General features: G+C 44.5%; 59 protein-coding genes (1 of these 59 running past the window's edge). 37 read left to right on the forward strand and 22 right to left on the reverse strand.

Annotated elements, in window-relative coordinates; genetic code table 11:
• Positions 1–202 precede the first annotated feature (202 nt).
• From gyrA to dnaA, 7 genes are all read right to left on the reverse strand, one after another.
• Positions 203–2,662: a DNA gyrase subunit A gene (gene gyrA / locus NQS30_RS17030; RefSeq protein ID WP_025284070.1), complete on the reverse strand. Its 2,460-nt coding sequence runs from the start codon at positions 2,660–2,662 to the stop codon at positions 203–205.
• 215 nt (positions 2,663–2,877) lie between these two features.
• Positions 2,878–4,794: a DNA topoisomerase (ATP-hydrolyzing) subunit B gene (gene gyrB, locus NQS30_RS17035; protein ID WP_011996153.1), complete on the reverse strand. Its 1,917-nt coding sequence runs from the start codon at positions 4,792–4,794 to the stop codon at positions 2,878–2,880.
• Positions 4,795–4,850: 56 nt separating this feature from the next.
• Positions 4,851–5,096 carry an extracellular matrix regulator RemB gene (gene remB, locus NQS30_RS17040; protein ID WP_004392908.1) on the reverse strand — a complete coding sequence of 82 codons (246 nt, stop codon included), beginning with the start codon at positions 5,094–5,096 and terminating at the stop codon, positions 4,851–4,853.
• Between the two features lie 17 nt (positions 5,097–5,113).
• Complete coding sequence (gene recF, locus NQS30_RS17045; RefSeq protein ID WP_007409910.1) at positions 5,114–6,226, reverse strand: DNA replication/repair protein RecF; 1,113 nt, start codon at positions 6,224–6,226, stop codon at positions 5,114–5,116.
• 15 nt (positions 6,227–6,241) lie between these two features.
• Positions 6,242–6,457, reverse strand: a complete 216-nt coding sequence (gene rlbA, locus NQS30_RS17050) for a ribosome maturation protein RlbA (RefSeq protein ID WP_004392910.1) — start codon at positions 6,455–6,457, stop codon at positions 6,242–6,244.
• A gap of 134 nt (positions 6,458–6,591) precedes the next feature.
• Entirely contained in the window at positions 6,592–7,728 is a 1,137-nt protein-coding gene (gene dnaN / locus NQS30_RS17055; RefSeq protein ID WP_014416704.1) for a DNA polymerase III subunit beta, read from the reverse strand.
• A 184-nt stretch (positions 7,729–7,912) separates the two neighbouring features.
• Positions 7,913–9,253: a chromosomal replication initiator protein DnaA gene (gene dnaA, locus NQS30_RS17060; RefSeq protein ID WP_007409908.1), complete on the reverse strand. Its 1,341-nt coding sequence runs from the start codon at positions 9,251–9,253 to the stop codon at positions 7,913–7,915.
• Between the two features lie 622 nt (positions 9,254–9,875).
• On the opposite strand from dnaA, the gene rpmH reads away from it, so the two are divergent.
• From rpmH to NQS30_RS17110, 10 genes are all read left to right on the forward strand, one after another.
• The gene (gene rpmH / locus NQS30_RS17065; RefSeq protein WP_003178075.1) at positions 9,876–10,010 is read left to right on the forward strand and encodes a 50S ribosomal protein L34; all 135 of its coding nucleotides are present in this window, start codon (positions 9,876–9,878) and stop codon (positions 10,008–10,010) included.
• Positions 10,011–10,163: 153 nt separating this feature from the next.
• Positions 10,164–10,514, forward strand: coding sequence for a ribonuclease P protein component (rnpA, locus tag NQS30_RS17070; RefSeq protein WP_004392944.1), 351 nt, complete (start codon positions 10,164–10,166; stop codon positions 10,512–10,514).
• Positions 10,515–10,674: 160 nt separating this feature from the next.
• On the forward strand, positions 10,675–11,424 hold the full coding sequence (spoIIIJ, locus tag NQS30_RS17075; RefSeq protein WP_007409906.1) for a YidC family membrane integrase SpoIIIJ: 750 nt from the start codon (positions 10,675–10,677) through the stop codon (positions 11,422–11,424).
• A complete protein-coding gene (gene jag, locus NQS30_RS17080; protein ID WP_124692624.1) occupies positions 11,421–12,062 on the forward strand; it encodes an RNA-binding cell elongation regulator Jag/EloR in 642 nt (213 codons plus the stop codon). Before spoIIIJ ends, jag begins: the two co-directional genes overlap by 4 nt.
• Positions 12,063–12,351: 289 nt before the next feature.
• Entirely contained in the window at positions 12,352–13,731 is a 1,380-nt protein-coding gene (gene mnmE / locus NQS30_RS17085; protein ID WP_007409903.1) for a tRNA uridine-5-carboxymethylaminomethyl(34) synthesis GTPase MnmE, read from the forward strand.
• A 16-nt stretch (positions 13,732–13,747) separates the two neighbouring features.
• On the forward strand, positions 13,748–15,634 hold the full coding sequence (gene mnmG / locus NQS30_RS17090) for a tRNA uridine-5-carboxymethylaminomethyl(34) synthesis enzyme MnmG (protein WP_007615086.1): 1,887 nt from the start codon (positions 13,748–13,750) through the stop codon (positions 15,632–15,634).
• 13 nt (positions 15,635–15,647) lie between these two features.
• Positions 15,648–16,367 (forward strand): 16S rRNA (guanine(527)-N(7))-methyltransferase RsmG, encoded by a 720-nt coding sequence (gene rsmG, locus NQS30_RS17095; RefSeq protein ID WP_072589789.1) that lies wholly within the window; start codon positions 15,648–15,650, stop codon positions 16,365–16,367.
• Between the two features lie 121 nt (positions 16,368–16,488).
• The gene (gene noc, locus NQS30_RS17100; RefSeq protein ID WP_007409900.1) at positions 16,489–17,340 is read left to right on the forward strand and encodes a nucleoid occlusion protein; all 852 of its coding nucleotides are present in this window, start codon (positions 16,489–16,491) and stop codon (positions 17,338–17,340) included.
• 298 nt (positions 17,341–17,638) lie between these two features.
• On the forward strand, positions 17,639–18,400 hold the full coding sequence (gene soj, locus NQS30_RS17105; RefSeq protein ID WP_007409899.1) for a sporulation initiation inhibitor protein Soj: 762 nt from the start codon (positions 17,639–17,641) through the stop codon (positions 18,398–18,400).
• On the forward strand, positions 18,393–19,244 hold the full coding sequence (locus NQS30_RS17110; RefSeq protein ID WP_004392966.1) for a ParB/RepB/Spo0J family partition protein: 852 nt from the start codon (positions 18,393–18,395) through the stop codon (positions 19,242–19,244). The genes soj and NQS30_RS17110 overlap by 8 nt, the downstream gene beginning before the upstream one ends.
• A 29-nt stretch (positions 19,245–19,273) precedes the next feature.
• On the opposite strand, the gene yyaC is transcribed toward NQS30_RS17110, so the two are convergent.
• Positions 19,274–19,888: a spore protease YyaC gene (gene yyaC, locus NQS30_RS17115; protein WP_004392969.1), complete on the reverse strand. Its 615-nt coding sequence runs from the start codon at positions 19,886–19,888 to the stop codon at positions 19,274–19,276.
• Between the two features lie 174 nt (positions 19,889–20,062).
• Complete coding sequence (locus NQS30_RS17120) at positions 20,063–20,566, reverse strand: GNAT family N-acetyltransferase (protein ID WP_043020837.1); 504 nt, start codon at positions 20,564–20,566, stop codon at positions 20,063–20,065.
• A 143-nt stretch (positions 20,567–20,709) separates the two neighbouring features.
• Here NQS30_RS17120 and NQS30_RS17125 point away from each other — a divergent pair, with 143 nt between their 5' ends.
• The 12 genes from NQS30_RS17125 to NQS30_RS17180 all read left to right on the forward strand — a co-directional run bounded on the left by NQS30_RS17125 (position 20,710) and on the right by NQS30_RS17180 (position 30,061).
• Positions 20,710–21,735 carry a YkvI family membrane protein gene (locus tag NQS30_RS17125; protein ID WP_088005468.1) on the forward strand — a complete coding sequence of 342 codons (1,026 nt, stop codon included), beginning with the start codon at positions 20,710–20,712 and terminating at the stop codon, positions 21,733–21,735.
• 85 nt (positions 21,736–21,820) lie between these two features.
• Positions 21,821–22,027, forward strand: a complete 207-nt coding sequence (locus NQS30_RS17130) for a DUF951 domain-containing protein (protein ID WP_012118942.1) — start codon at positions 21,821–21,823, stop codon at positions 22,025–22,027.
• Positions 22,028–22,073: 46 nt separating this feature from the next.
• Complete coding sequence (locus NQS30_RS17135; RefSeq protein ID WP_167340974.1) at positions 22,074–24,077, forward strand: molybdopterin-dependent oxidoreductase; 2,004 nt, start codon at positions 22,074–22,076, stop codon at positions 24,075–24,077.
• 125 nt (positions 24,078–24,202) lie between these two features.
• A complete protein-coding gene (gene ychF, locus NQS30_RS17140; RefSeq protein ID WP_004392975.1) occupies positions 24,203–25,303 on the forward strand; it encodes a redox-regulated ATPase YchF in 1,101 nt (366 codons plus the stop codon).
• 111 nt (positions 25,304–25,414) lie between these two features.
• Positions 25,415–25,702: a 30S ribosomal protein S6 gene (gene rpsF, locus NQS30_RS17145; RefSeq protein ID WP_004392977.1), complete on the forward strand. Its 288-nt coding sequence runs from the start codon at positions 25,415–25,417 to the stop codon at positions 25,700–25,702.
• Between the two features lie 39 nt (positions 25,703–25,741).
• Positions 25,742–26,260: a single-stranded DNA-binding protein SsbA gene (ssbA, locus tag NQS30_RS17150; RefSeq protein ID WP_004392979.1), complete on the forward strand. Its 519-nt coding sequence runs from the start codon at positions 25,742–25,744 to the stop codon at positions 26,258–26,260.
• Positions 26,261–26,303: 43 nt separating this feature from the next.
• Positions 26,304–26,543, forward strand: coding sequence for a 30S ribosomal protein S18 (rpsR, locus tag NQS30_RS17155; protein WP_004392983.1), 240 nt, complete (start codon positions 26,304–26,306; stop codon positions 26,541–26,543).
• 188 nt (positions 26,544–26,731) lie between these two features.
• Entirely contained in the window at positions 26,732–27,313 is a 582-nt protein-coding gene (locus tag NQS30_RS17160; RefSeq protein WP_020958118.1) for a bifunctional transcriptional activator/DNA repair enzyme AdaA, read from the forward strand.
• On the forward strand, positions 27,310–27,867 hold the full coding sequence (locus tag NQS30_RS17165) for a methylated-DNA--[protein]-cysteine S-methyltransferase (RefSeq protein ID WP_032870836.1): 558 nt from the start codon (positions 27,310–27,312) through the stop codon (positions 27,865–27,867). The genes NQS30_RS17160 and NQS30_RS17165 overlap by 4 nt, the downstream gene beginning before the upstream one ends.
• On the forward strand, positions 27,864–28,622 hold the full coding sequence (gene xth / locus NQS30_RS17170; protein WP_167340973.1) for an exodeoxyribonuclease III: 759 nt from the start codon (positions 27,864–27,866) through the stop codon (positions 28,620–28,622). Before NQS30_RS17165 ends, xth begins: the two co-directional genes overlap by 4 nt.
• Positions 28,623–28,684: 62 nt before the next feature.
• Positions 28,685–29,629, forward strand: coding sequence for a LacI family DNA-binding transcriptional regulator (locus NQS30_RS17175; RefSeq protein WP_007409892.1), 945 nt, complete (start codon positions 28,685–28,687; stop codon positions 29,627–29,629).
• Positions 29,630–29,680: 51 nt separating this feature from the next.
• Positions 29,681–30,061, forward strand: a complete 381-nt coding sequence (locus tag NQS30_RS17180; RefSeq protein WP_015418645.1) for a VOC family protein — start codon at positions 29,681–29,683, stop codon at positions 30,059–30,061.
• Between the two features lie 32 nt (positions 30,062–30,093).
• Here NQS30_RS17180 and NQS30_RS17185 read toward each other — a convergent pair whose 3' ends face one another.
• A complete protein-coding gene (locus NQS30_RS17185; RefSeq protein WP_085341661.1) occupies positions 30,094–31,425 on the reverse strand; it encodes an MFS transporter in 1,332 nt (443 codons plus the stop codon).
• A gap of 214 nt (positions 31,426–31,639) precedes the next feature.
• On the opposite strand from NQS30_RS17185, the gene NQS30_RS17190 reads away from it, so the two are divergent.
• Positions 31,640–32,536, forward strand: a complete 897-nt coding sequence (locus NQS30_RS17190; protein ID WP_218791439.1) for a CPBP family intramembrane glutamic endopeptidase — start codon at positions 31,640–31,642, stop codon at positions 32,534–32,536.
• Here NQS30_RS17190 and NQS30_RS17195 read toward each other — a convergent pair.
• Positions 32,533–34,602, reverse strand: coding sequence for a thioredoxin domain-containing protein (locus tag NQS30_RS17195; protein WP_218791438.1), 2,070 nt, complete (start codon positions 34,600–34,602; stop codon positions 32,533–32,535). The two genes, NQS30_RS17190 and NQS30_RS17195, sit on opposite strands and share 4 nt — an antisense overlap.
• Before the next feature lie 148 nt (positions 34,603–34,750).
• Entirely contained in the window at positions 34,751–35,662 is a 912-nt protein-coding gene (locus tag NQS30_RS17200) for a DMT family transporter (RefSeq protein ID WP_218791437.1), read from the reverse strand.
• Positions 35,663–35,790: 128 nt separating this feature from the next.
• Here NQS30_RS17200 and NQS30_RS17205 point away from each other — a divergent pair, with 128 nt between their 5' ends.
• The gene (locus NQS30_RS17205; RefSeq protein ID WP_160242477.1) at positions 35,791–37,239 is read left to right on the forward strand and encodes an aminotransferase-like domain-containing protein; all 1,449 of its coding nucleotides are present in this window, start codon (positions 35,791–35,793) and stop codon (positions 37,237–37,239) included.
• A 301-nt stretch (positions 37,240–37,540) separates the two neighbouring features.
• Here NQS30_RS17205 and NQS30_RS17210 read toward each other — a convergent pair whose 3' ends face one another.
• Positions 37,541–38,326 (reverse strand): 3-hydroxybutyrate dehydrogenase, encoded by a 786-nt coding sequence (locus NQS30_RS17210; protein ID WP_015240976.1) that lies wholly within the window; start codon positions 38,324–38,326, stop codon positions 37,541–37,543.
• Positions 38,327–38,444: 118 nt separating this feature from the next.
• Between NQS30_RS17210 and NQS30_RS17215 the strand changes: the two genes are divergently transcribed.
• Entirely contained in the window at positions 38,445–39,353 is a 909-nt protein-coding gene (locus tag NQS30_RS17215) for a LysR family transcriptional regulator (RefSeq protein WP_025285581.1), read from the forward strand.
• Between the two features lie 104 nt (positions 39,354–39,457).
• Positions 39,458–39,859, forward strand: a complete 402-nt coding sequence (locus NQS30_RS17220) for a carboxymuconolactone decarboxylase family protein (RefSeq protein WP_007409882.1) — start codon at positions 39,458–39,460, stop codon at positions 39,857–39,859.
• Positions 39,860–40,030: 171 nt separating this feature from the next.
• On the opposite strand, the gene NQS30_RS17225 is transcribed toward NQS30_RS17220, so the two are convergent.
• Both NQS30_RS17225 and NQS30_RS17230 read right to left on the reverse strand, forming a co-directional pair.
• Positions 40,031–40,897 (reverse strand): DUF1259 domain-containing protein, encoded by an 867-nt coding sequence (locus tag NQS30_RS17225; protein WP_012118923.1) that lies wholly within the window; start codon positions 40,895–40,897, stop codon positions 40,031–40,033.
• A gap of 351 nt (positions 40,898–41,248) precedes the next feature.
• Positions 41,249–41,680, reverse strand: coding sequence for a GNAT family N-acetyltransferase (locus NQS30_RS17230; protein WP_015240973.1), 432 nt, complete (start codon positions 41,678–41,680; stop codon positions 41,249–41,251).
• 119 nt (positions 41,681–41,799) lie between these two features.
• On the opposite strand from NQS30_RS17230, the gene NQS30_RS17235 reads away from it, so the two are divergent.
• The 7 genes from NQS30_RS17235 (at position 41,800) to NQS30_RS17265 (ending at position 47,188) form a co-directional block, all read left to right on the forward strand.
• Positions 41,800–42,252, forward strand: coding sequence for a MarR family winged helix-turn-helix transcriptional regulator (locus NQS30_RS17235; protein WP_007615031.1), 453 nt, complete (start codon positions 41,800–41,802; stop codon positions 42,250–42,252).
• Between the two features lie 182 nt (positions 42,253–42,434).
• A complete protein-coding gene (locus NQS30_RS17240; protein ID WP_012118921.1) occupies positions 42,435–43,313 on the forward strand; it encodes a YitT family protein in 879 nt (292 codons plus the stop codon).
• A gap of 111 nt (positions 43,314–43,424) precedes the next feature.
• Positions 43,425–43,886: a MarR family winged helix-turn-helix transcriptional regulator gene (locus NQS30_RS17245; protein WP_169510223.1), complete on the forward strand. Its 462-nt coding sequence runs from the start codon at positions 43,425–43,427 to the stop codon at positions 43,884–43,886.
• Positions 43,887–43,899: 13 nt separating this feature from the next.
• On the forward strand, positions 43,900–44,538 hold the full coding sequence (locus NQS30_RS17250) for a nitroreductase family protein (protein WP_004393039.1): 639 nt from the start codon (positions 43,900–43,902) through the stop codon (positions 44,536–44,538).
• Positions 44,539–44,568: 30 nt separating this feature from the next.
• Positions 44,569–44,937: a DUF1304 domain-containing protein gene (locus tag NQS30_RS17255; RefSeq protein WP_015240972.1), complete on the forward strand. Its 369-nt coding sequence runs from the start codon at positions 44,569–44,571 to the stop codon at positions 44,935–44,937.
• 157 nt (positions 44,938–45,094) lie between these two features.
• Complete coding sequence (locus tag NQS30_RS17260; RefSeq protein ID WP_015240971.1) at positions 45,095–45,985, forward strand: LysR family transcriptional regulator; 891 nt, start codon at positions 45,095–45,097, stop codon at positions 45,983–45,985.
• Complete coding sequence (locus NQS30_RS17265) at positions 45,986–47,188, forward strand: MFS transporter (RefSeq protein WP_015240970.1); 1,203 nt, start codon at positions 45,986–45,988, stop codon at positions 47,186–47,188.
• An 18-nt stretch (positions 47,189–47,206) separates the two neighbouring features.
• On the opposite strand, the gene NQS30_RS17270 is transcribed toward NQS30_RS17265, so the two are convergent.
• Positions 47,207–47,785, reverse strand: coding sequence for a LysE family translocator (locus NQS30_RS17270; RefSeq protein WP_012118916.1), 579 nt, complete (start codon positions 47,783–47,785; stop codon positions 47,207–47,209).
• Between the two features lie 126 nt (positions 47,786–47,911).
• Here NQS30_RS17270 and NQS30_RS17275 point away from each other — a divergent pair, with 126 nt between their 5' ends.
• The 3 genes from NQS30_RS17275 to NQS30_RS17285 all read left to right on the forward strand — a co-directional run bounded on the left by NQS30_RS17275 (position 47,912) and on the right by NQS30_RS17285 (position 50,739).
• Positions 47,912–48,790, forward strand: a complete 879-nt coding sequence (locus NQS30_RS17275) for a LysR family transcriptional regulator (RefSeq protein ID WP_015240968.1) — start codon at positions 47,912–47,914, stop codon at positions 48,788–48,790.
• A gap of 171 nt (positions 48,791–48,961) precedes the next feature.
• Entirely contained in the window at positions 48,962–50,179 is a 1,218-nt protein-coding gene (locus NQS30_RS17280; RefSeq protein WP_218791436.1) for an MFS transporter, read from the forward strand.
• A gap of 50 nt (positions 50,180–50,229) precedes the next feature.
• Positions 50,230–50,739: a DinB family protein gene (locus tag NQS30_RS17285; RefSeq protein ID WP_012118912.1), complete on the forward strand. Its 510-nt coding sequence runs from the start codon at positions 50,230–50,232 to the stop codon at positions 50,737–50,739.
• 77 nt (positions 50,740–50,816) lie between these two features.
• On the opposite strand, the gene NQS30_RS17290 is transcribed toward NQS30_RS17285, so the two are convergent.
• From NQS30_RS17290 to NQS30_RS17310, 5 genes are all read right to left on the reverse strand, one after another.
• The gene (locus NQS30_RS17290; protein WP_069006969.1) at positions 50,817–51,479 is read right to left on the reverse strand and encodes a GntR family transcriptional regulator; all 663 of its coding nucleotides are present in this window, start codon (positions 51,477–51,479) and stop codon (positions 50,817–50,819) included.
• Between the two features lie 79 nt (positions 51,480–51,558).
• The gene (locus tag NQS30_RS17295; protein ID WP_123912822.1) at positions 51,559–53,115 is read right to left on the reverse strand and encodes a glycoside hydrolase family 32 protein; all 1,557 of its coding nucleotides are present in this window, start codon (positions 53,113–53,115) and stop codon (positions 51,559–51,561) included.
• Positions 53,116–53,176: 61 nt separating this feature from the next.
• Positions 53,177–54,598 carry a glycoside hydrolase family 68 protein gene (locus tag NQS30_RS17300; RefSeq protein WP_012118909.1) on the reverse strand — a complete coding sequence of 474 codons (1,422 nt, stop codon included), beginning with the start codon at positions 54,596–54,598 and terminating at the stop codon, positions 53,177–53,179.
• 346 nt (positions 54,599–54,944) lie between these two features.
• Positions 54,945–55,862 (reverse strand): DMT family transporter, encoded by a 918-nt coding sequence (locus tag NQS30_RS17305; RefSeq protein ID WP_282996349.1) that lies wholly within the window; start codon positions 55,860–55,862, stop codon positions 54,945–54,947.
• 183 nt (positions 55,863–56,045) lie between these two features.
• A complete protein-coding gene (locus NQS30_RS17310) occupies positions 56,046–56,975 on the reverse strand; it encodes a manganese-dependent inorganic pyrophosphatase (RefSeq protein ID WP_004393053.1) in 930 nt (309 codons plus the stop codon).
• Positions 56,976–57,181: 206 nt separating this feature from the next.
• On the opposite strand from NQS30_RS17310, the gene NQS30_RS17315 reads away from it, so the two are divergent.
• Positions 57,182–57,553 (forward strand): winged helix-turn-helix transcriptional regulator, encoded by a 372-nt coding sequence (locus NQS30_RS17315; protein WP_007615010.1) that lies wholly within the window; start codon positions 57,182–57,184, stop codon positions 57,551–57,553.
• A 36-nt stretch (positions 57,554–57,589) separates the two neighbouring features.
• On the opposite strand, the gene NQS30_RS17320 is transcribed toward NQS30_RS17315, so the two are convergent.
• A protein-coding gene (locus NQS30_RS17320) for a spore coat protein (protein ID WP_007407913.1) crosses the window boundary here: on the reverse strand, positions 57,590–57,671 show its final stretch. The gene runs 404 nt beyond the window's last position; 82 of the gene's 486 nt are visible here — the last part of the coding sequence; its start codon lies off the right edge, out of view; the stop codon is at positions 57,590–57,592.

A 57,671-nucleotide genomic window follows, 5' to 3' on the forward strand; every position in this document is an offset into this window, starting at 1 on the left:
TGCTTCTCTCGAAGCGACCTCTTAATCATAACATTTTCAGTTTGCTAGGTCAATACTTTTTTAAAAAATATTTTCGCTAGGCTTGCCTTTCTATTAAAAAGACAACAAAAATGATTATATCAGCATCATCACTATGTGTCAAAGCTTTTTTTCATTTCTTTATATAGTAAAAGCGCAGCCTGTTACAGCTGCGCTTTTGCGTTTATACTTCTTCCGTTTCTTCCGGCTCTTCTTCATTCTTTTCCACAAGCGCCACAGTGGCTACATGCTCTTGATCAGACATGCGGATCAGACGGACGCCTTGTGTTACGCGTCCCGTAGTGGAGATATCATTAATATCCATTCTGATTAACACGCCGCTTGCCGTAATAATCATTAAGTCCTCTTCGCCTTTTGTTGCTTTCACGGTTACTAACGGACCGTTGCTGTCAGTGATTTTACATGTTTTAAGGCCTTTTCCGCCCCGGCTTTGAACTCTGTATTCTGAAGCCGGTGTGCGTTTGCCGTAGCCGTTTTCTGTCACTATGAGGACATGGGAGTCTTCTTCAAGAATCTCCATGCCTACCACGACATCATCGTCTGTCAGCGTGATGCCTTTAACACCCGCAGCTGTGCGTCCCATTTGTCTTACATCTGCTTCAGGGAAACGGATCAGCAAACCGTTCTTCGTTCCGATGATGATTTGTTTCTTGCCGTCAGTCAGGCGGACGGCCATCAGTTCATCGTCTTCCCGGAGACCTAGGGCGATCAGCCCGTTATTCCGTATATTCGCAAACTGGGACAGTGCCGTACGTTTCGACACCCCTTGTTTGGTCGTAAAGAAGAGGTATTGCTCCTCATCAAACGTGCTGACCGGAATAATAGCATTAATCCATTCGCCTTTTTCAACCTCCAGAAGGTTAATAATCGGAATGCCTTTTGCCGTACGGCCGTATTCAGGGATTTCATATCCTTTAGAACGGTATACCTTCCCTTTATTAGAGAAGAACAGGATCGTATCGTGCGTTGATGTGGAAATTAAGTGTTCCACAAAGTCATCTTCATTCGTTCCCATTCCCTGTACGCCTTTTCCGCCCCGTTTTTGGCTGCGGTATGTGGACGCCGGGAGACGTTTAACATAGCCGTTATGGGTCAGTGTGATGACGATATTTTCTCTCTCGATAAGATCTTCATCTTCAATTGTTTCAAGACCGGACGTCACGATTTCAGTGCGTCTCTCATCATTGAAACGCTCTTTGATTTCATTGAGCTCTTCACGAATGATCTCAAGAACTCTTGCTTCATTGGCTAAAATATCTTTCAGCTCGGCGATAAGCGCAACAAGTGATTGATATTCCTCTTCAATCTTTTCGCGCTCCAGACCGGTTAATCGCTGAAGGCGCATATCCAGAATGGCTTGCGCTTGTTTTTCAGTCAGTGAGAATTGTTCGATCAAACCTGTTCTCGCAATTTCAGCCGTCTGGGAACTGCGGATAAGAGAAATAACGGCATCTAAATGATCGAGAGCAATTCTTAAACCTTCCAGAATGTGAGCTCTCGCTTCCGCTTTGCGGAGTTCGTAAGCCGTTCTGCGCCGGATCACAACCTTTTGGTGATCAAGATAATGCTCCAGACATTGTTTCAGGCTTAGTACCTTCGGCTGTCCGTCAACGAGCGCCAGCAGGTTGATTCCGAAAGACGTCTGCAGGGCCGTTTGTTTGTACAGGTTATTCAAAATGACGTGAGCATTGGCGTCACGGCGAATCTCAATGACGATTCTCATTCCGTTACGGTCGGATTCGTCACGCAGATCCGTAATTCCTTCGATTTTTTTGTCCCGGACAAGATCTGCGATTTTTTCAATTAATCTCGCTTTGTTCACCTGATAAGGAAGTTCCGTAACAATAATTCTTTCTTTTCCCGATGATGTCTCTTCGATTTCAGCCTTAGCCCGGATCGTAATGGATCCCCGTCCGGATTCATATGCCTTGCGGATGCCGCTCCGGCCCAAAATCTGACCTGCAGTCGGAAAATCCGGGCCCGGGATGTATTCCATCAGCTCCTGGTTTGTAATCTCAGGATTCTCACTTACGGCAAGCACGCCTTCAATGACTTCCCCAAGCTGATGCGGAGGAATATTTGTCGCCATTCCGACCGCGATACCGGCAGCTCCGTTGACGAGCAGATTCGGAAATCTCGAAGGCATGACGACAGGTTCTCTTTCTGCGCCGTCATAGTTATCTTGATAATCAATCGTATCTTTCGTAATGTCCCGGAGGATTTCCATTGCGATTTTTGACATTCTCGCTTCTGTGTAACGCATCGCGGCCGCTGAGTCGCCGTCAACCGAACCGAAGTTGCCGTGTCCGTCAACAAGCATGTAGCGGTAGTTAAAATCCTGCGCCATTCTGACCATTGATTCGTAAACCGCTGAGTCACCGTGCGGGTGGTACTTACCGATAACTTCACCGACGATACGGGCAGATTTTTTATATGGTTTGTCACTGGTCATGCCTAAATCATTCATCGCGTACAAAATCCGTCTGTGAACCGGCTTCAGACCGTCACGCACATCCGGAAGCGCCCGGGATACGATAACGCTCATTGCATAGTCCAGAAAGGATGTCCGCATTTCCTGACTGATATTGACTTCACGTACTTGTGGTGTGTTTTGTTCACTCATTAAAAAAACCTCCCTGAAGTATCACATGAAATAATGTGGGAGTAGATTGTCCATTATGATCTTCAATACGATTTCACTATTCTCCATTATATCAATAAACTTGTGTTTATACACATTAATTTAGTAGAATATACGGGTTTTGCGGGTTTTCAGAGGCTTTAGAAGCCGCTTTGAGAAAAAAGCCTTATTTCTTAACGAAAATAAGGCTTTCTTGGTTAAATATCAAGATTTTTTACGTATCTGGCGTTTGCTTCTATGAAGTTTCTCCGCGGTTCTACTTTGTCACCCATCAGCATTTCAAAAGTCTCGTCAGCGTCCATTGCATCTTCAAGATTGACTTGCAGAAGCGTTCTGGTCGCAGGGTCCATTGTCGTTTCCCAAAGCTGAGTCGCGTTCATTTCTCCAAGACCTTTATAACGCTGGAGGCCGGGCTTAGGTGATTGCGGAAGCTCTTTTAACAGCTCATCAAGCTGCTTATCGTTATAAGCGTATTCCACCCGTTTTCCCTGCTGCACTTTGTAAAGCGGCGGCTGGGCAATGTAGACATAGCCGTTTTCGATGATTTCCCGCATGTATCTGTAGAAGAACGTTAATAAAAGCGTTCTGATGTGGGCGCCGTCAACATCGGCATCCGTCATGATGACCACTTTATGATAACGCGCTTTTTCAAGATTAAAATCTTCTCCGATTCCTGTTCCGAGGGCCGTGATCATTGATCTGACCTCATTGTTTGAGAGAATCTTATCAAGTCTGGCTTTCTCAACGTTCAGAATCTTACCGCGCAGCGGCAGAATAGCTTGGAAATGACGGTCCCGTCCCTGTTTCGCTGATCCGCCCGCAGAGTCACCCTCTACGATATACAGCTCGGAAATGCTCGGATCTTTAGAAGAACAGTCCGCCAGTTTGCCCGGCAGATTGGAAATCTCAAGCGCACTTTTGCGGCGGGTCAATTCCCGCGCTTTTTTCGCTGCCATCCGCGCTCTTGCGGCCATTAAACCTTTTTCAACGATTTTGCGGGCTGAGTCCGGATTTTCAAGAAGGAATGTTTCCAGCGCAGAAGAAAACAGCGTATCAGTGATCGTTCTCGCTTCGGAGTTGCCGAGCTTGGTTTTCGTCTGCCCTTCGAATTGCGGATCAGGGTGCTTAATTGAAATAATGGCAGTCAGCCCTTCTCTCACATCATCCCCGCTTAAATTCGGATCATTTTCTTTGAAAATCCCTTTTCTTCTTGCATAGTCGTTTATGACACGGGTCAGACCGGTTTTAAATCCGGCTTCGTGCGTCCCGCCTTCGTATGTGTTGATATTATTCGTGAAAGAATAAATATTGCTTGTATAGCTGTCGTTGTATTGCAATGCAACTTCAACCGTTATGCCGTCTTTCTCGCCTTCGATATAAATCGGCTCTTCATGAACGACTTCTTTGGAACGGTTTAAGTACTCAACATAGCTTTTGATTCCGCCTTCGTAGTGGTACTCGTTTTTCCGTTCTTGTCCTTCACGTTTGTCTTCAATCGTGATGTTTACGCCTTTTGTCAGGAAGGCCAATTCCCGGACACGGTTTGAAAGCAGATCATAGTCGTATACGATTGTTTCTTTGAAGATTTCCGGATCCGGAACGAAGTGCGTAATCGTTCCGGTCTTATCAGTATCACCGATCACTTCAAGATCGGCCACAGGTACACCGCGCTCGTACGCCTGATAGTGGATTTTTCCGTCACGATGAACCGTAACGTCAAGAGTGGTCGACAAGGCGTTTACGACAGATGCCCCTACACCGTGAAGACCGCCGGATACTTTATATCCGCTTCCGTCAAATTTACCGCCGGCGTGGAGAACGGTCATGATGACTTCAACCGCAGGGCGGCCCATCTTCTCCTGGATACCGACCGGAATTCCGCGCCCGTTGTCCTTAACGGTAATGCTGTTATCTTTTTCAATCTCGATGTTAATATCTGTACAATAACCGGCCAGGGCTTCGTCAATACTGTTGTCGACGATTTCCCACACCAAGTGGTGAAGGCCTTTGCTGTTAGTTGATCCGATGTACATCCCCGGTCTCTTTCGAACAGCTTCCAAACCTTCTAATACCTGTATCTGATTCTCATCATAACTATTTTGCTGCTGTTCCATAGCCATGCACATTCACCTACACTTTTCTTAAACGATATATTCATTGTAAAGATCCGCTAAGAATCTATTTCTAACATAAATTGCGCACGTTTCTTCAGTGTGCCGGAAGATAAGGGAGAGTAATATATATTCTCAGTCGTGACTACGATAGACTTTGGCGTGCCGTTTACGGACGGCACTACTTTTTCTTTCTGTCTGTCCAGAAATTCTTCAACGATCGGCGATACATTGACCTTGCAGTCAAAAATGCCGACGATATCGCGTGTTGAAACGACAAAGTCGTCACCTAAATGAATATACAATCGCTCACCTCATTTCTTCACTTCACTAACGTACCGTTTTCCACACGGAACATTCCTGCTTGATGTAAGGTATCGTGGTCAATGCCATCCACGCTTGTCGTGGTGACAAATGTCTGCACACGGCCTTGGATCGTATGAAGCAAATGGGACTGTCGGTAATCATCCAGCTCGCTTAGTACATCATCCAAAAGTAAAATGGGGTATTCTCCGATTTCTTCATGAATCAAATCTATTTCGGCCAGCTTCAAAGACAAAGCCGTCGTACGCTGCTGTCCCTGTGAACCGTACGTCTGCACATCGCGTCCGTTCACATAAAAAAGGACATCATCCCGATGCGGTCCGAATAATGTGACGCCTCGTTCTATTTCTTTTTCTTTTAATTTCGAAAAAGACTCCTGGTAGCTGTTACCTATTTTCGACAAATCTTTGGGATCTGATACATCAAGCGCCGTGTGGTACTTAAGCGTCAGTTCTTCAAGTCCCCGGGAAATGCCGGAATGGATCGGCTGCGCCCATTTTTCAAGCTGCGCCGTAAACTGCAGACGTTTGGCGACAACTTTTGCGGCTGCTTCAATCAGCTGATCAGTGAGAACGTCAAGCATAGTCCGGTCAGTCTGTTTCCGGCTTTGCAGCTGTTTCAGAAAATGATTCCGCTGTGAAAGGATTTTTTGATAAAGAGATAAATCATACAGATAAACGGCAGAAACCTGCCCGATCTCCATATCGAGAAATCTCCTCCTCACCTGGGGGCTTCCTTTGACGAGATTTAAATCCTCAGGGGCAAACATAATGGTGTTCAGCGCTCCGACATACTGACTGAGTTTTTGCTGCTCTATATGATTGACCTTGCCCTTTTTACCTTTTTTGGAGATGACAAGCTGCATCGGGATATCCCCGTTTCGCTTCATCACTCTTCCTTCTATTTTAGCATAGTCTTCGTCCCACCGTATAAGTTCTTTGTCATTTGAGGTGCGGTGTGATTTTGCCATCGAAAGGACATAGATGGCTTCCATCAGATTGGTTTTGCCTTGGGCATTTTCCCCGATGATCACATTCACCTTGTTTTCGAATTGAAGCTCAGCGCGCTCATAATTACGGTAGGATGTTAATTCTAAATTTTGGATATACAACCGCTGTCACCCGCTTTAATTGACGACTTGAAATGAACCAAATCCTTCAATCGCGACCACGTCTCCAACGTAAAGCTTTCTGCCGCGGCGATTGTCAGGTTCATTGTTGACAGTCACCTCATGCTCGCTCAGAAACCACTTCGCCATGCCGCCGGACTGAATCACATCGGCTAATTTTAAAAACTGGCCAAGCGTAATCATTTCTGTATCAATCGAAATCGGATTTGCCATATTATCGACCTCTTTCAAATATCACTAATATCTAATTGTACTAAAAAATCCTGAAATAAGGAAAGGGAAAACTTGAGGGAGCGGCTGATGAATAGAAAAGCTGCCGAACTAAGCCGGCAGCACATTCTGTTTGATTAATACGTTCTGACCGGAAGGATGAGCTGAACGATGGTTTCATCATTCGGCGTACGGATAAGAAACGGTCTCATCGCTCCCGTAAAACTGATACGGATGTCCGCTCCTTCAAGTACTTTCAGTGCGTCCATCATATATTTTGGACTGAATGAAATATTTAATTCCTCGCCGTCAATCTGGTCAGCCAGCACAGCTTCGACCACTTTCCCGATTTCCGGAGAATTTGATGAAATCTCCAGCGAATCCGCCGGTTTGGCAGAAAGCTTTACAACGTTGTTGCGGCCTTCTCTCGCTAATAAAGAAGCACGGTCTATCGCCTGTAAAAATTCCTTCGTGTTCACGACGATTTCCGTTTTGCTTTCCTGCGGAATTAAGCTGGTCGTGTCCGGATAGTTTCCGTCAAGCAATCTTGAGAAGAACAATACGTTTTTCGCTTTGAACAGAACTTGAGTTTCTGTAATGACGATATCAACCAGTTCTTGGTTGTCATCAAGAATTTTGCTCAGCTCGGTTAAGCTTTTCCCAGGAATGACCACGTTATAAGAGCTGTCTTCCGGAATATCAAGCTTCGCCTTTCTTAAAGCGAGTCGGTGGCTATCCGTGGCAGTGCATAATAATTCACCGTTTTCGACTTTCCAGTTTACACCTGTCAAGATAGGGCGTGTTTCTGAGGCGGACACAGCGAACACGGTTTGGCGAATCAGGTTTTTCAAAAGATCCGTCGGAATCTGAATGGCGTGATGCTCTTCGATTTGCGGCAGATGCGGATATTCATCTGCATCAAGGCCGTTTAAATTAAATTCGGCTTTTCCGGAACGGATAATCGTTAAATATTGATTTTGAACTTCGATTTCAACAGTCGCCATCGGAAGTTTTTTAACGATTTCGCTGAAGAAACGGGCTTGCAGCACGATACTTCCCGGCTGATCGATCGTCACGATTTCTTTATCATCTTCTTCTTTCGGAATGAATGACTCGATTGAAATATCAGAGTCACTTCCTGTGAAAGATACTCCTTCATCTGAGGCGACGATCTTAATACCGGTGAGAATGGGAATTGTGGTTCTGGATGAAACGGCTTTTAGAACGTCTTGTACACTTTCGACTAAACGATCTTTTTGAATCGTAAATTTCATGTTTATCCTCCTAACGGATAATATAATTAATATATTTTAAAAATAGCAGTAGTAATAGTAGGGCCTGTGGATTTGTGGATAAGTTGTGAAAAAGACAGGAAACACAGCCTATCCACATGTGGACAGACTGTGTATGGCTATGAAAAAGTTATTCACACTTTCCCCGATTCATCCGAGGGCACTATTATTTAAGCAGTTCTTTTATTTCTTTCACCTGCTGCTGAAGCTGCTCGTCATCAATCAGCAGTTTTGAAATCTTTTCATGGGCGTGAATGACGGTTGTATGGTCTCTCCCGCCAAATTCTTCCCCGATTTTAGGCAAAGAAGAATCTGTCATTTCTCTTGAAAGATACATCGCAATTTGTCTTGGGAACGCCACGGATTTCGTGCGCTTTTTCGCTTTGAAATCTTCAAGCTTAATGTTGAACTGCTGTCCGACAATCCGCTGAATCTCTTTTATCGTAATGACCTTCGGCTTAGAAGACGGAATAATATCTTTCAATGCTTCTGCAGCCAGGTCTGCGTTAATGTCTTTATTGATTAAAGATGAATAGGCGACAACCCGGATTAATGCCCCTTCCAGTTCGCGGATGTTGCTGTCAATCTGATTCGCGATATAAAGCATGACCTCGTTCGGAATATCAAGGCCTTCCGCCTTCGCTTTTTTTCTCAGGATGGCAATCCGCGTTTCCAGATCCGGCGGTGTGATATCCGTAATCAATCCCCATTCGAACCGCGAACGCAGGCGGTCTTCAAGGGTCGGGATCTCTTTCGGCGGTCTGTCGCTGGAAATCACGATTTGTTTGCTTTCTTCATGAAGCGTGTTGAATGTATGGAAAAACTCTTCCTGTGTTTGTTCTTTTCCGGCTAAAAATTGAATATCATCTATCAAAAGTACATCAACGTTCCGGTAGCGGTTGCGGAAATCAACGGCTTTATTATCGCGGATTGAGTTGATGAATTCATTTGTGAATTTTTCAGAAGACAGGTACACCACTTTGGCTGAAGGATTATGATCAATGACATAATGGCCGATTGCGTGCATTAAGTGGGTTTTTCCTAAGCCGACTCCCCCGTATATAAATAAAGGGTTGTACGCTTTAGCGGGTGCTTCCGCCACAGCCAGTGATGCTGCATGGGCGAATCGGTTTCCCGATCCGATGACGAATGTGTCGAATGTATATTTCGGGTTGAGCATGCTTTGGGGAAAATCAGACGGTTCCTCTTTTGCCGCTTTTTTCACTTGCGGTTTCGGTAAAAAGTTTTCTTCGTCCTGATTTTGAGGAATGACAAATTTGACGCTCAACTCTTCCCCGGTTAATTCGTATATGGTATCTGCAATGAGATGTAAGTACCTGGACTCCAGCCAGTCTCTGGCAAATTCATTGGGAGCGGTGATGGTTAAGGTATCCCCTTGCAGCGAATGGGCTTTCGTCGACTTCATCCAAGTTTCGAAACTCGGTTTGCTTAGCTTTTTCTCAATTTGAGCTAGAGCTTGATTCCAAAGATCTAATATATTCTCCATTATCCGGCACAGCCCTCCTTTTCTTTAAAAATCAGCGCCCTTTCCCTGTTATAGAACACAAAAAAAGAGCATATGGCTCTGACCATTCGTACACACGAAATGTTGAAAACATATAGTATAGTAGAAAAACAGCTTTTCGACAAATTCCACAAGTTGTGGACAACAATCTACACAAGCTGTGTGAAAACAATCCACAACTTATCCACAGTTTGTGGATAAAGAGAATGGGCTGGATAAGTAATTAAGAGTTAAAACACAAATATAATATCAAATTAAGTGAGGACTTGCAATGGTTCTCGTAATCTTATCCACAAACCTGACAACTTGTTGAAAAATCTTTGTCCACAGGAGTTAGCAATGTGAAAATGTTGTCGATAACGACTGTGGATATTAAAAAAAGGCAAAAAAATTATCCACATGTCGTTTTTTCGGGGGAGCACGGCTTTTTTTTTTGCGTTAAAAAAAGGAATATGAAAAATAAGGTTTCTAAACTGGTTAAGGTATGTTATCCTATTATGGTTGTAAGAAATAAAAGCACTGCTGAAGTTGACAATGAATAGGCAGCACAAATATAATAAGTAAGACTGTCTTTAACAGCTATTCCTCGAGGGAGGTGTCATAAATGAAAAGAACATTCCAACCGAATAACCGTAAACGCAGTAAAGTTCATGGCTTCAGAAGCCGTATGAGTTCAAAAAACGGTCGTCTAGTATTAGCACGCCGTCGCCGCAAAGGCAGAAAAGTATTATCAGCTTAGGCCACTGAATAATGTCAGTGGTCTTTTTTCACATTAAGAGAGTGAGATGTCATGCGTCGCCCGGTACTGGAGAAATTTCTTCAGTATTCCGGCGGCCCGTTTTTTTTAGATAGAAATAAAAGTTTCTGCGAGTGAATATCGGAGTGAATTAAAGTGAAGAAGCGAAATCGGTTAAAGAAAAATGAAGATTTTCAAAAAGTGTTTAAACGCGGAACGTCTATGGCAAACCGCCAGTTCGTGCTGTATACGCTTGATCAGCCGAAACAGGAAGAGCTCCGGGTAGGGCTTTCTGTCAGTAAAAAAATCGGCAATGCCGTCGTGCGCAATCGGGTGAAGCGGTTAATCAGACAGGCTGTTCAGGAGGAAAAAGAGCTGCTCAAGCCGAAAGATTTTATTATTATCGCAAGAAAACCCGCCGGCGACCTCAGTTTTGAAGAAACGAAAAAGAGTCTGCAGCACTTATTCAGAAAAACCTCATTATATAAGAAATCTTCGTCAAAATAGCTCATATTTTGTTTTCTTCACGTTTTTAAAAGCGCTTCCTTTTATTTGGCGAAAAATGAACGCCATTTGAAACTGAAAGATGCTAAAATACATACAAGGTTCATAAAGATTGGTATAGGAGGAAACGTTCTTGAAAAGGAGAATATGGTTACTACTGAGTATGGTCGGTATGCTCGTGCTGCTGGCCGGGTGCTCGAGTGTGAAAGAGCCGATTACGGCGAATAGTCCGCATTTCTGGGACAAATATGTTGTGTATCCATTGTCAGAAGTCATTACGTACGTAGCGAAACTGACGGGCGATAACTATGGTTTATCGATCATCATCGTTACGATTTTAATTCGTCTGCTGATTCTGCCGCTGATGATCAAGCAGCTTCGAAGCTCAAAAGCGATGCAGGCGCTGCAGCCTGAAATGCAGAAGCTCAGAGAAAAATACAGCTCTAAAGATCAAAAAACGCAGCAGAAGCTTCAGCAGGAAACGATGGCCCTGTTTTCAAAGCACGGGGTAAACCCGCTGGCGGGATGTTTCCCGATCCTGATTCAAATGCCGATTTTGATCGGATTCTACCACGCCATTATGCGTACGCAAGCCATTTCACAGCACAGCTTTTTATGGTTTGATTTAGGAGAGAAGGATCCTTACTATATTCTTCCTATCGTTGCCGGTGTGGCCACTTTTGTCCAGCAGAAGCTGATGATGGCCGGAAATCCGACTCAGAATCCTCAAATGGCAATGATGGTATGGATTATGCCGATCATGATTATCGTATTTGCGATCAACTTCCCGAGCGCGCTTTCTCTGTATTGGGTAGTCGGAAACCTGTTTATGATTGCTCAGACATTCCTTATTAAAGGACCTGACATTAAACACGATCCGGAAACGCAGAAAGCGGGAGGAAAGAAAAAGTGAAGAAGGTGACTGCTGCGGGACGGAATGTCGAAGAAGCAGTTCAATCAGGCCTTCAGGAACTTCAACTGACGAAAGATCAAGTAGAAATAACGGTGGTGCAAGAAGAATACAAAGGGTTTTTGGGTATTTTCGGAAAAAAGAATGCGATCGTAGAACTGGAAGAGAAAAAAAATCCTGTTCATGAAGCGAAAGCGTATTTGGAAGAAATCATCCATTCCATTGCCGGACCTTCTGAGATTGTTACGGAAGAAAACAAGAAAACAGTCTGTTTTCACATTAAAGGTGAAAAAGCGGCGCTGCTTATTGGCAAAAGAGGACAAACACTCAATGCCCTGGAAACATTGACGCAGCTTGTTTTGAACCGCGGCTCCGGCCAGTATCGCCAAGCCGTTGTCGACGCTGAGAATTATCGGCGGAAAAGAAGAGAAATTCTGGAGCAGCTGGCAAACAGGCTGGCCAAGCAAGTGTCGAAAACGAAAAAAGATGTGCATTTAGAACCGATGCCGTCAGGTGAAAGAAAAATCATCCATGACGCGCTGTCAAAGCATCCAAATATCAAAACTTTTTCTACCGGTGAAGGCCGGTACCGCCATATCGTTATTTCCCATAAAGATAGCAGAAAACCGAAGTCCGGGTAAAATCGGAACTTCGGTTTTTTTATTGGTAAAAATGGCTCTATTCCTAAGCAGAATCGCATTTTTTGCGTTTAAGTTTTTTCTTTTTCGGTCTATGCTGTTGATAAAAAAGGTTTTAGGAAATAAAATTAATTGTTATTCACATGTGGATAAGTTAAAGTAATAAGGGATGAATTTCTGCCTTTGTGGATAACGTATCTTCCACTTCAAACCAAACTATGTTATCTTTTAATTTTGGCGTAAATAAAATTTTTTATATAGATGGAAACAGAGATAAAGAGAGGTGAACAGCATGGATACAATTGCAGCGATTTCAACTCCGATGGGTGAAGGCGCGATCGCGATCGTTCGGCTGAGCGGCCCGGAAGCCGTAAAGATCGCCGACAAAATGTACAAGGGTCCGAAAGGCAAAACGCTCAGTTCGGCAGAATCGCATACCATTCATTACGGGCATATCGCGGACAGCACGACGGGACGGATTATTGAGGAAGTCATGGTGTCTGTTTTAAGAGCGCCCAGAACATTCACAAGGGAAGATGTCATTGAAATCAACTGTCACGGGGGTATTGTGACGGTTAATCAGGTGCTCCAGCTTGCTTTAAGAGAAGGTGCGAGACTGGCAGAACCCGGTGAGTTTACGAAGCGTGCATTTTTAAACGGACGGATTGACCTATCACAGGCGGAAGCGGTGATGGATCTGATCAGGGCCAAAACGGACCGTGCCATGAATGTCGCCATGAACCAGATGGAAGGACGGCTTTCCGCGCTTGTCCGCCGTCTGCGTGATGAGTTGTTAGAAACACTTGCCCATGTTGAGGTTAATATAGATTATCCGGAATATGATGACGTCGAAGAAATGACGCATCAGCTTTTAGTGGAGAAGGCAAGCGGCGTGAAGAAAGAAATCGAGGCGCTGCTCCGTACGTCTGAGCAGGGGAAAATTTTGCGTGAGGGACTGTCTACCGTGATCATCGGCCGTCCGAACGTCGGAAAATCCTCTCTGCTTAACAGCCTTGTCCATGAAACGAAGGCGATCGTAACCGATATTCCGGGAACGACGCGTGATGTGATTGAGGAATATGTCAATGTCCGAGGCGTGCCGCTTCGGCTTGTCGATACCGCCGGAATCCGTGAGACAGAAGACATCGTCGAAAGAATCGGTGTGGAACGGTCACGGCAGGTTCTGAAGGAAGCGGATCTCATTTTGCTTGTGCTTAACCACAGCGAAGAGCTTTCTGAAGAAGATGTGAAATTGTTTGAAGCGGTTGAGGGAATGGACGTCATTGTCATTATGAATAAGACGGACCTTGAGGCTAAGATTGACGCTGAGCGCGTCAAGGAACTGGCGAAAGGCCGGCCTGTCGTCACGACCTCATTGCTGAAAGAAGAAGGCATTCAAGATTTAGAGGAAGCGATTCAGTCGCTATTTTATACAGGAGCGATCGAAAGCGGAGATCTCACCTATGTCAGCAACACCCGTCATATCTCGATACTGCATCAGGCAAAGCAAGCGATTGATGATGCGCTGAACGGAATTGAACAGGATGTTCCGATTGATATGGTCCAAATTGATTTGACAAGGTGCTGGGAGCTGCTGGGCGAAATCATCGGTGATGCCGTCCACGAAAGCTTAATTGATCAGCTCTTTTCACAATTTTGTTTAGGTAAATAAAAGGGAGGAAAAAACCATGGGGTATGAAGCAGGCCAATACGACGTGATTGTCATCGGCGCCGGGCATGCCGGTGTTGAGGCTGCCCTCGCATCCGCGCGCCAGGGAGCCAAAACGCTTGTTTTGACGATCAATCTTGATATGGTTGCGTTTATGCCATGTAATCCGTCTGTCGGCGGCCCCGCGAAAGGGATTGTCGTCCGCGAAATTGACGCGCTCGGCGGAGAAATGGCTAGAAATATAGATAAAACTCATATTCAAATGAGAATGCTGAATACAGGAAAAGGTCCGGCCGTACGTGCGCTGCGTGCGCAGGCGGATAAATTCCAATATCAGCACGAAATGAAGCATACGCTGGAAAAAACACCGAATTTGACACTTCTTCAAGGGATTGCCGAGCGTTTAATCATTGAAGACGGAGAGTGCCGCGGTGTCATTACGCAAACGGGTGCTGAATATAAGGCAAAAACGGTCGTGCTGACAACCGGAACGTATTTAAGAGGGCGGATCATTCTCGGTGATTTGTCTTACTCAAGCGGTCCGAATAACCAGCAGCCGTCTATTAAACTTTCTGAGCACTTAGAGGAGCTCGGTTTTGATCTCGTCCGTTTTAAAACGGGTACGCCTCCTCGTGTCTCAAGCGATTCCATTGATTACAGCAAAACAGAAATCCAGCCGGGGGACCCGGTTCCGCGCGCTTTCTCATATGAAACGGTTGAATACATTACCGATCAGCTGCCTTGCTGGCTGACTTACACGAGTCCTGAGACTCATGAGATCATCGACAGCAACCTGCATCGTTCGCCAATGTATTCCGGTATGATTAAAGGAACGGGACCGAGATACTGCCCTTCGATTGAAGATAAAGTCGTTCGGTTTAATGATAAACCGCGTCATCAGATTTTCCTTGAGCCGGAAGGCAGAAATACGCAGGAAGTATACGTTCAAGGTTTATCCACGAGTCTTCCTGAGGACGTGCAGCAGCGGATGCTGGCGACCATTCCGGGACTGGAAAAGGTGCAGATGATGAGAGCCGGATACGCGATTGAGTATGACGCGATTGTACCGACGCAGCTCTGGCCTACACTGGAGACGAAAAAAATCCCTAACCTGTACACAGCCGGTCAAATTAACGGTACATCAGGTTATGAGGAAGCAGCCGGGCAAGGAATTATGGCAGGGATCAACGCAGGCCGCAAAGCGCTTGGAAAAGAAGAAGTGATCCTCAGCCGTTCCGATGCTTATATCGGTGTATTGATTGATGATTTGGTAACGAAAGGAACCAATGAACCGTACCGTCTGCTGACTTCACGGGCGGAATACAGACTGCTGCTCCGCCACGACAACGCGGATCTTCGTCTGACGGAAATCGGCCACGATATCGGCTTAATTTCTGATGAGCGCTATGAAGCGTTTGAGAAGAAAAAAGCGGCGATCGAGGCGGAGAAAAAACGTCTCTGGTCTGTTATTATCAAGCCGTCTCCTGAGAATCAGGAATATATCCGTTCACTCGGCGGAAGCGAGCTGAAAGACGGAGTGCGCGGCACAGATTTAATGAAACGTCCGGAAATGAACTATGAAACAGTGACAAAACTTGCGCCTGCAGATTCTCCGGTTCCGCAAGATGTGGCGGAACAAGTGGAAATTCAGGTGAAATATGAAGGATATATCGAAAAATCCTTGCAGCAAGTGGAAAAGCTGAAGAAAATGGAAAACAAAAAAATCCCTGATCGGATTGATTATGACGCCATTAAAGGAATTGCTACTGAAGCCCGTCAAAAGCTGAAAGAAGTGCGTCCTTTATCAGTTGCTCAAGCGTCCCGTATTTCCGGCGTCAATCCGGCAGACATTTCAATCCTGCTGGTATACCTGGAGCAGGGCCGTATTGCCAAGGTAGCTGAATAGAAAGGATGACGGCATGAATATAGAGGAATTTACATCCAGTTTAGCGGAGAAAGGGATTTCCCTTTCTGACCGCCAGCTGGAGCAATTCGAGTTGTATTACCGGATGCTCGTGGAATGGAACGAAAAAATGAATCTGACATCCATCACTGAGAAAAAGGAAGTTTATCTCAAGCATTTTTATGATTCGATAACGGCAGCATTTTATATTGATTTTGAAAAGGTCACCACTCTTTGTGATGTCGGCGCCGGCGCCGGTTTTCCGAGCCTGCCCATCAAAATCTGCTTCCCGCATCTGCATGTCACCATCGTCGATTCACTGAATAAGCGGATTACGTTTTTGGAAACTCTCTCTGATGCTTTACAATTAGAGCATACGGCATTTGTCCATGACAGAGCGGAGACATTCGGACAGCGGAAAGACGTCCGGGAAAGCTTCGATCTCGTGACGGCCCGTGCGGTGGCGCGTCTGTCGGTCCTGAGTGAGCTTTGTCTGCCGCTGGCCAAGAAAAACGGCGTATTTGCGGCACTAAAAGCAGCAGCAGCTGATGAAGAGCTGAAAGCGGGGCAAAAGGCGATTAAAGTATTGGGAGGAGAGCTTGAACAAGTTCATTCCTTTACACTTCCAGTTGAAGAAAGTGAACGGAACATCATGATCATTCGCAAGACGAAAAGCACTCCGAAAAAATATCCGAGAAAACCGGGTACTCCAAATAAATCGCCAATTGAAGGGTAATTTAGACAGCCTGATGTGACAATTCCATCATATTTTCTGCAAAATTGATGAAGATACAGCAGGAAAAACCATGAGAAAATAGAATTATAAAAATGGCAGTTTTTAAAGGTGGTGTAGGTACATGAAGCATTCATTCTCTCGTTTCTTCGGGTTTGGTGAGAAGGAAGAGGAACCGGAGATAGCTGAGCATGATACAAACAAAGAAGAGATACTCGAAATACCGGTACATGCTATCGTTCCCAACCGTTTTCAGCCACGCACCATTTTCTCAGATGAAAAAATCAAAGAGTTAGCAATGACTATCCATACACACGGCATCATTCAGCCGATTGTTGTCAGACATACAGAAGATGAAGGACAATATGAGCTCATTGCGGGTGAAAGGCGCTGGAGAGCGGTACAGACGCTTGAATGGGAGAAGATTCCCGCAATTATTAAAGATTTTTCTGATACGGAAACAGCATCTGTCGCTTTGATTGAAAACCTGCAAAGGGAAGAATTGTCCTCCATTGAGGAAGCTCATGCGTACGCAAGGCTGTTAGAACTTCATGATTTAACACAGGAAGCCTTGGCGCAGCGCTTAGGAAAAGGCCAGTCAACGATTGCGAACAAGCTCCGATTGTTAAAGCTCCCGGAACCCGTCCAGGATGCGATTATGGAGAAAAAAATTACGGAACGTCATGCAAGAGCACTGATTCCGCTCAAACAGCCGGAGTTTCAGGTCACATTGCTTGCGGAAATCATTGAGAAAAGCTTAAACGTCAAGCAGACGGAAGACAGAGTGGTGAAAATGCTTGAACAGAATAAGCAGAAACCAAAGCCGAGACGCAAAGCGTTCAGCAGGGATACAAGAATTGCGATGAATACGATTCGTCAGTCACTGTCTATGGTAGAAGACAGCGGCGTCAGACTGAATACTGAAGAAGAAGAATTCGAAGAGTACATCCAGCTTACCATTCGGATACCTAAATAAAAACTCTCCTGATCAGCAGGGGAGTTTTTATTTTAATCAAAAAACTATTTTGAGATAATGATAGATTTATTGTGCACTATGTATTATATATGTAAAATTTTATCTTTTTGTGTCGTGAATTGTCTTTTTACAGTCAAAAAAGTCACTTTATCGGAGAACTTATATTAGAAAGTGTCTTTTTCGTTTACATTTTTTTCACTTGCTGATAAACAAATTATGAAAAAAATAAAACGCTTTACTCTTTTTTTGATAAGATAGAAACAAGACAGTACATGTTCATGTGAAGGTAGGTGACATCGTGGGAAAAATCATAGCAATTACGAACCAAAAAGGCGGAGTCGGGAAGACGACGACTTCTGTTAATCTGGGGGCTTGCTTGGCTTACATAGGTAAAAGGGTTCTTCTTGTTGATATTGATCCGCAGGGCAATGCAACGAGCGGATTAGGGATTGAAAAAGCCGATGTGGATCATTGTGTGTACGACATTTTAGTAGATGATGCAGATGTTACAGATATTATTAAACCGACTTCAGTAGAGAACTTAGATGTCATTCCGGCCACGATCCAGCTTGCGGGAGCGGAAATCGAATTGGTTCCGACGATCTCACGGGAGGTCAGGCTGAAAAGAGCATTAGAATCTGTGAAACAAAATTACGATTACATGATTATTGATTGTCCTCCGTCTCTCGGGTTATTAACGATTAATGCGCTTACCGCTTCAGATTCAGTCGTTATCCCGGTTCAGTGCGAATACTACGCTCTTGAAGGATTGAGTCAATTATTAAATACAGTTCGGCTTGTGCAAAAACATTTAAATACCGATTTAATGATAGAAGGAGTGCTTCTGACGATGCTTGATGCCAGAACGAATCTCGGCATTCAAGTGATAGAAGAGGTAAAGAAATACTTTAGAGATAAAGTGTATCAAACCATTATTCCTCGAAATGTCCGTTTAAGTGAGGCGCCGAGTCACGGCAAGCCGATCATATTATACGATCCGCGTTCGAGAGGTGCGGAAGTATATTTAGATTTAGCAAAGGAAGTGGCAGCGAATGGCTAAAGGCGGGCTCGGAAAAGGGATTAACGCGTTGTTTAATCAGGTTGATTTGTCTGAAGAGACAGTGGAAGAGATTAAAATCAGTGATTTACGCCCCAATCCTTATCAGCCAAGAAAACAATTTGACGATGAGTCATTAGCTGAACTGAAGGAATCCATCATTCAGCATGGCATTCTTCAGCCCATTATCGTGAGAAAATCATTGAAGGGCTATGATATTGTAGCCGGCGAACGCCGTTACCGCGCCGCAAAACTTGCCGGTAAAGAGACAGTGCCGGCTATCGTGCGGGATTTATCTGAATCGCTGATGCGGGAAATCGCTCTTTTGGAAAACCTTCAGCGTGAAGACTTATCACCGCTTGAAGAAGCTCTGGCATATGACTCACTGCTGAAGCATTTGGATTTAACCCAGGAACAGCTCGCTAAACGGCTCGGAAAAAGCAGGCCTCATATTGCCAACCATTTAAGACTGCTGACACTGCCGGAAAGCATCCAGAACCTCATTGCAGAAGGTACGTTATCCATGGGACACGGCAGAACCTTGCTTGGTTTGAAAAATAAAAACAAGCTTGAACCGCTTGTGAAGAAAGTGGTTGAAGAACAGCTGAACGTCCGTCAGCTTGAGCAGCTTATTCAGCAGTTAAACAACAATGTTCCACGTGAAACAAAGAAAAAAGAACCTGTCCAAGATGTTGTGTTAAAAGAGCGGGAATCGTATTTGCAAAATTACTTCGGAACAACAGTAAATATTAAGAGACAAAAGAAAAAAGGGAAGATTGAGATTGAGTTTTTCTCAAATGAAGATCTTGAACGTATCCTAGAACTATTGTCTGAAAGAGAAGCGTAAAAACCATCTTTTTAAAAAAAGATGGTTTTTTATATACGTCTTGTCAACTTATGAAACGGACTGAGCCGTTCCTGCCGGCCTTCTGATTTATCTGTCAGCTGTAACCCCTCTGCTAAAACATTTGCCATGCTCATAACAAGATGAAGCCTCGTATTCTGCAGGACAAAATACTCCATAAACCCGCTGACATTGACGATTCCATTGATATGGACGTCACCGATTTCAGGAAGATCTTTTTGAACACCTGCTCCGGGCTTCAGCGGCCCATCGCCGATTTGAAATGACCCTACGCTTTTGACGCGGCCTAAACAAGCATCAACCGCTATAATAAACGGATTTTTATGTAGATGTTGAATATCTTTCAGCTTGTCTTTCATATTGACGGCGTGAACAGGATCTGACAGCGTGCCGTAAACGTGCAATCTGCCTAAATTCATTTTTTCTAACTTTGTTCCTACGAGCGGACCTAATGAATCTCCGGTCGACCGATCTGTGCCGATACACACGGTGACTAACGGTCTGCCGGCTGCTTTACGTAAAGATGAAGTAAGGATCGCTTGTATTTGATTCGCAGCAGAAGAATCCGTATGAGATACATATTGTTTTGCCCGTTCTTGAGAAAAAAGCCCGCCTTTTCGATTCATAAGGTTCACTTCCTTGTCATGTCATACGAGTATTACATTGTTGTTTTTGGTGTTGTATGGTTGTTTACAGTATATCCAGCGCTTCCTTTTTTTATGCTTATGTCGTGATCAGCATGCCGGTTGTTTGAAAAGAGCGGGATAGAAAAAAGAACTCAGAGCAGTTATTCTCTAAGTTCATGAAAGAAATAAGACCATTTGATCTACGTCGACATATTGCTGATAATCTAATTTCAGCGCTCTTTTTTCTGTAGAGAAGAGGATAAATCCTAACTGAGCGTAGAGTTTTTTTGCGGGTTCATTTGTTGAAGTAACAGAGAGATGGAGCTGTTCTGTGTCCTTCATCTTTTTTGCTCGGCTGATGGCTTCCGTCATTAAAGCTTTTCCCGCGCCTGACCCTCGGTGTTTGGGGGAAATATACATAGAACCGATAACCGCAATGTGTCTTAGTTTAAACAGCGGATGCTTGGAGATCTTGAGGATTCCTATCAGTCTGTCTTGTTCAAAGGCGCCAAGCACGATGGCATTGTCGGCTTCAAGCCTGGCTTTAAATTTTTCGGACGGCCATTCTTTCTCCTCATCATAGCTGACGGCAAATGCGTCCGGGTGATCTTTTAAAGCTTTGAGCCTGATATCGGAATAAGGCTGGGTATCATTTGCGGTTAAACGCCTGATGTACATGGTTTGAGCTCCTTGCATAAGTGAATTTTTCTGAATAGTCAATCGTCGATATCATACCATATTTGTCCCATTTGTATGAATGATTGCCGCTGTCACTCAATATAGTAGCAATATGCGGAGATTATCTGAAATTTTATGAGGTGATGAGGGTGTGGAGAGCCGGGATGAAGTGGATGCTGCTCATATTAAGCAGCCAGATTGGGGCTGGATATGCAAGCGGGCAGGAAATATGGCAGTTTTTCGGTGTCGAAAGCGGACTGGCTATTGTATTGTTTACAGTCATGTTTACGATTTCGGCTTATATTGTGTTGAAGATCAGCTATCGGGTTCAATCAACGCACTTTTTACCTGTGCTTGAGCATCTGATGGGGCCGGCTCTTGCTAAAGTCTATGATGTGCTTATTATGTTTTATTTGTTTTCAATGACGATGGTTATGATTGCCGGCGGCGGTGTGACGCTGCAAATGTACAAGCTGCCATTTTGGATCGGTATTTTTCTTCTTTGCATTGTGACTGTCGGTTTATTCTTTTGGGATATAAAAGGAATACTATCTCTGAATAGTATTTTGATACCGATTCTTGTAGCGGGGCTGTTATATGCATTGGTCTTTTTTCAGACAACCCATCATTACACGTGGACGATAGATTTGACCCGCCAGTATAATTGGCCGGCAAGCATTACCTTCACGTCCTTAAACATCCTTTCTGTTGTCGCTGTTCTTTCTTCAATCGGAAAAGATATGAAGGGACTGGGAGAAGCGAAAATCGCAAGCGTTGCAAGCGGGCTGATTTTCGGTATGATTTCATTTGTTTACAATGAAACGCTTGTACAGCTTTCAGGCAGTCTTACACAATATGAGATTCCTCTTTTCGCCGTCCTTGAAGGCGCTCCTTATCCGTTATTTCTTTGTATGGCCGCCGTGCTTTTTTTAGCCATCTATACGACAACCGTGACCGGTCTGTTCGGGCTGTCCAGCCGCATGCTTGCATTTGTGAAATTGCCGAGATGGACGCTCGTATCTCTTCTTTTAGCTGTGATGGTGCCTTTTACGACAATCGGTTTTTCAGATTTGATCGCGATTTTATATCCCATTTACGGGCTTTTAAGTCTTTATTTGCTGGTATGTCTTCTTCTTTACCCTATTTTAGGGAGATGGAAAAAAGTATAATGCTCATTTTGAGTGCGGCCGTTGCTCTTATCCTGTCTTTTTTTGTACAATAAATAAAGCAGTCTATGGAGAGAGGTGAAGGGTCTTGGCGGATAAAGACTTTGGCCTGAATGATATTGTTGAAATGAAGAAACCGCATCCTTGCGGTGAAAACAGGTGGAAAATCATTCGGATGGGAATGGATATTCGGATCAAATGCACGGGTTGTTCCCACAGTGTTATGATTCCGAGAAGAGATTTTGAGAGAAAGCTGAAAAAAGTACTCGTCAAGCATGAGGAGCCTGCATCATAAGGGCTGGCGCTCATGCTTTTTCATATAGAGGAGAGGAAGAGGCCCGATGAGCAAAGTGCATCAGTCAGCGTGCCCGCTGAATTGCTGGGACAGCTGCGGCTTTTTGGTAACAGTTGAGGATGGAAAGGTGACGAAAGTAGACGGAGACCCGAATCATCCCATTACGGAAGGGAAAATTTGCGGCCGTGGCAGAATGCTGGAGGCGAAAACGAATGCGCCGGAACGGCTTCGTTTTCCTTTAAAAAAGATAGACGGCGAATTTGTCCGCATTTCCTGGGAGCAGGCGTTAGATGAAATTGCTGAAAAAATGGCGGTGATTAAGGAGACGTTGGGCACTGCCGCAGTGCTGCATAGTCATGATTACGCCAATAACGGTCTTTTGAAGGCGCTCGACCAGCGTTTTTTCAATGGATACGGCGGTGTGACGGAGATTGCGGGCAGCATTTGCTGGGGTTCCGGCATTGAAGCGCAGCGCTGGGATTTCGGGCGTTCTTACGGGCATGGACCGCTTGATATTTATCACAGCAAGCATGTGATCGTATGGGGCAGAAACGTGTCCCGGACGAATATGCACCTCTATCATCATCTGCAGCAGGTGAAGAAAAAAGGAGCGACACTGACGGTCATTGATCCTATTTTTAACCCGACTGCAAAGCTTGCCGATCGGTATATATCCGTTAAACCCGGCATGGATGGCTGGCTTGCGGCGGGTGTTTTAAAAGTATTATGCCAAACCGGCAGAACCGATTCCGATTTCATTCAAAGGCATTCGGTCGGTTTTGAAGAAATAGAAAAGCTTCTGCAGACGATTTCTATTGAGGAGATCATTGAGAAAACAGAAACGTCTTTAGAAGTGATTGAATATCTTGCTGATTTATATGCTGACGGTCCCGCCTCCACTTTTATGGGTCTTGGGATGCAGAGATATAAAAACGGGGGCGGGACGATACGGTGGATTGACGCTTTAGCTGCGGCGAGCGGAAATGTCGGTATCAAAGGCGGCGGCGCAAACTTCGGAAATGTGCAAGTCGGTGAAAGCTTTGCAAAGGCTGAGCTCACCCGTCCTGATCTGAAGAAAAGTTCGAGAACGTTTTCGATGATGACTCAAGCCGAAGAGGCGCTGAATGCAGCCGATCCGCCGATTGAGATGATCATCGTGACGTGCGGCAATCCGCTGACACAGGTGCCGAATATAAAAAAAGTGAAGGAAGCATTTGAAAAAACACCGGTCACAGTGGCCATTGATTCTGTCATGACCGATACGGCGAAGCTCTGTGACTATGTGCTGCCGACGGCCGTTGTTTTCGAAGAGGAAGATATTTATTATTCCAGCATGTATCATCACTATGTTCAATATGGCAAGAAGCTTGCGGAACCGCAGGGAGAGGCAAAATCAGACCGCTGGATCTGGACGGAACTCGCAAAGCGTCTCGGATTCGGGGAGCTCTTTGATTACAGTACGGAAGATTTCTTAAAAATGGGGCTCTCTTCTTTGGAGAAAGAAGGAATCACCCTTGAGCAATTAAAGGAAAAAGGACATATGCCGCTTCCGGTCAAACAGGTTCCGTGGAGTGATTTTCAATTTTTAACCCCGAGCGGAAAATTTGAATTCGTCTCGTCACTGGCAGAAGAGAAAGGATACAGCGGCCTCCCTCAATTGGAAGTGCCGGAGGAGTCTGTTTATCATGACGCCGGACTGGCGGGGAAATATCCGTATACGCTGCTGTCCATTCACCCGCAGCGCTCCAATCATTCACAGCACGTGCCGTTTATTGAAAAGCTTCAGCAGATTCAGGTGGATCTGTCGCCGGATATCGCCGAGGAGCTTTCACTTCAAGACGGAGATACGGCAGAGGTATACAATGACCGCGGCCGTCTGCGCGGCAGGGTGAAAATCATGAAGCAGGCTCACCCGAAGACGGTGAATATAGATGAAGGCATGTGGGCGGCATTCGGAGGCTCCGTCAACATGCTCACAAAGGATTCAAATTCTGATAATGGAATGGGAAGTACGCTTTTTGACTGTCTGGTAGCGGTTAAAAAAGGATAATCTAAGGAGAGAGAGGGCGGGAAATGCTTTTTTCTCAGCTTGTCTTTTCCTATGAACCTCCTTATAATTGCTCTAGGTTACAATACGTTTATACGATGATGGTTTGATATAGAGGAGATGAAAGAATGGCTTTAACTGCTGGAATTGTCGGTTTGCCGAATGTCGGAAAATCGACGTTATTTAATGCAATTACCCAGGCTGGTGCCGAATCAGCCAACTACCCGTTCTGTACAATTGATCCGAACGTGGGAATCGTGGAAGTGCCGGATGAACGTCTACAAAAGCTGACTGAATTGGTGAACCCGAAAAAAACGGTGCCGACTGCGTTTGAATTCACTGATATCGCGGGGATCGTAAAAGGCGCATCAAAAGGTGAAGGACTCGGAAATAAGTTTCTTTCTCATATCCGTCAGGTTGATGCGATCTGCCACGTTGTACGCGCATTCGCTGATGACAATATTACGCACGTGTCAGGGAAAGTCGATCCGATTGACGATATTGAAACGATCAATCTTGAATTGATTCTTGCCGACATGGAGACAGTCGAAAAACGCATCACGCGTGTAAGCAAGCTTGCTAAGCAAAAAGACAAAGAAGCGGTTTTTGAATTTGACATTCTGTCTAAATTAAAAGAAGCTTTCGAACAAGAAAAGCCTGCCCGTTCCGTTGAATTTACGGAAGAACAGCAAAAGCTTGTGAAGCAGCTTCATTTGCTTACGTCAAAACCTGTGCTTTATGTAGCAAATGTAAGCGAGGATGAAGTGGCTGATCCTTCAGATAATGAATATGTTGCGAAAATCCGGGAGTACGCCGCGGGTGAAAACGCCGAAGTTATCGTCGTCTGTGCGAAAATTGAGTCTGAAATTGCTGAATTGGAAGGCGAAGAAAAGCAAATGTTCCTTGAGGAGCTCGGCATTGAAGAATCAGGTCTTGATCAGCTGATTAAAGCGTCATACTCTCTTCTCGGCCTTGCGACATACTTTACGGCGGGCGAACAGGAAGTGCGCGCATGGACATTCAGAAAAGGCATGAAAGCTCCTGAGTGTGCGGGTATCATCCACACTGATTTTGAACGCGGCTTTATCCGCGCTGAAACGGTTGCTTATGAAGACCTTTTGGCAGGCGGCGGAATGTCCGGAGCGAAAGAAGCCGGAAAAGTGCGTCTGGAAGGTAAGGAATATGTAGTCCAAGACGGAGATGTCATTCATTTCCGATTTAATGTATAGGACACAGTTGTAAAGGGACAAGAGCTTTGGTATAATATAAACTTGTGAGTAATAGAATTATTGCTCCTTGCCCATTATAGGGCCGCTTAGACCAAAAGGAGGTGCAAACAGATGAAAAAGTACGAAGTTATGTACATTATCCGTCCGAACATTGACGAAGAGTCAAAGAAGGCAGTTATCGAGCGTTTCAACAACGTATTGACTTCTAACGGAGCGGAGATCACTGGAACAAAAGATTGGGGTAAACGTCGTCTTGCTTACGAAATCAACGATTTCCGTGACGGTTTCTACCAAATCTTAAACGTTCAGTCTGAAGCTGCAGCGGTTGCTGAATTCGACCGTTTAGCTAAGATCAGTGACGATATCATTCGCCACATCGTTGTTAAAGAAGAAGAATAAGCAATTTGAAATATATAATGTTAAAAGGTGGTCTTTCATATGCTTAACCGAGTTGTATTAGTCGGAAGACTGACAAAAGACCCAGAGCTTCGTTATACGCCAAGCGGTGCGGCTGTCGCCACGTTTACTCTTGCTGTGAATCGTACATTCACGAACCAGTCCGGAGAACGTGAAGCCGATTTCATTAATTGTGTCACTTGGAGAAGACAAGCCGAAAACGTTGCAAACTTTCTTAAAAAAGGAAGCCTTGCCGGCGTAGACGGCCGACTCCAGACAAGAAATTATGAAAACCAGCAGGGACAGCGTGTCTTCGTGACAGAAGTCCAAGCTGAAAGTGTTCAATTTCTTGAGCCTAAAAACAGCGGCGGTTCTGGATCAGGCGGATACAACGAAGGAAACAGCGGCGGAGGCCAATACTTTGGCGGAGGCCAAAATGATAATCCGTTCGGCGGAAATCAGAATAACCAGAGACGAAATCAAGGGAACAGCTTTAATGATGATCCATTTGCCAACGACGGCAAGCCGATTGACATCTCGGATGATGATCTTCCGTTCTAATAGATTATCGCTATATTCATAACGAGAAAGGTGGGAAATGACAATGGCAGGAGGACGCAGAGGCGGTCGTGCGAAACGCCGTAAGGTTTGTTACTTCACTTCTAACGGCATTACGCACATCGATTACAAAGATGTAGATCTTCTTAGAAAGTTTGTTTCTGAGCGTGGTAAAATCTTACCTCGCCGTGTAACTGGAACAAACGCGAAATACCAACGTAAATTGACTATCGCGATCAAACGCGCACGTCAAATGGCTTTACTTCCATACGTAACTGGCGAGTAAACCGAAAGAAAAGAGCAAGAGCCTGCGGGCTCCTGCTCTTTTTTTATATCAGTCCCCCTCCATCCTGCCGAAATGTTTCACATGAAACATGGAAGTGCTTCTTACACCTTTGTTATCTTGCTCCTCTATTCAAAAACGCGTACTTATGCAATGAATTTGTTTATACTGAAAAACAGGGGGTGGCTGAGATGGAGACAGACAGAAATATCCTGACTGATGAAAAGTGGAGCGCAATCATACATAATGATGCTTCTTATGACGGGGCATTTTATTATGCAGTAAAAACGACGGGGATTTTCTGCCGGCCTTCTTGTAAATCGAGAGTTCCGAATAAAGAAAACGTGCTGGTGTTTGATACGGCTGATGCAGCGCTCGAGAAACATTTTCGTCCCTGTAAAAGGTGCCGGCCGAACGGTCTTCGTCTTCCTGATGAAGAATGGATTGCTCAAATCATTGAATACATTGAACGCCATTATCACGAATCCCTGACTCTGAGTGTACTGGCCGAAATGTGTCACGGCAGCCCCTATCATTTACAGCGGACATTTAAAAAAATCAGGGGAATATCCCCGATTGCGTATATACAGAAAATAAGATTGTCGAAGGCGGAACACCTTTTAAAGCATACTGATATGACAGTCATGGAGATCGCTCTGACTGTCGGAATTCCAAACACAGCGCATTTCGCGACCCTTTTTAAAAAGGGAACCGGGAGTTCGCCCACAGAATACAGAAAAACGGCCAAAATGGGACAGGGAGGTTCAATATGAGTAAAGAGCCTATGATCTATTGGACACTCTTCACACGGAATGATTGGAGCCTGTATACAGCCGCCACATCTAAGGGGCTTTGCTTTATAGGGTCAAATCATGGAAGCTTTGAAGAGCTTGAGCAGTGGGCAAAAAAATCACTGCCGCAATACCGATTGGCACGTGATGATGAAAAGCTGGCGCCTTACACGGCAGAGTTGTCCGAGTACATTGAAAATGGCAGATCAGCTTTTTCAGTGCCGGTGGATCTTTACGGAACAGAATTTCAGCTTGCTGTATGGAAAGCGCTTATGGACATACCGTACGGCGAGATATACTCCTATTCGGATATAGCAAAAATGATTCAGAAACCGGCAGCCGTAAGAGCCGTGGGCGCTGCGATTGGAAAAAATCCGGTATTGATTACGGTTCCGTGCCATCGCGTCATCGGAAAAAACGGGAAACTGACCGGATTCAGAGGCGGTTTAGAAATGAAAAAGCAGCTGCTGGCATTAGAGGGCGGAAACATTGAAACACTGGAATACCGGCTGAGCCGGACAGGAGGGATCACATGAAACTGATTTCTTGGAATGTAAACGGCTTGCGTGCCGTGATGAAAAAAATAGATATCAATACTTACGTTCAGGAAACGGCAGCGGATATTCTATGTCTGCAAGAAACAAAAGTACAGGACGGACAAGTATCATTACAGCCTGAAGGATATCACGCCTATTGGAACTATGCGGTGAAAAAAGGCTACTCAGGCACGGCTGTTTTTTCGAAAGAAAAGCCGCTGCACGTGTTCTATGGACTGGGGATTGGCGATCATGATCAAGAAGGACGGGTGATCACGCTTGAATTTGAGAACGTGTTTGTCGTCAACTGTTACACGCCGAATGCCAAACGCGGATTAGAGCGAATTGATTACCGTCTTCAATGGGAAGCCGATTTTAAGGATTATCTGCAGAAGCTTGACCGGAAGAAGCCCGTGATCTTATGCGGCGATCTGAATGTCGCACACAGGGAGATAGACTTAAAAAATCCGAAAGCCAACCGGAAGAACGCCGGTTTCTCGGAGCAGGAGCGGGAAGCGTTCAGCGCCCTGCTGAACGCGGGATTTACCGACTCATTCCGCTATTTATATCCTGATCGGGAAGGCGCCTATTCCTGGTGGTCTTACAGGACGAACGCACGTGAGAAAAACATCGGCTGGCGGCTTGATTACGTCATTGTTTCAGACAGACTGAAGCAGCGGATCAGCCAAGCGGCCATTTGTGCCGATATCATGGGTTCTGACCATTGCCCTGTTGAAATGACAGTGGATTTATGATGAGATAGCAGTAAGAGAAATCCACTCTTGCTGCTTTTTTATCACTGAAAATGGAGGAGCACATGGCAAATATAAAAGAGATTGCGAAACTGGCGAATGTGTCGGTGGCCACCGTATCACGCGTATTAAACCGACACCCGTACGTATCTGAGGAGAAAAGGCGTCTTGTGAATCAAGTGATGAAGGAGCTGGATTATACCCCTAATCGAACCGCCATTGATCTGATTCGCGGAAAGACCAATACAATCGGCGTGATTTTGCCGTACAGCGACCATCCCTGCTTTGACAAAATTGTAAACGGTATCACGAAGGAAGCGTTTGCCCATGATTACGTGACAACCCTTCTCCCCACCAACTATGACCCCGCTATAGAGATGACATATTTCGAACTGCTGAAAATGAAAAAGATTGACGGACTGATTGTCACGTCCCGCGCGAATGAATGGGAGACCGCCGTGCCTTACCTGGAATACGGTCCCATTGTCGCTTGTGAATATACACAGCATCAAGAGATTCCCTGCGCTTATAATGACAGGCAGGCAGCATACAGAGAAAGCTTTTTGTATTTGAAAAACCGCGGGCATCAAGACGTTGCTTTTACATGTGTGCGGGAAGCGGAAAAAAGCCCGAGTACGGCCGACAAGGTAACCGCATATAAGGCGGTCTTCGGCTCTCTTGATGAAACCCGCATTCTGGTCGGATGCCATGATATGGACGACGGAAAGCGTGCGGGTGAGCACTTCTGGGGTTTCGACAAGGCGCCGACGGCCATCTATGCGCACAGTGATGACGTGGCTGCCGGCTTGTACCAGTTTGCGAAAGAACAGAAATGGGACGCGGAGATCATCGGCGAGGGAAATCTGAGCGTCAGCCGGGCATTGAATATTCCATCCCTGGAACTTCATTTGGAACGGGTCGGAAAGGAAGCATTTTTATTATTTTTTCACGAAGAAACAGCTAAAAAACAAATTATGCATCAATTTCAGCGGAAAAAAGTCTTGAGCTGAAATGGGTTTCATGCTTTATAAATAGATTGAGAAAAAAAGGGAGGCGGACATATGCGAATTGAACATGCAGCGATATGGGTGAAAGATTTGGAACGGATGAAAGAGTTTTATGAGACATACTTCGGCGCCAAGGCCAATGACCTTTATCATAATGAGAAAAAAGATTTCAAATCGTATTTTCTTTCATTTGACTCCGGATGCAGGCTGGAACTTATGAAAAAAGGCGGCATTGATGAAGTTCCGTCACAGAATATGACCGGATGGGCGCATCTCGCATTTTCTACAGGCAGCAAGGAGCGGGTGAATGAATTGACGGAAACGTTTAAAAATGATGGATTTCAGGTTGTAAGCGGCCCGCGCGTGACGGGTGACGGATATTATGAGAGCGTGATAGAGGATGGGGAAGGCAATTTGATAGAAATCACAGTGTAACAGTGCGGAGTGATTCCGCACTGTTTTTTTGATTAAATTTGCTGTGCATTTGTTTTCGGGCCGAAGAGGATTAACAAAACGGAACACAGAAGCCAGCAGCCGCCGATGAACAAAAAGACGCTGATGTAGCCGAGCTTAACGGCAATAAACCCGACGAGCAGGGAGCCGAATATGTTGGAAAAACGGCCGAGCCCATACGCCAGCCCGCTCCCGGCCGAGCGATATTCCGTAGGATACGGTTCCGATGTGTAGGCGTATAGATTTGAGGTGAAGATCCGTTCCGTGACGTTAACGACAAATCCAAACACAATAATCATGACGGGAATAAACGTCATGCCGTATAACAGTCCGGCAATGGCAGTCAGAAAGGCGCTTGCGGCCAGAATCCATTTCCTTTGGAACGTCTCGGATATCATGGAACCGAGCAATGCGCCAAGCGGCGCGCCGACAGAGTGAAGCACATTGTACCACAGCGTTTTTTCCATGGTGATGCCGTTGCTTTTCAGCAGGCTGGGCACCCATGAAGCAAAGCCGTAAAAGCCAAAGGTTTCAAGAATCCATACCGCTGACAGGATGATGGTGATCTTTAAATTCCTGCCCTGAAACAGCCCTAAGTAGCCTGCGTGCTTCACTGTATGTACTTCTGCCGCCTCTTTTGGCGCAGGAAGCGGGCCTTTTTCTTTCTCTGCACGTGCTTCAAGACGGTTCATAATGGCGTTTGCCTGATCATATGCGCCCCGATTTTCGTGCCAGCGCGGCGATTCCTCAAGCCGGCGGATAAAAAAGAAATAAATGAGACCGACCGCCCCCCATACGAATACGAGCCGCCACCCCCATGAGCCTAAAGGAATGACAAAAGCGGAAACAACGTTTGTAACGGGAACGCCGATTAGCCCGATCATGGCGCAAAGGGAGATGTATTTTCCCCGTACGGAGGATGGAAAAAATTCCGCCAAATAGCTGTTCGTCACAATCATGGCGGCTGCGACGCCGAGCCCGGTCAAGAAGCGGAAAATCATTAAGGACGGAATGTCCCATGCCAGCGCATTCAGAAAAGATGAGATCGAAAAGACAAGGACAAAACAATTCAGCGCTTTTTTCCTGCCGATCCGATCGGACAGTCTTCCGCCGAGGGAGGCGCCTAAAAACATGCCCAGGAATGATGCGGCCGTGATGTCGGCAATGGTGGACAGCTTCACGCCCCAATGCTCAATCAGCGCCGGAGCCACGTTGCTGAGCGTAAACAGATCAGCGAGATCGAAAAAATAGATGATTCCGAGAGCGGTTAATACTTGATAGTGCACACGCGAAATGGGGAGACGGTCTAATCGGTTCGCTACATTTGAGAATGTCTGATGTTTCATAAAAAACCCCCTGACTTTGCAATTGTAATCAGAAAATACTGTAAATTTATCTGACGAATACATTATAAAGGTCTTTTTTTGGCAAAAACAGAGTGTAAATAACCAGAGCCAAAGGAAACGGCATAGCGCTTTCTTCTTAAAATATATAACATTTCCTATATCTGTTTTTGTTTATATTGTAAAATGTTGAAGGGAAGGAAGTTGATGCATAAATATGAATACGTTTGTACGGCCCGCAGAGGGAAGAAATAGCGTATCGAGATATCTTCTTTGTCTGTTGGTCATAGTGGGTTTGTTCTTTTTCGGAAGCATACTGACCGTGTTTTATATGTTTCTCACGTCCGCTTTCAATCCTTCACTGACGATAAATTGGGATGAGGGGGCATTAAGTGACCCGCTGGCGGATATTTATTTACAGCATATCGTCTATTTCATAGCGATTCCGGGCATTTGGATAGCGGTTCGTTTCATTATGAAACGGCGGTTTTTATCCATCATCACACCGAATCAGTCGCTGAACTGGAAGAGGATTTTCTTTGGATTCGGCACATATGTTGTGCTGATGTTTGTCGCGGGGCTGATTGATTTTACAATTCATCCGGATCGTTTCATGCTTCAGGAATTCCATGCTTCACGTTTTCTGCTGCTGTTAGCGGCGGCCGTCTTGTTGGTGCCGATTCAAACCTCTGCGGAGGAATTTCTCTTTCGCGGTTTTCTGCTTCAGTTCGCCGGAAAATTGACGGCAAATGCGGTGGTTCTGACAGTCATTATCGGCGGATTATTCGGCGCACTTCATTTCGGGAATCCGGAGATGGATAATGGGGCTCTCTGGGCGGGAATCGGATATGTCACCATCGGCATGATCTGGACCTTTATCACGATTAAAACGGGCAGTCTGGAGATGTCCCTTGGCGGTCACGCTGCCAATAATATGTTTTTATTTATCTTTCTCACAGAGGATCATTCGGTGTACGGCGGCATTCCGTCGATATTTACAACAGCAGCCGGCGGCTATGAAATATATGATTGCATATCGACGCTGGTGATCAATATCATCTTCGTATGGCTCGCGTTCCGTTTTGTGAAAAAAGAAAAGCAGCAGGCCGCCTAGGCTCTGCTGCTGATTTGTAAGGTGTTCATCGCTTCATCAATATCCGTCGTCGGCCTCCGGCAGGCGAAATTCTCACAAATGTAGACCGTTGTCTTCCCGTCGATCATTTGATAACCCGCGGCAAAGTCAGAAATGCCGGCAAGCTCTTCCGGATGTTCTGCGGCGAGAATCGTATAGGCGGGAGTGAAATGCTCCTGAAGCGCCTCAATGAAACGTTTTCTGTCCGGGTCATCTTTCCTTCCGAAAACAACGATTTCTTTTTGGGGCATTGTATGTGCCAGTACGCTTTGCATGAAGAAAGCGTTGCTGCTCGGATAGGCCTCTATTTCCCGTTTGAACACAGAAAACATCGCTTCGGCTTTTTCAATCAGTGATATATCACCCGTCAGGCGGCCGAGACGAAGCAGCTGTACGGCAGCCGCACTGTTTCCGGAAGGCACGGCCCCGTCATAAACCTCTTTTTCCCTGACAAGAAGGGTCTCAGCATCATTCCCCGTAAAGAAGAAGCCTCCGTGCCGTTCATCCCAGAACAGCTCCAGCATGCTTGTACATAACGTTTTCGCTTTCTGCAGATAAGACGGATTAAAACCCGCTTCATACAGTTCAAGATAAGCCCAGATGAGAAAAGCATAATCATCGATAAACCCTTTGTTTTTCACTTCGCCCTCGCGATAGCGGACCATGACGCGCCCGTCCGGCATGAGGTGCCGTTCGAGAAAGCGGATCGCTGTTTCCGCCATGCTGAGAAAGGCAGGCGCGTGAAATACCTTTGCGGCTTTTGCCAGCCCGGCAATCATGAGCGCGTTCCATGAGGTCAGCACTTTGTCATCTGTATGCGGATAGCTTCTGTTTTCACGGGCCTCCAGCAATTTTATTCTTGCCTCTTCAAGGCGTCCGGCCAGTTCATGTCCGGTGAGGCCGGTCTCTTCGAGGATGGCCTCACGCCGCGTGAAAATGAGGTGCGGGATGTTTTCGCCTTCAAAATTGCCTTGATCTGTGATGTTATACACCTTGCAGTAAAGCGGGCCGAGTTCATCACCGAGAAGGTTCATGATTTCTTTTTTGGACCATATGTAATATTTCCCCTCACGGCCTTCGGTATCAGCGTCTAAAGCTGAGAAAAAGCTGCCGTCTTCATGCGTCATTTCCCGCTGAATAAACATTACGATCTGCATCGCAATCTGTTTGTAGCGCTCATTACCCGTGACTTGGTAGGCTTCTGTATATGCGGTCAGGAGAAGGGCGTTGTCATACAGCATTTTCTCAAAATGCGGCACGAGCCATTCATTATCAGTCGAGTAGCGGGCAAAGCCGTACCCAATGTGGTCAAAAATTCCGCCGTTCGCCATGCCGTCGAGTGTCTTGGTTACGCCGGCCAAAGCCTGTTCCTTGCCCGTATAGCTGTAGTAGCGAAGCAGAAACATGAGCATATGCGGCATCGGAAATTTCGGAGCCTGGCCGAATCCGCCGTACACTGTATCAAACCCGCCGGCCAGCTGGCGATACGTGTCATGAACAGCCTGTTCGCCAAGCATGCCCTCGGCCGGGTGAACCTTGACTTCAAGATGAGCGGCGGCGTTTTCGGCGATATCCTCGACATGCTGCCGGTCATTCGCAAACGTTTCGGACAGATGTTCAAGCACATCGATAAAGCCCGGACGGTTAAATTTGCTCGTCTTCGGAAAATATGTCCCCGCATAAAACGGCTTCTGATCTGGGGTGACGAACACGTTCAGCGGCCACCCGCCCTGCCCCGTCATCAGCTGGCAGATTCTCATATACACGGAATCCACATCAGGCCGCTCCTCACGATCAACCTTGATGGCTATGAATTTATCGTTTAACATACCGGCGATCTCTTCGTCCTCAAAGGACTCGTGGGCCATTACGTGGCACCAGTGACACGTCGAATAGCCGATGCTGACAAGAACCGGCTTGTTTTCGCGTTTTGCTTTTTCGAAGGCTTCTTTTCCCCAAGGATGCCAGTTTACGGGGTTGTGGGCGTGTTGGAGCAGATAGGGGGACTTCTCCGTGATTAAACTGTTGGGTTTGCTATTGTTTGGCATGGGCTCACCTGCTTTCTATTAATATTTGTATGTTTAACATACCACAATCCTCTAAAAAAATTCATACACTCAACTTTGTGAACCATACCCAAGTCATTAAAAAGGAGAACTGCTATGACTCTATTTTCAGGGTTAAACTTCATCCACCTTATTGCTTTTTAGATAAGAAATAAGGATTTAAAATCTTTATCGTTTTATTTACTGTTAGATAGGTGAAACACACTCCGGCGACTGTAACCATCCCGCCTGTCAGTGCAATAAACGCAGGTACTTCACCTAACCACACCCAAGAAATGACCAAGGCTACGGCTGGTGTTAAATAAAGTGAAATGGTTGCTTCTGAAGCACCGACAAGCGAAGTTACATACGCAAGTGCAAAGTAAGGCACAACCGTTGGTAATAAACCTAAATAAACGATAGACAAAGTTGAGTTCATTGAAGCGTTCAAAAACTCTTCCCCTAAGCCAGGCAGAAATACAAGCATAGGTATTGTCCCGCCCCAAATAGTGAATGTAACGAATGGAATAAATCCATATTTTTTTATATAGCGAGCTTGAAAAACGAAATAAATACTCTCCGAAAAAGCTGCCAGCAGGATTAACAAAATGCCGTTCACTGAATTTGTATAGTTTCCTGCCCCAAATGAAATGATCGACACACCCAATAAACTTATGATAGAGCCAATCCATTTATAAAGCCCAAAATGTTCACCAAAAAACAGACGAGATAACATTGCAGAAAAAATAGGTGTCATGGTCACGAGTAAGCTTGCTACCCCTGCGCTGACTGTTTTTTCTCCGATATTCAGCAAAATGTGATATAGTGCAAAACCTAAAAATCCTAACGATAAAATAGCAGGGATATCCTTCATGTCAGGTAAACGCATATGAGTCAAAACAGCAAAAACCAACAGTGCCATTGACCCAATCAACAAGCGAAACAAAGCGAGGTGTTCCGGCGTGTAACTCTCCAAACCCGCTCGAATTCCCGGGAAAGCTGATGCCCACAACCCAATCATCAGACTGTAAGATATACCGATTCGAACTGTTTTCTTTCTCATCTTTCTCACTCCTCTTTACAAAAACCAACCAGTTATTTAATGTGTTTCTATATTAATAAAGATTTGATGATATGACTTCAACCAGTTAAATAGATTTTGATCCAACCACTTTAAGGAGGATCCTTTTTATGAGCGCTCCAGAAGAAAAAAAGATGAAAAAGCTTCCTAAGTACATACAAATCATTCAATTTATAAAAGAGAAAATAGGAAATGGAGAATGGCCGATTGGAAGTAAGATTCCAAGCCAGCGCACGCTTGCTAAACACTTTGAGGTGAACAGGAGCACAGTCATTACAGCCTTAGAGGAATTGACGGCGGATGGATTAATCGAAGGCAGAATGGGCAAAGGGACAGTTGTTACGAACAATACATGGACACTTTTGGCTAAGAATTCCGCTCCCGATTGGGATCAGTATGTAACCTCCGGAATCCAGCAGCCCAGCCAAAAAATCGTTCAAGAGATCAATAAATCAGAATCAAATTCTGATCTTATACAGCTCAGTAAAGGAGAACTTTCACATGAGATTTTTCCTTTAGCTGTTATGAAAGAGATCATGGGAAAGGTATCTCAAAACATAGAGGCATTCGGGTATGAGGAACCAAAAGGATATTTGCCTTTGAGAGAGGCATTAAGCGGCTATTTAAGAACAATCGGCATTCAAGCGTCTCCTTCTTCCATTCTTATTGTTTCGGGCGCACTGCAAGCCTTGCAGCTTATATCAATGGGGCTTTTACAAAGGGGATCGACCGTTTATCTTGACCAGCCGTCCTATCTTTATTCATTACACGTATTTCAATCAGCCGGTATGAAGCTGACTGGAGTTCCTATGGATAACGATGGGCTTTTGCCGGAACATATCCACGTGGCAAGGGGGGAGCGGGGGAGGGCTATCTTATATACAAATCCTTGTTTTCATAATCCGACAGGTATTTTAATGTCAAAAAAGAGACGAGAAGAAATCCTTGCCGCAAGTGAGAATGCACAGCTTCCCATTATTGAAGATGACATTTATCGTGAGTTATGGATAGATGAGATTCCTCCAGATCCTATTAAAACAATAGATAAAAATGGGCATGTGCTTTACATAGGCAGTTTATCGAAAACGTTAAGTCCGGGTTTGAGGATTGGATGGATCGTCGGTCCGGAACCAGTGATTGAACGTTTATCCGACATAAAAATGCAAACAGATTACGGCTCCAGTTCGTTATCTCAGAGAGTAGCGGCAGAGTGGTTTACATCCGGTGAATACCAGCAACATCTAGAACAGGTGAGAAGTCAATTAAAGGTGAGAAGGCAATTGGTCATGAGTCTCTTAGAAACCAATTTGAAGAATGTCGCTATATGGAATATGCCGAAGGGAGGATTCTTTGTCTGGGTAAAAATATTGCCTTCACTATCTATGAAATTACTTTATACAAAAGCTTTGACAAAAGGGATACTTCTCAATCTCGGCAGTATCTATGCTCAAGAAAAAGGGAATTATATTCGCTTATCATATGCTTATGCATCTCTTGAAGACCTTCAAAAGGGAATTTATGAATTGGGTTTGATGATTAAGGAATTGGCAAGCAGATAAATATATAATGATTACTTTAATAGAAAGAGACAAGCTATCAATGACAAGAATCGGCTTGTTTTCGCGTTTCGCTTTTTCAAATGCTTCTTCCCCCTCATGGAAACCAGTAAAAAGCCGCTAACAAAGCGGCTTTTCTTAAGTTAAGATGCAAAATGTTAAAAAAAGGTTAATCTTTGCCCTCCTTGTTTTATTCAAACTTCAATCTGTATGGCTATGTCTTTCCTAGAAGAACAGCGGCTTGGTTCTTGAAGAGTAAATCATTTAATCCAAAGCGCTATGACTCCTGCAGATGAAATTCAGATTATTGGGCCGTATAACCGCCGTCCATTACGACTGCCTGTCCTGTAACTCCTTTCGCTTTGTCACTGGCGAGGAATACTGCGTAATCAGCGATTTCTTGCACGGCTAACAAACGTTTTTGAGGAACCAAGGGGTAAATGACTTCTTCAAACACCTTTTCTTTAGAAATGCCTCTAGTCTCTGCAATATCTTTTAACTGGTTTTGCACCAATGGAGTGTCGATATATCCCGGGCACAAGGCGTTGACGGTAATTCCGTATTCCGCTCCTTCCAATGCTGATACTTTAGTTAAACCGATCAAACCGTGTTTAGCGCTGCAATAAGCCGCTTTCCCTGCAAAACCAATTAAACCATTTATGGAAGCCATATTGATAATGCGGCCAAATTTTTGTTTTTTCATCAAAGGGAATACTCTTTTTGTCGCACTAAAAGGAGCAGTAAGCATTAATTTCAGCATAAATTCAAATTTATCAGTCGGGAAGTTTTCTATATCCGACACATGCTGAATCCCCGCATTGTTTACCAGAATATCCAATCGTCCAAAGGTTTCAAGTGTCTTAGAGACACTTTTTTCTACTTGTTCTTCGTTTGTTACATCACAAACCGCAGAGAGGACTTCGTATCCTTGTTCCGTAAGTTCCTCAGCTGCATGTTGCACGGCTTTTTCGTTCAAATCGGAAATCACCACTTTTGCGCCTTCTTTAGCGAATTCACGTGCAATTTCTAAACCAATTCCACTCGCCGCGCCTGTAACAAGAGCAACTTTACTTTCCAATAATTTACTCATAGTAACCCCTCCAGGATTCATTTTGGTCTCCTAAAAGTTTACACCCAGCAGTTGTATAAGTAAAATGAATAAAAAGAATGTAATGTATTCGTTAAACTTATGGAATGGAGGTCATACGATGGATATACGCCAAATCACTTACTTTCTTGAAGTTGCTAAATCCAACAGTTTTACTAAGGCATCAGAAAATTTACATTTGTCACAGCCTGCCTTAAGTAAGATGGTGAAAAGTTTGGAAGAGGAATTAAAGGTTGAGCTCATTGATCGATCCGCTAGACAGATCGCATTGACAGATGCGGGCGAAATTGTATTTGAACAAGGTCAAATGATTATGAAGTCAATAGATGACTTGTCGACGAACTTATACGATCTTTTACATTTAAAAAAAGGAAAAGTGAAAATTGGAATACCGCCGCTTATCGGTGTCTTGTTTTTTCCTAAAATCATTAGAGGATTTAAACAATTGTATCCTGATGTGAACATCAAGCTGATAGAACATGGGGGTAACAAGGTGAAACAGGAGGTTGAAGATGGGGTACTGGATCTTGGAGTGGTTATTGAACCAGTGGACGAAGAGCAGTTTGATATCATTCCATTGCTTAATGAAGAACTGATGCTCTTCGTTCATTCCGCTCACCCGCTTGTTCATAAAGAGATTGTGGAAATGCAAGACTTGAAAAATGAACCTTTCATCCTGTTTAGTGAAGACTTTTCTCTTCACGATCGGATTATTCAAGAGTGTATTAGAGCCGGTTTTCGTCCAAATATCGTTTATGAAAGTTCTCAATGGGATTTTATCAGCGAAATGATTGGAGAAGAACTAGGTATTTCCATTTTCCCTCAGTCTATAGTAAAAAAGACTGATCAAAGTTTAGTTAAGGCAATCTCCATTGTTAATCCATCAATTCCTTGGAAAGTGGCGATTATTTTAAAAAAAGGAAAATACGTTTCGCACGCAGTACGCGAATTTATCCGGTATATTTCATTTTTTTGTAAGAGTAATTACGTAAATCAAGATAACTCATGAAAAAAATGAATGGTTTTTATAGTTTTTATGTATTTTACGGTTAGAGAGGGCTGCGATATATTATCTTATGTCAGAAAATAAGTACCTTTCAGGAGGAAATTCAAATGGATCAAAGCCGTTACCAACAAGGTTTAGACAAATTAATGGAGTACACTTTAACAAGCGATGATAAAATCTCTACGCATTTAAAGATTTCTGAAGACTTGAAAGATATCGCCCCAGATGTAAGTAAGTACATGATAGAATTTGCTTACGGAGATATATATTCACGGCCGGGATTAACCAATCAACAACGTGCGCTTGTTACCATTTCATCCCTAGTAACGCAAGGAACCGAGCCTCAGCTTGAACTTCATATCAATACAGGGCTTACATCCGGATTAACACCGACTGAGATTGTAGAGAGTATCACCCAATTGGTTCCTTATACAGGCTTCCCGCGTGTACTTAATGCTCTTTCAGTGGCTAAGAAGGTGTTTGCACAACGACATGTAGAAAACCATTGAGAAATGTATGGAATGCGGGGGAATTAGTATAAACTCATCAATAGAATATACACAAAACGACAGCCTATAAGGCTGTTTTTTAACATTAAAATGTCTGACCTCCTTTTTGTTTTTCGGTTGATCATATGTAAAAGCGATTATATTAATCGCTTTTTGATACTTCGAAACATGCTAAGCTTTGACCTCTTTATCAGTAAGCACTTTTAAAGCATCTCTCACTTTTAAGGCGAAGTTGACAGGTTTATCAATCGCTTCGAAATGAATATACATCAGTCTCGGTTTATCAAACAGCCAGTGATTGTGAAGTGACGTTACAATCAGATCATGCTTCCGAAGAACGCTGATAAATGGATTGATTTCTTTTTGCAGAATGACAGTTTCTCCGCTGCAGAGGGCACGGCCGTCTTTTGTCATTGATTCAAATGAAAACATTTGCGGAATGAGCAAGAATGATCTTCCGGGCCGTCCAAGTACTACAGGTTTTATATTCGTTCGTGATCTCATTACTGTACAAATTCCATTTTCAAACGTATGCATGGTTCCGCCTAGAATATCGTTGAACTCGTCACAAAGACCATGCCGTTCAATCATTTCCCCGTCAGTTTTTGGTACCGCACGCACAGTTTTAGTAGTTAGAACTCTCAGGGCCTCTCTCACTTTTCTTGCAAAATTGAGAGGTTTATCAATTGATTCAAAATGCATAAACATCAGACGTGGTTTATCAAACAGCCAATGGTTATGAACGGCAGTTACGATGATACCGAATTTGCGCAGCTCACTCATTAACGGGTTCACTTCTTCTTGCAGTAAAACAGTCTCACCTAAACATAAAGCTCTGCCTTCCCGGTCCATGCTTTCAAATGAAAAGGCCTGAGGAATAAAAGGAAATGCCTCGGCTCTTCTTCCGAGTACCACCGGATGAATGTTGCTTCGAAATCTTGTCGCCGTACATACGCCATTTACGACACTGGGCGTTGAATTGAGAATTCTAGCAAATTCTTTGCAGAGCCGTGATGGCTCCATACTCGTTTCTTCCACTTCATATCTCCTCCTGGAATCTATTTATAACGTACTTAGTATTAAAGATATGTGAAGATAGAAAAAATGTAACGCGTCAGCAGTCCATATTAGAGAGAATCAGTCTTTCTTGTATAATTTGAGATTTTCTTCCCTTTTTACAATCTCTTTAACTGTTAATTTTTAATAGATTAAAAGCTTAAATTGGTAGTTTTATTCCAGCTTTGATTTTTTTGTGGCGGCCATTTGTGACAAGCACCGGCTGCGCACACATACCTTTTAATTTGAGTTTCAGGCTAAGAAAAAAAGCCTTTATACAAGGCTTTCGGTAAATAATTCATACAGCCGTTTGGCTGCTCATTCAGTGACAGCTCACAGCTCTTTTGTCATCAAGACATGCGGGATGCCGTCTTCCATAAATTCCGGTGAATCTGTCTGATAGCCCAGTTTGTGATAAAAGCCTTCCGCATGTGTTTGTCCATGCAGTTTACATTGGGTGATGCCTTTTTCTTTTACCATGTTTTCTAATTCGCTTATGATGACTTTGCCCAACCCGTATTTGCGATAAGGCTTCAGGATGCAGATTCGTTCGAGCTTGCCTGTATGGTTTACAATGCGGACGCGTCCTGTGCCGGCAGGCTGATTTTCATGATAAACCAAGACATGCCCGCACTGATCCCCAAGCGTATCGAACTGATCAAATTCATCGGATTCAGGTACTTGCTGTTCCTCAATGAATACTGCTTTTCTAATCTCAAGCGCTGCTTGCAAATCAATTTCCGTTGTTATTCTTTTTATCTTCATAATCAACCAATCCTTTTCACATGTTAGTCTGGACTGCACGGCTTGCTTGTGGTCTTATAGAAGTAACGATAAAATAATTATATTGTAAATGCAACAAAAAATGAGGGGTTTGAAAAGATATGACTGATATTTTGCGGGAAATCGGCATGATCGCACGGGCACTGGATTCCATCAGCAATATTGAATTTAAAGAATTAGACTTAACAAAAGGGCAGTATCTCTACCTTGTGCGGATATGTGAAAACCCGGGAGTGATACAGGAAAAAGTGGCGGAAATGATTAAAGTCGACCGAACAACAGCGGCGAGGGCAATCAAAAAACTGGAAATACAGGGGTTTATTGAAAAGCGTCCTGATGATCAAAATAAAAAAATAAAAAAGCTGTTTCCGACTGAAAAAGGGAGAAAGGTTTATCCGTTATTGCAAAGAGAAGGAGAGCATTCTGCGGAGGTAGCCCTGTCCGGCTTTACATCTGAGGAAAAAGAAACCATTTTCAGCCTTCTTCAGCGGGTGAGAAAAAATATAGAACATGATTGGGAATATGTGAAGAAGGGGAATAAAAGAGATTATTAATGGTCATTAGTTCCTTTTAGTGAATGATTGCGTTGTGAATGATTAAAGTCATAAATGGATACGTTATCTGTGAAATCTCCTTCCTCGGTTCCTGCTTCAACTAGCCGATAGGCTTATTTTTAACGAAAAGTATCAATTATGGTATATTTAAATAAGAAAAAATAATTGAAGCGGGGAATGATATGAGTACAATCGAAAAACAAAGACGTAAGAAATTCAGAGTGAAATCAATCGTACGGGCCATCATGGTCATCATCGGCGGAATTATTGCCGCGTATGGACTGGAAACCGTATTGATTCCGAATAGTGTATCTGACGGCGGTGTAACCGGACTCAGCATTGTCGGTTCACAGCTGTTTCATTTGCCTCTTGGGATCTTAATTGCGGTGATCAATATACCGTTTGTCTGGTTAGGATATAAGCAAATCGGGAAAGGTTTTGCGTTTCTATCAATTATCGGTATTGTCTCACTTGCCGCGGGCACGAGTTTTTTCCACCACACACCGGCTATCATCGAGGGAGACACCCTGTTAATCACCGTTGTCGGCGGGATTATTCTCGGCTTTGGAATGGGATTGGCATTGCGCAACGGCGGCGCATTAGATGGAATTGATATGCTGGCTGTGCTTCTGTCACGGAAATTGCCGTTTGGCACGAGCGACCTCATTTTATTTTTAAACATGTTTGTGTTTATTTTTGTTTCTTTTGTATTTGGGCTGCAAGGCGCATTGCTTTCCGTCATTGCTTACTACATTGCATCTAAGGTGATTCATGTGGTTGAGGAAGGCTTAAGCGGTTCTAAAACATTTCAGATTATCACCAATGAGCCTGCATTAATGGTAGAGACCATTCGTGAAGAATTGGGCCGGAGCGCTACTTATAAAGAAGCATACGGCGGTTTTTCTCATGAAAAATTCCAAGAAATCACATGTGTCATCAACCGTTTGGAAGAAACCAAACTGAAAGAAATTATTAATGACATTGATAAACAAGCCTTTGTGACGGTATATGATGTCGCAGAAGTAAAAGGCAGTAATTTCAGAAAAGTCCATAATCATTAAGAAGCGAGCTGCCGTTAATCGGCAGCTTTTTTTAATAAAGGAGAAAAAACTTGCAAAAATAGAATGACGGCTGTATATTATTGATATATCAAACATTGACTAGTCAATTAATTGCGCAAAAGAAAGTGGGGATGGGTTTTGACAGCATGTTGTTCAGAAGAAGGCGAGATTTTATATCAGCTCCAATCACTGCATAAAGTGATCGGCACGAAGTTTGAAGCGTGCACCGGAATCAGCCAATCCCGCCTTGAGCTTCTCGCCGTGCTTTTTTACGTCGATGAGATCAGCCAAAGCGATCTTCAGAAAAAGGTGAATATTGATGGCGCAGCCGTGACAAGACACTTGAAACAGCTTGAAGCCAAAGAAATGGTCACAAGAAGGCGGAAGCCCGAGGACAACCGAATTATACTTGTCCGGCTTACTGAACAGGGGCGGGAGAGAATCGAGGCTTCCAAAAAGGAGAAGGAGCGTTTCATAAAGGAAATGCTTGCCGGTGTCAGCGAGGAAGAACGCAGTATGTTAAAAAACGTATTGTCGCAGATGCAGAATAATATAGAAAATATGAAAGCATAGGAGTGTTTTACACATGAAAACAGAACTGAAAACAAACGACTTTATGGACATTATGAAAGGGCGCCGTTCCATTCGGAATTATGATCCGGCTGTTAAAATCAGCAAAGAAGAAATGACTCAAATCCTGGAAGAAGCAACGACAGCGCCGTCTTCAGTCAACGCGCAGCCGTGGCGTTTTCTCGTCATTGACAGCCCTGAAGGAAAAGAAAAACTCGCGCCGCTTGCAAGCTTCAACCAAACACAAGTCAGCACATCATCTGCGGTGATCGCGGTTTTCGCAGATATGAACAGTGATGACTATTTAGAAGAAATTTATTCAAAAGCGGTCGAACTGGGCTACATGCCGCAGGAAGTAAAAGACAGACAAATCGCTGCGTTGACGGCGCATTTTGAAAAACTTCCGGAGCAAGTGAACCGTGAAACGATTCTGATTGACGGAGGACTCGTTTCCATGCAGCTGATGCTTACGGCACGCGCGCACGGCTATGACACAAACCCGATCGGCGGCTACGATAAAGAAAAGATTGCCGAGGTTTTCGGAATGGATAAAGAGCGTTATGTACCGGTCATGCTGTTATCAATCGGAAAAGCGGCAGACGAAGGATATGCTTCCTACCGTCTTCCTATCGAAACAATCGCACAATGGAAATAAGGTTGAAGTGAAGCTGAGGGGAGAGGGACAGTGGAGATTATTGCAGCTGTTTTCGTCGGAATTGTAGCTTTAGAACATGTATTTATCATGATACTTGAAATGTTTTTTATCAATTCGAAGGCAGCTAAGCGGTCCTTCAAATTGCCGAAGCATTTAGAAGGTGATCGGAATGTAGCGGTCATGTTTGCAAATCAGGGTCTGTATAATGGATTTCTGGCTGCCGGCCTCATTTGGGGGCTGATCCTCGGAGCTGATCCGATTGGCCATATGATTCAAATGTTTTTCGTCATCTGCGTGGTCATCGCGGCCATTTTCGGAGGCTTTACTTCAAACAAATCAATTATCGTAAAACAAGGACTTCCGGCTGTTTTAGCGCTTATTTTTCTTTTATTGGCGTAGCAGACGGAAAGAGGGCTTCCGGAAAGGAAGCCCTCTTTTTTTATTCTGTTTTGAAAATCATTCCTTATATGCATCAGTTTCATGCAAACTAACAATTAGAAGTTATAGATCGGGTAACGTATGATAAGTGAAAATAACAAATCAGCGGAGGCAATCAATGGATTGGCATCAGATTAATTATTTTCAGACAGTGGCACAAGTGCAGCATATTACACAGGCAGCAAAACAGCTGTCCATATCTCAGCCCGCTCTCAGCCGTTCGATTTCAAAGCTTGAAGACGAGCTGGGCGTTCAGCTTTTTGATCGCAAAGGCAGGAATATTTATTTGAATCGGTACGGGAAAATGTTTTTGCATCGTGTGGAACAATCTATCAGACAAATTGAAATCGGTAAGCAGGAAGTGTGGAATGAAATACATCCCAACAGCGGCACAATTTTATTGTCTTTTTTGCCGTCGCTTGGCATGAGTATGGTTCCGGATGTGATCAGCTCGTTTCAACACATGTATCCTCATGTCAATTTTCAGTTGACCCAAGCATCAAATCAGCAGATTATCGAGCAATTAACCTCAAGAGAAGTGGACATCGCATTGACTTCGCTTCGTGATGAAAACGATGAGGTGATCTGCCAGCCGCTTTTAACAGAAGAGTTATATTTAGCCGTTTCTGCTGAACATCCGCTCGCCTCATATGATGAAATTGATTTGAAAATGGCGGAGCATGAACCGTTTATCTCTTTTAAAGATACAAATGTTCTTCACGGCATGATTAAAGAGTTGTGTGAAAAAGCGGGATTTTCACCGGATGTCGTATTTGAGGGAGAAGATATTGTGACAGCTTCCGGGTTAGTCGGCGCTAAACTGGGGGTGTCTCTTATCCCTGACTTGCACGTTTTTGATAAAACAAAGGTCAAACTTCTCAGTGTCACCAATCCGATCTGTAAAAGAGAGATTGGTTTGGCTTGGAGGAAAGACGGCTATTTATCGCCGGCAGCGGAGAATTTTATAGCGTTTATTCAAACCCGGCTTAACAGCAAAGGGGGAAGATAAATGACTTACATTCGCCGCGGCACACTTCAATTCAAAAAGGTAAACTTCGCTTTGTTTGCTGGCGGATTTTGCACGTTTGCCATCCTTTGGGGAACGCAGCCGCTGCTGCCTGATATCGCAAACGATTTTCACCTGTCACCGGCGGTTTCAAGCTTAAGCCAATCAGCGGCAACGATTGCTTTAGCCGTCAGTCTGGTATTCGCCGGTTTTTTATCAGAAATGTACGGGCGGAAGCAGATAATGGGCGTGTCATTATTTGCTGCATCCATCCTAGCCGTTCTCACAGGGTTTGTTTCGGACTTTCAGCTGCTCGTCGTTTGCAGGGCGCTGCAGGGAGCCGCATTAGCGGGGCTTCCCGCGGCGGCAATGGCTTATTTAGCTGAAGAAATTGAGCCGGACAGCTTGGGAATGGCAATGGGGCTTTATATCAGCGGAAATTCGATTGGCGGCATGACGGGACGCATCATCAGCGGCTTTCTGACGGATTCCTTCAGCTGGCATACGGCTTTGCTGACGATCGGCCTCATCAGTTTGCTGGCAAGTATTATCTTCTGGACGATCCTTCCTGCCTCTTCTCATTTTACGCCCCGGACATATAAAAGAAACGACATTTTTACCTCATTTTACCGTCAATACAGGACGCCCGGTTTCGGCTGCCTTTTGATCATCGGTTTTTTATTGGAAGCCGGCTTTGTATCTTTATATAACTATATCGGTTTTCAATTGATGAAGCCGCCTTATTCACTAAGCCAAACGGCAGTCGGGTTTATTTTTCTCGTATACCTTGTCGGAACGTTCAGTTCAACGTGGATGGGCATGTTAGCAGACAAATACGGCAAAAGAAAAATCCTGCCATTCTCATTGGTGATTGTCATGATTGGTGTCTGCATTACTTTATCTGCTGATATAGGGATCATGATTTTAGGAGTTGCGATTTTCACATTCGGCTTTTTTGCGGGCCATTCGATCTCCAGCAGCTGGGTTGGCGAACTGGCCGTACGCGATAAGGCACAGGCCGCGGCCTTATATTTGTTTTCCTATTATGTGGGAGGGAGCATCGGGGGGACTGCAAGCGGCGCTTTCTATCACCAATTCGGCTGGGGCGGCATTGCCGTCATGATCACGGCGCTTTCTGCCGTTTCAGCAGCCGTTTCAGTCTGGCTGGGATTATTGACGAAACGAAAAAAAGATAAACACCAATAGGCGTTTATCTTTTTTGAATTACAGATAAATGCTTACCGCAGAATAGATGAGCAGCAGACACATCACGATGCGAAACGCTTTATCGTGTTTCTCAAAGAGATGTTTAAAAACAGAGCCGAACGCCGACCACAGCAGTAAAGCCGCCCAGCCCAGGAGAATAGCCGACGCGAGCCAGAACGCAATCAATGGATACGTGTGCTGAAATGGCAATATAAAGGCGCTCATTAAGGTTAAAAAGAATAAAATACTCTTTATATTGATCATCTGAAACAGAAATCCCGATAGAAAAGACGATCGGGTTTTTTCAGAATCGCCTTTTGATGTTTTGGGCAGCGAAATCTGCCAAGCCAAATAGAGCAAATAGACGGCTCCGGCAATTTTAAAGTAAGGTTCCACGACGGGAATCCAATGATAAACACTCATTGTGAACAGACCGCTGAGAATGCCGAGCACTGCAAATCCCGTCAGGATTCCGCCGTTAAAACGCCATGAACCGATAAAGCCGGCTCTGCGCGCTTCATTCATCATTAAAATATTGCTCGGCCCGGGCGTAATAGATGTCATCAGGACATAAGAAAGAAAAGCTATGATACTCATTAAATCACCTTCATTTGCTAATGTGATGGAACCGTTTTTTATTGTATGATAAGAATAGTTATAAATAAAATTGAAAAATAAAATCGCATTATTGATTTTTTCGATACATCTTAGAGGTGAATTCATATGGAGATCAGACATCTTATTACATTTCAGGCCATTGTAGATAAGGGAAGCTATACAGGGGCCGCGGCGAAGCTGGGATACACGCAGTCGACGATTACGACTCATATTCAGGCGCTTGAACAGGAGATCGGCGGCGCATTATTTACGTACGAAAAAAGGCGTCTGAAACTGACGCCTTTAGGGAGAGAGCTGATACCGTTAGCCGAGGATTTACTTTCCGCCCATGACAAGATCAAAAATATGCAAAGCATTCACGAGGTGAAGGGCGTTTTAAAAATTGCGGCGCCGGAGTCTTTGACCATTTCCAGACTGGGGCCGATTATCAGAGAATATTCCATGAAGTATCCGAACGTCAATATCATATTGAGCAACGGAACATGCGGGCAGAATCAGGTGGAATTAGTAAGCGGCCGTGTGGATATTGCATTTATGGTGTATCCGGAGATACAAATGGAAAAGTGCATACATCATTCTTTATTGGAGGAACGCATCGTCCTCGTGGCGGGCAGTGACGCACCGGAACATTTTGACGACTATCAACAAAGCGGCAAGCATTTTTTTATTACAAATGAAGAAGGATGCAGCTATCGGACTATGTTTGAACGATTTCTCGTCAAGCATGATATCAGTCATTTACAAACAATGGAATTGTGGAGTATAGAAGCCATTAAGCAGACGGTGATGAGCGGACTCGGTTTCTCCGTTTTACCTTATATTACGGTAAAAGAAGAGGTAAAAGCGGGGAAGCTGAAAATTCTTCAGCAGTCTGAGCCGTTCGAGCGGCTTTATTCTCATATGCTGGTCAAAAAGAAAAAATGGCAGCTTCCAGCCGCTGAAGCTTTTGTGTCGCTTGTTCTTGAGTCGTTTGGTGATAAATAATGTTTAGGTTAATTTGAAAGCCGATGCCTGCGCGCATCGGCTTTTGTTTTTGTCCGGAATCTTAATGACATTTTCGATGTCAGCCAGCTTTGACTCCATACCTACCTTTTTTTAAAAAAAGAGAGCTGATCAGCAAATATGGTATGATTTACATAATCAGGGAGTGAGAAGATGAATATGAAAAGGGCATATTACACTATTTTATACAGCCAGACCGCTATCAACTTGGGGTTCTCACTTTATACGATGGCCGTCATCTTGTTTTTGTTTACAAAAACCGGTTCGACGGCGATGGCCTCTCTTATGACGTTCGTCAGCATTGTATGTCGCGTATTGGGCAGCGCCGTTTTGCCGCTGGTCACCGGCCGGTTCACGCTTCGGTCTTTGTTAATCAGTTCTCAATTGATACAGATCACACTGTTAGTCTGTTTGTTTTTTGTCATCCAAACCGGTTCATCCGCATTCTTTTTTCTGATGTTTTGTCTGATCGGAGGCATTTCTTTTTGCAACGGATGGTTTGCTCCGATTAAAAGCGCGCTGGTTGGGGAAATCATTCCTCCCGATCGAAGGGCGAAAGCGAACGGTTTATTATCTGCGGCGGATCAGACCGTTCAGTTTGCGGGGTGGTCTCTGGGCGGCGTCATCATAGCGTTCTTGGGAGAGAGCGATACAATGATCGTTACTGTCATGTTATTGGTTTCTTCGGTTTTGGGCATCATTCTGTTTCTTCAAGTACGCATGTGTGCGCCGGCAGCAGTCAGGGAACGTTCCCTTTTTGCAGATGCGGCAAGCGGCTGGGTGTATTTATTTCGGCAAAAGCAGCTGAGGGTTCTCATTGTGATGGATGTGATCGAATCGTGGGCAGGCATGATATGGATCGGGTCTGTGTCCTTGACTTATGTGCATGACGTCCTTCATAAAGGAGAGGCTTGGTGGGGGTATGTCAACGGAGTCTATTATGCAGGGACGATGATCGGCGGACTGATCATCTATAAGTTATCCGGTAAGTTTCAGCATCATCTCATTCCGCTTATGCTGACGGGAGCCTTGGCATATGGAATGTTCACGTTTATTTATGGGTTGATCACAAGCGCCGTTACGGCCCTTTTTCTGGTGCTGTGTATGGGGCCGGCTTGTGTATTACGAGATCTCACGCAGGAAACATTGCTTCAAAACATCACGACCGAAAAGACACGGGTCAATATATTAGCGGCGAGATCAGCTTTAGTTCAGTTTATTTTTATGTTTTCCATTATCGGAACGGGGGTCATCTCGGATGTATTCGGCGTGCGGTTTATTTATATTGGCGCAGGCCTCCTCTTATTAATTTCGGCTTTTATCGGATTTTCTCAGCTGCGAATGAAGAAGATGGTACAAAGCCGCATGTAGTGTAGTATAATGAGGAACGTACGTTCTATATCGAGAGAGGAGAGGGTAATGTGGGACATCTGGCACTGCAATTGTATGATTATCATCTTTGGGCAAATCAGCAAATATTCACCCGGCTTAAAGAGCTTCCGGAGGATGTGTACCGTAAGGAGATTCAAAGTGTCTTTCCGTCGATAGCCGGTGTATTGACTCATGTGTATCTGTCGGATAAGGGGTGGTTTGATGTGTTCTCCGGAGAGCGTCTGGAGGATACGCTGAAATCAGCTGAACAGCAAAAAGAGGACATCTTGTCTAAAGAGATAGAAGAGCTGGAAGATATGTTTTTGGAATTATCAGACCGATATCAATTATTTTTGCAAAAGGAAGAAAATATCAGTCTCCCCCTTGAAATAGAGCATCCGTCAGGTGACATCATGAAAACCGCAGCGGCCGATATGATCCTCCATGTTGTGAACCACGGAACGTATCATCGCGGGAATATAACAGCCATGCTCAGACAGATGGGGTATGCTTCTGTGCCGACGGATTACGGTATGTATTTATATATAAACAAAAAGTAAACAAGACAGCCAACGCGGCTGTCTTGTGATATCCGTAAAACAGCCAAATCATATGAGTGATTTGGCTGTTTCGTTTGCTATGCCATGTTCTGCAGCCGTTCTAAACTTTTTTTCCAATTCGCTTCAAGCGCTGTAAAAGCAGCGGCGGCATCTTGCTGTTCTAATGCGTGAATGATATCAGAGTGTTCATTATATGATCTGTTTAAAGCGCCGTTTTCACTGAAATAGCGGATTTCCATTCTCTGAATTTTGACTTTCAGGCTTACTAGCAATTTGTGAAGTTCGGCGTTGTCCGCAAGCAGAATGATGCGATGGTGAAATGCATTGTCCGCTTCCAGGATGGCCAGTTTATCGCCGTCTTTCATTGTTTGAAGAAGATTTTCATTCAGCTGTTTCAATTCCTGAATCACGGCATCGTCCACATGCGGGAGAGCTTGCTGCAATGCCAGTTTTTCAAGCGTCCAGACGATGGAATACAAGTTTTCCGCTTCTTTTAACTCAATCGGAGCGACAAGCGTCCATCTGTTCGCTTTTGTTATCACCAAGCCGTCATCTTCCAGCCGCAATAAGGCTTCCCGTATCGGGGTGCGGCTGATTCCCAATGTTTCCGACAAATCCTTGTCCTTTAACTTTGTTTCCGGTTTGAGCTTGCCCGTTATGATCCAGTTTCTGAGTGTGCGATACACTTCGTCCCGCATGATGGTTCTTTTCAGCACAGGTTCTTTGTTTTGATTATCCAATGGAACACCTCATGAATCGTAGTATACATATTTGCATTTTACCACAGTCCGGGCGCTGGTTAGAAATGAAGAGGGACGTCTAAGAATGAATCGAACCGAGATGCTTCATCTCAATATGCTGAAAGTCAGCGGAGCCGCCTTCAGAAAAGAGCGTGATTCCCTGATCTTCGTGTTTTGGGAACACTTCATTTGTCAAAACGGTTTTTCCGTCGTCTGCAAATACTTCAATACTTGTTTTGTCTACGAGAATTTTCAGATGGACGCGCCCTTTGTTTCCGTCAAATGGGGCTTTGCTTTCGGCGTATGCACCGGTTTTATCAGGCTGGTCTGTAAACGATCTGTTCACATAGGCATAGCCGTCTTCTGCCGAAATACCGACATCAATATGCCGACTTTGGTCTGCTGATTCTCTGAGTCTGACGCCTGCATTTTTGATATCTGACCAAGCGATATCCATATCAAGCTGATATGTATCACCTTTGATCGGCAGTGTCTCTGAACCGTTCACCTGTTTGTGTTCTATGCTGTCAGTTGAAGAGGTTAATTGGTTCAATGCTTCAACCGGCTCTGACACTAGGCTGTATGTGCCGCCGTCCTGCTGCTGAAGGCGGATTTCACGGACGATAGAATCCGTGCCGTTAAAGCCGTTTTTTAGTGTCGGTGTTTCATTCGGATAATCCCAATTGTTCATCCATGCCAGCGCATAGCGTTTTGTCAGAGGATCTTCGCTATTACCGTCCTCAAATGTGACGCCGCCGTACCAGTCAAAGCCGTAATCGAGCCATTGCGGTTCTTCTTGATCGGCGGTAAATTCCTTCCCGTCAAAGTTTCCGGTCCAATACGCGTACGTATTCGGTTTGCCTGCGGGTTTGCCGTTTGCGCTTGCGCCCAGAACCCACTTGGCTGTTCCGTCATCTGCACGCATCATATAAAGGTCGGGGCATTCGACGAGGCCGATCTGCTGAGTGATAAAACCGCCCGTGTATTTCCAATTTTTTAAATCGGGTGATTCATAAAAACCGATTTTTTCGCCTTCGGCCATGGCCATCACCCATTTGTCATCCTGTTCATCCCAGATCACTTTCGGGTCCCGGAAATCCTTAGTTCCCGGATTTTTCATCACGGGCTGATCACTATAGGAAGTAAACGTTTTTCCTTTGTCCGTGCTGTACCATAAATATTGTTCCTGGGCTTTTGTTTTGGCTGTCGGCTGTGTTGTGACGGCGACCAGCGCGTTTTTGCCGAAGCCCGCGGTGTTGTGTTTATCAATGACGACAGAACCGGACCATATATCGCCGTTTTCGTTGGTGTATTTCGGAATAGCCGTGCCTTCGTCCGTCCAGTGCACCAAGTCCTCTGATACGGCGTGCCGCCATTCTGTGCCGTTGCCGTTCGGGTAATCCCGATTATAAAGATAGTAGTAATGATATTTCCCCTCGAAAAAAATGGGCTTTTGAGGGTCGTTTTTCCATTTGTCCGGGGTCGTAAAATGATACGCCGCACGGTAATCTTTCTTATGCTCCGTGTTTGTGTCAGAGGAATTGTGGCTTTTGTTCGGCAGTAAGCCGACAAACAGGAACGCACCCAAAAAGATCAATATTACAACGGGCCATTTTCGTGCCATGATTGAGTTCACCATCTTGTTGAGAAATAAAAGAAAATGCCAATGAAGTATCGGCATTTTCTTTTTGTTGTTATTAGTTGTTAACCGTAAGCTGTCCTTGTTCAAGGATGCTGTTTTTAACAACGGATGTTTTCTTGCCTTTGATGTTCATTAAGAAGCTTGGCGCAAATGTTGCCTTTTTATCCTCAAAGAAGCCTCTGTTTGTCATGTAGCTTGTGATCACGACATTGTTGCCTTTGGCTTGCGGCACTGCGAAGTGAGAGTAAGTGAACGTTACATCGTTAGGATCAAGACCCATTTGCAGTACAAGACCAGTTTTGTTCAGCGGCTTGTAAGGACCTGTTAAAGAGTTTGATACATAACCAAGCATGTAGATATCGTTGGAGTTAATACCGTCGATCGTCATTTTTGAACCGCGTGAATCAGTGAACAGGTACCATTTGCCGTTCATTTTGAAAACATTCGCGCGCTCGATTTCATCAGTTACCGTGTTTGAAGTGATCAGCGGCTTCATGACTTTTTTCAATGTGTAGTCATCGTTTAACTCTACCATACCGAGGGCGCCGTTCGCTAATTCAGCATCGCGTTTTTTAGCACTTTGCTGAAGCTTCTGACTTTCTTTACGGAAGAAGTTTGTGCTGCCGCCGTAGTACGCTTTGTTAAATAAAGATTCTTCGCCTTGGTATCCGTTATCTGTTCCAGTGTTGGCTTCGAATACAAGGTATTTATGGCCTTTGTCTTCAACGTAGTGAGGGTCTCTCAGCGTATGGTTGTCGCCGGATGTATAGTTCCCTTCATCGATAAACTGCTGAACGTTTTGATATGTTTTTCCGTCACCGTCAAAAATCGTTTTATGATCTTCCACTCCGTTGATCTTGAGCGTGTCATCAGATTTTGACACATTTACCTGCGCCGTTGTCAGGCTTTGTTTGCCGTAATGTGTACCGGAAAAGTCAGTGTAGAATAAACGGATTTTTCCGTCAGATGTAAAGGTTGCAGAACCGGACCATTCTTGTGTCTGTTCTTTCAGGATTTCATCGTTGGCGTCGAACTTATCGCTGTCTTTAAAGACACGGCCCGCGTTTTTCCAGCTGTCGATCGAGTTGTCGCCGACTTTTTGATAAAACATGTAGATGGATGTGTCATCAGCGTCTTTCGGGCTTCCGGCAAGAGCAAACACGACGTGATAGCCGTTGTATTCAGCTACTGTTCCGTCAGCGTTTTGGAGCGGCCAGCTGTCCCACACATCCAGTCCTTTTGCGGACTCGATATTTTTAATTGTTGATTGGTCGAATTGAGGCACTTGGTATTTTTCACTTTGCTGCTGTTTAGGGATCTGCAGCATATCATGGCGTGTGATGTGAGAGACGCCGTACGTTTCTTTGTAAGGTTTTTGGGTATTTTCTTTCGCGAAGGCTTGAGTCGCTCCCCCTGCCAGAAGTGCAGTCGTAAAAGTTAGAACTGTGGCTCGTTTTGCAAATTTTTTGATGTTCATGTTCATGTCTCCTTTTGTATGTACCTTTTTTGCGATCTGCCGATTCGATCCTCCTGCATTCATGGATGGCAGGTTTGTTACAGAAAAAAAGACCTAAAATATGTATGGGGTGACGCCAAAGAATACACTTTGCCCTTAACACATTTTAGGTCTTGCCTGCTTTATCAGTAACAATCCTGCATGATTTACTTGTCGACATCATTCTATTAGACTCTGATTCTATTGACAACTGGTCTATTTTCCTCTTTTGGATGATAGTAAAATGAAAAAAGGCCTTTTAATATATGGGTAATTGAGACTAAGGGGTGCTCTGGGCCTAGGAAAAAACCTCTCTAAAAAAGAGAGGTTATTTTTTCTTGATAGATAATAAAGCGATGGTAGCTAAAATCAGCAAAGTACCCAGCCATTCTGATATTCCGAAGGGAACATGCAGCCAGATCACAGCTAAAAAAGCTGCCGACAGCGGCTCTGCACAGGCGAGCAGGCTGGTTTCAGAGGCACTCAGATATTTCAGGCTTTCCAAGTAGCAATAAAAAGCGATGAGCGTCCCGAAAATGATGATAAACACGATCGCGGCATATGCAGGAAAGGACCACTCGCCTTCAAATTTCCAGGGCGGGCGGATCAAGCTGAGGGCGGCTCCGCCGATCAGCATGCCCCATCCGACAATAATGGCCGATCCCCATTTCTTCAGCAGACGATGCGGCTGAAGGGTGTAAAATGCCAGTGCAAACGCCGAACTGATGCCCCAAAAGACGGCCAGACCGGATATGGACAGGCTTCCGACATTCCCGTGCGTGACCAAAATGAATGTGCCGGCAACCGCCAATAAGACGGCGAGCAGCTCTTTTGCTGAAGGAATTCTCTTTGCGCGAATCGCTAAAAAGCATGTAATGATCGCTGGCCCTAAATACTGAAGAACGGTAGCAGTTGCCGCGTTGCCGTACTCAATTGCCGCGAAGTAGGTGTATTGAACGCCTAACATTCCGAAAATCCCGAATAAAAGAAGGGGAATTCTGTCCCGTCTGTCTTTCCAAACAGCCCATATCCGTCCTTTTTCTTTGCGGTACGCGATGCCGAGCAGAAGCGCTCCTGACACCAGAAGGCGCACCGAAGTCAGCCATTCTGTATTAAAATGGCGGTGCTGGAACAGATACTGGGCAACCGTTCCCGAGACCCCCCATAAGATAGCTCCTGTCAGCACAAGCCAAATGCCTGTTGTTCGTGAATAAGAAAGAGCAGCGTGTTTTTCCAGGATAGACACCCCCGATTCTGATGTTGTGATATTAACTTACAACAATTAGGAAAATGAACGTCTTTCATGTGATATATTATATATTGTATATTAAATTCCGTCAAAATGATTTTCGGAGAAAGCGCTGACGAAACGGCCGTCTGATGAATGAGCAATAAAAAAACACCCCGGCTGGTTTCCGGGGTGTGTTGGTTATTCTGCAATCGCGTCTGTTAAAACAGGAACGACTTGTTTCTTTCTGGATACGACGCCTTTTAAAAGAGCCGTGTTGTTTTCTAAAGTCACGTTGAATGCTTTTTCCACTTTTGACGCTTGATCACCGATGGCAAGCGCAAGGGAATCGTTTTCCAGAATATCCGTAATCACGAGAAGGAACAGGTCAAGGTTCTTCTCAGCAATTACTTTTGAAAGAGCCGCTTCTAATTCCGGCTGCCGCTTTTTAACATCTTCAATATCAACTGTGTTGACTTGGGCGATTTCGACTTTTTTGCTGCCGAGCGTGAACTCTTTCGCATCAAGAGAAATCAGTTCTTCCACAGTTTTTTTGCTTAAGTCGGCGCCCGCTTTCAGCATGTTTAAGCCGTACTCTTCCGCATCTACGCCGGCAATTTCAGCAAGCTCTTTTGCCGCTGCGATATCTTGCTCCGTGCAAGTCGGAGATTTAAATAACAGAGAGTCGGAAATGATTGCTGACAGCATGAGGCCCGCAATTTCTTTCTCGATTTTCACGTTATTTTCTTTGTACATTTTGTTTAAGATCGTAGCCGTACAGCCGACCGGCTCAGCACGGTAGTAAAGAGGTTCCGCTGTTTCGAAGTTGGCGATACGGTGGTGGTCGATAACTTCAAGAACCTGAACGTCTTCGATATCCTTGATGCTTTGCTGGCGTTCATTGTGGTCAACAAGGATGACGCCGTTTACTTCGTTTGCGGCTGTTTCCACCAAACGCGGGCTTTCCTGCTTGAAATAATCAAGCGCGTATTGTGTTTCGCCGTTGACTTGTCCAAGGCGGACGGGCTCAGCATTGAAGCCGAGTTTATTTTTTAGATCAGCGTAGGCAATGGCAGAGCAAATGGTATCTGTGTCTGGGTTTTGATGTCCGAAAATAAGAATTTTTTCCATAATAACTCCTTGTCCTTTTTTGTAGTGTAAACAATCTTTTTATAGTTTAACACGTCTTGAGGAGGGTGTAATCTTCAAAACCTTAAAAATTGATGTGAAAAAGAAGCATTTTTGTTGAGAGGTGGAGAGGATTGCGAGTAAAATACTGGGTAAGTCAGATGCTAATCAGCATATAGTATCAAAAAAGGTACTATGGAGGATGAAAAATGAACATATATCCGAATAAAGAAGGTTGTCCGGTTGAACTGACGCTTTCCGTTATCGGCGGAAAGTGGAAGGGTATTTTGTTTTATCATATGATCGGCGGAAAAAAGCGGTTTAATGAGTTTCGGCGCATTTGCCCCAGCATTACGCAGCGTATGCTGACGCTTCAGCTTCGCGAGCTTGAGGCGGACGGCATCGTGCATCGCGAGGTATATCAGCAGGTGCCTCCAAAGGTGGAGTATTCTCTTACCGAATTCGGCAGGTCGCTGGAACCGATCGTTTTGCAAATGAAGAAATGGGGAGATGCCAACCGGGAGTTTCTCGAGGCATACCGGGAAAAAACGTCTCCTCAAGATCAGTCCGCTCAAAAATAAGAAGCAGCAAAGGATTAAATTCCTTGCTGCTTTTTTTTATTTCATCGCGATGGCTTTTCTGGCGTTGCGCACATCATTTTTCAGCAATTCGCTCAGGTTGTAAGCCGGATATTGACCG

This window comes from Bacillus sp. B1(2022) (assembly GCF_040259625.1).
GTDB classification, from domain to species: domain Bacteria; phylum Bacillota; class Bacilli; order Bacillales; family Bacillaceae; genus Bacillus; species Bacillus velezensis.

Excerpts from the sequence above, each read along its gene's own strand:
- NQS30_RS17235 (WP_007615031.1), top strand. The coding sequence starts at position 41,800 with ATGACTGATATTTTGCGGGAAATCGGCATGATCGCACGGGCACTGGAT.
- NQS30_RS17180 (WP_015418645.1), top strand. The coding sequence starts at position 29,681 with ATGCGAATTGAACATGCAGCGATATGGGTGAAAGATTTGGAACGGATG.
- rlbA (WP_004392910.1), bottom strand. The coding sequence starts at position 6,457 with ATGGCAAATCCGATTTCGATTGATACAGAAATGATTACGCTTGGCCAG.
- NQS30_RS17110 (WP_004392966.1), top strand. The coding sequence starts at position 18,393 with ATGGCTAAAGGCGGGCTCGGAAAAGGGATTAACGCGTTGTTTAATCAG.
- NQS30_RS17280 (WP_218791436.1), top strand. The coding sequence starts at position 48,962 with ATGAATATGAAAAGGGCATATTACACTATTTTATACAGCCAGACCGCT.
- NQS30_RS17205 (WP_160242477.1), top strand. The coding sequence starts at position 35,791 with ATGAGCGCTCCAGAAGAAAAAAAGATGAAAAAGCTTCCTAAGTACATA.
- NQS30_RS17260 (WP_015240971.1), top strand. The coding sequence starts at position 45,095 with ATGGATTGGCATCAGATTAATTATTTTCAGACAGTGGCACAAGTGCAG.
- dnaA (WP_007409908.1), bottom strand. The coding sequence starts at position 9,253 with ATGGAGAATATATTAGATCTTTGGAATCAAGCTCTAGCTCAAATTGAG.
- rpsF (WP_004392977.1), top strand. The coding sequence starts at position 25,415 with ATGAAAAAGTACGAAGTTATGTACATTATCCGTCCGAACATTGACGAA.
- yyaC (WP_004392969.1), bottom strand. The coding sequence starts at position 19,888 with ATGAATCGAAAAGGCGGGCTTTTTTCTCAAGAACGGGCAAAACAATAT.
- NQS30_RS17160 (WP_020958118.1), top strand. The coding sequence starts at position 26,732 with ATGGAGACAGACAGAAATATCCTGACTGATGAAAAGTGGAGCGCAATC.
- NQS30_RS17240 (WP_012118921.1), top strand. The coding sequence starts at position 42,435 with ATGAGTACAATCGAAAAACAAAGACGTAAGAAATTCAGAGTGAAATCA.
- rpsR (WP_004392983.1), top strand. The coding sequence starts at position 26,304 with ATGGCAGGAGGACGCAGAGGCGGTCGTGCGAAACGCCGTAAGGTTTGT.
- NQS30_RS17210 (WP_015240976.1), bottom strand. The coding sequence starts at position 38,326 with ATGAGTAAATTATTGGAAAGTAAAGTTGCTCTTGTTACAGGCGCGGCG.
- NQS30_RS17175 (WP_007409892.1), top strand. The coding sequence starts at position 28,685 with ATGGCAAATATAAAAGAGATTGCGAAACTGGCGAATGTGTCGGTGGCC.
- NQS30_RS17195 (WP_218791438.1), bottom strand. The coding sequence starts at position 34,602 with ATGCCAAACAATAGCAAACCCAACAGTTTAATCACGGAGAAGTCCCCC.
- NQS30_RS17300 (WP_012118909.1), bottom strand. The coding sequence starts at position 54,598 with ATGAACATCAAAAAATTTGCAAAACGAGCCACAGTTCTAACTTTTACG.
- NQS30_RS17200 (WP_218791437.1), bottom strand. The coding sequence starts at position 35,662 with ATGAGAAAGAAAACAGTTCGAATCGGTATATCTTACAGTCTGATGATT.
- NQS30_RS17270 (WP_012118916.1), bottom strand. The coding sequence starts at position 47,785 with ATGAGTATCATAGCTTTTCTTTCTTATGTCCTGATGACATCTATTACG.
- NQS30_RS17120 (WP_043020837.1), bottom strand. The coding sequence starts at position 20,566 with ATGTACATCAGGCGTTTAACCGCAAATGATACCCAGCCTTATTCCGAT.
- ychF (WP_004392975.1), top strand. The coding sequence starts at position 24,203 with ATGGCTTTAACTGCTGGAATTGTCGGTTTGCCGAATGTCGGAAAATCG.
- NQS30_RS17275 (WP_015240968.1), top strand. The coding sequence starts at position 47,912 with ATGGAGATCAGACATCTTATTACATTTCAGGCCATTGTAGATAAGGGA.
- NQS30_RS17125 (WP_088005468.1), top strand. The coding sequence starts at position 20,710 with ATGAGGGTGTGGAGAGCCGGGATGAAGTGGATGCTGCTCATATTAAGC.
- NQS30_RS17315 (WP_007615010.1), top strand. The coding sequence starts at position 57,182 with ATGAACATATATCCGAATAAAGAAGGTTGTCCGGTTGAACTGACGCTT.
- NQS30_RS17135 (WP_167340974.1), top strand. The coding sequence starts at position 22,074 with ATGAGCAAAGTGCATCAGTCAGCGTGCCCGCTGAATTGCTGGGACAGC.
- spoIIIJ (WP_007409906.1), top strand. The coding sequence starts at position 10,675 with ATGGTCGGTATGCTCGTGCTGCTGGCCGGGTGCTCGAGTGTGAAAGAG.
- NQS30_RS17250 (WP_004393039.1), top strand. The coding sequence starts at position 43,900 with ATGAAAACAGAACTGAAAACAAACGACTTTATGGACATTATGAAAGGG.
- NQS30_RS17190 (WP_218791439.1), top strand. The coding sequence starts at position 31,640 with ATGAATACGTTTGTACGGCCCGCAGAGGGAAGAAATAGCGTATCGAGA.
- NQS30_RS17165 (WP_032870836.1), top strand. The coding sequence starts at position 27,310 with ATGAGTAAAGAGCCTATGATCTATTGGACACTCTTCACACGGAATGAT.
- NQS30_RS17185 (WP_085341661.1), bottom strand. The coding sequence starts at position 31,425 with ATGAAACATCAGACATTCTCAAATGTAGCGAACCGATTAGACCGTCTC.
- NQS30_RS17230 (WP_015240973.1), bottom strand. The coding sequence starts at position 41,680 with ATGAAGATAAAAAGAATAACAACGGAAATTGATTTGCAAGCAGCGCTT.
- gyrB (WP_011996153.1), bottom strand. The coding sequence starts at position 4,794 with ATGGAACAGCAGCAAAATAGTTATGATGAGAATCAGATACAGGTATTA.
- NQS30_RS17215 (WP_025285581.1), top strand. The coding sequence starts at position 38,445 with ATGGATATACGCCAAATCACTTACTTTCTTGAAGTTGCTAAATCCAAC.
- mnmE (WP_007409903.1), top strand. The coding sequence starts at position 12,352 with ATGGATACAATTGCAGCGATTTCAACTCCGATGGGTGAAGGCGCGATC.
- NQS30_RS17310 (WP_004393053.1), bottom strand. The coding sequence starts at position 56,975 with ATGGAAAAAATTCTTATTTTCGGACATCAAAACCCAGACACAGATACC.
- NQS30_RS17220 (WP_007409882.1), top strand. The coding sequence starts at position 39,458 with ATGGATCAAAGCCGTTACCAACAAGGTTTAGACAAATTAATGGAGTAC.
- rpmH (WP_003178075.1), top strand. The coding sequence starts at position 9,876 with ATGAAAAGAACATTCCAACCGAATAACCGTAAACGCAGTAAAGTTCAT.
- mnmG (WP_007615086.1), top strand. The coding sequence starts at position 13,748 with ATGGGGTATGAAGCAGGCCAATACGACGTGATTGTCATCGGCGCCGGG.
- ssbA (WP_004392979.1), top strand. The coding sequence starts at position 25,742 with ATGCTTAACCGAGTTGTATTAGTCGGAAGACTGACAAAAGACCCAGAG.
- gyrA (WP_025284070.1), bottom strand. The coding sequence starts at position 2,662 with ATGAGTGAACAAAACACACCACAAGTACGTGAAGTCAATATCAGTCAG.
- noc (WP_007409900.1), top strand. The coding sequence starts at position 16,489 with ATGAAGCATTCATTCTCTCGTTTCTTCGGGTTTGGTGAGAAGGAAGAG.
- dnaN (WP_014416704.1), bottom strand. The coding sequence starts at position 7,728 with ATGAAATTTACGATTCAAAAAGATCGTTTAGTCGAAAGTGTACAAGAC.
- rsmG (WP_072589789.1), top strand. The coding sequence starts at position 15,648 with ATGAATATAGAGGAATTTACATCCAGTTTAGCGGAGAAAGGGATTTCC.
- NQS30_RS17265 (WP_015240970.1), top strand. The coding sequence starts at position 45,986 with ATGACTTACATTCGCCGCGGCACACTTCAATTCAAAAAGGTAAACTTC.
- xth (WP_167340973.1), top strand. The coding sequence starts at position 27,864 with ATGAAACTGATTTCTTGGAATGTAAACGGCTTGCGTGCCGTGATGAAA.